This window comes from Pseudomonas sp. P8_229 (genome assembly GCF_034008635.1).
GTDB lineage: Bacteria > Pseudomonadota > Gammaproteobacteria > Pseudomonadales > Pseudomonadaceae > Aquipseudomonas.
This window is the reverse complement of record NZ_CP125378.1, coordinates 920001-977671: the sequence shown is the minus strand read 5'-3', so window position 1 is coordinate 977671 and position 57671 is coordinate 920001. Positions and strand designations below refer to the sequence as shown.

Here is a 57671-nt window from a genome sequence, read left to right as displayed (position 1 = left end):
CGTTCGGCTTCGCGCAACAGCGTTGCGTCGTCCTGGGCGGCGCCTTGATAGCCGGCGACGCACGGCACACCGGCGTCGAGCATGGCGATTTTCGACAGACGCTTGCTGCCCATCAGCTCGATCGCGTCGGCACTGGGACCGATAAAAATCAGACCGGCCTCTTCGCAGGCGCGGGCGAATCCGGCATGTTCCGAGAGGAAACCGTAACCGGGATGGATCGCGTCGGCACCAGTACGGCGCGCGGCGTCGAGGATCGCCGGGATGTTCAGGTAGGACTGTTGCACCGGTGCCGGGCCGATGTTCACCGCCTGATCGGCCATCTGCACGTGCAAAGCCTGGGCATCGGCGTCGCTGAACACGGCGACGGTGCGATAGCCCAGGGCTTGGGCAGTGCGCTGGATGCGGCAGGCGATTTCACCGCGGTTGGCGATCAGGATCTTGTGGATGGCGGGCATGGTCTTGTTCCTGAAATTGTGGCGGTGAATGTGCTGGCCTCATCGCGATCAGGCTCACTCCTACAGGTTTTGTGAACGACGCAAATCCCCTTGTAGGCGTGAGCCTGCTCGCGATGCTTTAAACGGCCCACTTCGGTTTACGCTTTTGCACAAAAGCCATGGTGCCCTCGACCCCCTCGGCCCCGGTCACCGCCTCGCTGAACCACTGCGCCGCCTCGTCCAGCAATTCACTCGACGGTTGCCCGGCGCTGGCCAGCAATAACTTCTTGGTCATGGCATTCGCCTCCGGTGCGCAACACAACACATGCTGCAGAACCTCATCGAGGCGTTCGGCCAGTGCCTGCGGATCCTGTTCGACAAAATGCACCAGCCCCAGACGCCGCGCCTGATGGCCGTCGAAGCGCGCAGCGGTCAGCGCCAGTCGGCGGGTTTCGGTGAGGCCGATGCGCTGCACCACGAACGGTGCGATTTGCGCCGGCAGCAGACCGAGGCTGGTTTCCGGCAGGCCGAACTGCGCCTGATGATCGGCGATGGCGATATCACTGACGCAGGCCAGTCCGAGCCCGCCACCCAGCACCGCACCTTGCAGCACGGTGATCACTACTTGTGGCGCGTGCTGCACTTCTTCCAGCAGAGCGCCGAAAGCGCGGTTCAATTCGCGGTAGGCATCAGCGCCCTGAGCGCGGGCGTTGGCCATGTCCTTGATGTCGCCGCCGGCACAGAAATGGCCGCTGGCGCCGCTGAGCACCAAGGCGCGAACCCGCCGCTCCTCACGTACTGCCGCGAACACTGCACGCAGTTCCGCGACCATTTGCAGGCTCATCGCATTGCGGCTGTCGGGGCGATTGAGGGTGATGTGCAACACGCCGCCATGTTGCTCGAGCAGCAAAGTCTGGCAGTCGGGCAGGGTGTTCATTTCTTTTTCCCCGGCAGGATGCCCATCAGTTTGCAGATGATCCCGAGCATGATTTCGTCGGCGCCACCGCCAATCGACACCAGCCGCACATCGCGATAGGCGCGGGCCACCGGGTTGTCCCACATGAAGCCCATGCCGCCCCAATATTGCAGGCAGCTGTCGCTGACTTCGCGCCCGAGACGCCCGGCCTTGAGCTTGGTCATCGACGCCAGGCGCGTGACGTCCTGGCCTTTCACGTACTGCTCGGTGGCCTGATAGACCAGCGCGCGCAGGCATTCGATTTCGGTCTGCAATTCGGCGAGGCGGAAATGGATCACCTGATTGTCGATCAGCGCGTTGCCGAAGGTCTTGCGTTCCTTGCAGTACGCGATGGTGCTGTCGACGCAGTATTCCAGGCCCTTGATCATGTTCGCCGCGCCGAACAGGCGTTCCTCCTGGAACTGCAGCATCTGCATCATGAAACCGGCGCCTTCGTGGCCGATGCGGTTGCGCTGCGGCACACGCACGTTGTCGAAAAACACCTGGGCGGTTTCCGAGCTGCGCATGCCGAGCTTGTCCAGATGCGAGCTGAGGCTGATCCCCGGCGTGTTCATCGGCACCATGATCAGCGACTTGTTGATGTGCGGCTTGTCGTCCGAGGTGTTGGCCAGCAGACAGATGAAGTCGGCGCTCGGCGAGTTGGTGATCCACATCTTGCTGCCGTTGATCACGTAGTCGTCGCCATCCTTGCGCGCGGTGGTCTTGAGCCCGGCGACATCGGAACCGGCACCGACCTCCGAGACTCCGATGCAACCGACTTGCTCACCGCTGATGGCCGGACGAAGGAATTCTTCGCGCAACTCATCGGAACCGAAGCGGGCCAGCGCCGGGGTGCACATGTCGGTCTGCACACCGATCGACATCGGAATGCCGCCGCAATGGATGGTGCCGAACTCTTCAGCGGCGACAATCGAGTAGCTGTAGTCGAGGCCCATGCCGCCGAATTTTTCCGGTTTGGAGATCCCCAGCAGGCCGAGGTCGCCAGCCTTGCGGAAAATCTTGTGGATCGGAAAACGCCCGGCCTTTTCCCACTCATCGACGTGCGGGTTGATCTCGTGTTCGACGAATTGGCGGACGGTGCGGCGCAGTGCTTCGTGTTCCGGGGTGAAGATCATTTTTATTGTTCTCCTTGGGATCCGTGGCCGTCAGAAGCGGCTGACGCCGAAGCTGTTGGGTTGCAGCGTGCGGATGTCGGCTTCGTGGCAGATATCCAGCAGGTAACCGAGCAGGGTGCGGGTGTCGCGCGGGTCGATCAGGCCGTCGTCCCACAGGTTGGCGCTGCCGTAGAGCGCGGTGGACTGGCTGTCGAGTTTCTGCGCGGTGACCTGTTCGAGCATGTCGAGCATTTTCGGATCCGGCACCAGTCCCTCCTTGAGCTGTTTGGCCTCGGTGACGATGCGCAGCACCTTGCCGGCCTGTGCCCCGCCCATCACCGCCGTGCGGCTGTTGGGCCAGGCGAAGATGAACCGGGGGTCGAGACCGCGCCCGCACATCGCATAGTTGCCGGCACCGTAGGAGCCACCGACGACAATCGTCAGTTTAGGCACTCGTGCATTGGCCACTGATTGAATCAGTTTCGAGCCGTGCTTGATCACGCCTTGCTGCTCGGACTCGGTGCCGACCATGAACCCGGTGGTGTTGTGGAAGAACAGCAGCGGCGTCTGGCTCTGGTCGCACAGCTGAATGAACTGCGCCGCCTTGCTTGCACCGGCCGGGGTGATCGGGCCGTTGTTGCCGATCAGCCCGCAGGCGCGACCCTGGATTTTCAGTTGGCCGCACACGGTCTGTTGATCGAACTCGCCCTTGAATTCGAGAAACTCCGACTCATCGGCGATCCGCGCAATGATTTCGCGCACGTCGTAGGGTTTTTTCGGGTCGTCGGGAATCAGTCCGAGCAATTCGTCAATCGGGTAGAGCGGCTCTTTGTATTGTGGCTCCGGCAGCCACGGCAGTTGTTCGTTCCACGGCAGCATGCGCAGGATCTCGCGCACCAGGCGCACACCGTCGGCATCGTTCTCGGCCAGGTATTCGGCGGTGCCTGCGACCTGCGCGTGCATCTCGGCACCGCCCAGTTCTTCATCGGTGGCGATTTCGCCGGTCGCGGCCTTGAGCAGCGGCGGCCCGGCGAGAAACAGCTTGGCCTTGCCACGCACCACCACCACGTAATCCGACAGCCCCGGCTGATACGCGCCACCGGCAGTGGCCGAGCCGTGCACCACGGTGATCTGCGGCAGGCCCATGGCTGACATCCGTGCCTGATTGGCGAAGCTGCGCGCGCCTTCGACGAAGATTTCGGCGGCGTAGTTGAGATTGGCGCCGCCGCTTTCGGCGAGGGTGATCACCGGCAGTTTGTTGTCCTGAGCGATCTGCTGCAGACGCAAGGATTTCTTCAGGCCGCTGGGGGAAATCGTACCGCCCTTGATCGCGCTGTTGTTGGCCACCACCAGCGCCCGTACGCCGGAGACGTAACCAATGCCGGCGATCAAACCCCCTCCGGCGGCGCTGCCGTCCTTGTCGTCGTGCAGTTTGTAGCCGGCCAGGCTTGCCAGTTCGAGGAACGGTGCGCCGGGGTCGAGCAACAGGTTCAGGCGTTCACGGGGCAGCAGTTGTTCGCGTTTGTCGAATTTGCCCTTGGCTTCGGCTGCCTTGTTCAGCAGGTTCTGTTCCAGTTGCTGGACTTGCTCGATGGCCGTGAGCATCGCCGCACGGTTGCGGGCGAAGGCATCGCTGTGCGGATCGAGTTGGGAGTGGATCTGCGGCATGGCTTACTCCTTGTCCTTGAGGACGTCGGGCAAGTACGCCCGATGGAAACCGTTGAACGACTCGCTGTGGCTCGCCTTGTGCAGCGGCCACGCGCGGCTGCCGAGGCTGGCCGCGCCATCGATCTTCAAGGTGCTGCCACTGATGAACGCCGCCGCCGGACTGAGCAGGAAAACGATCGCTGCGCTGACTTCCGACTCGGTGCCGATGCGCTTGAGCGGCACGTGTTCGCGCAAGGTCGGGATCACCGCTTTGAACGCGCCTTCGTAGGTGTCCATGCCGCTTGAGGCGATCCAGCCCGGCGCCACCGCATTGACCCGCACGCCGGCGTGACCCCATTCGAAGGCGGCGGTCTTGGTGAAGTTGTCCATGCCCGAACGTGCCGCACCCGAGTGCCCCATGCCGGGCATGCCACCCCACATGTCGGCGAGCATGTTGACGATGTTGCCGCCGTGCTTGCTCATCGACTGGTTGAACACTTCCCGGGCCATCAGGAAGCCGCCGACCAGATTGGTCCGCAGCACCGTTTCAAAGCCTTTCTGATTGATCGAGGCCAACGGCGATGGGTACTGGCCGCCGGCATTGTTGACCAGACCGTGGATCGGCCCGTGTTCGGCGATCAGCTCGGCGACCCGTTGCTTCACCGCTTCTTCGTCACGGATGTCGCAGGCTTGCCAGTGGGCGCGGCCGCCGTCTTCGGTGATTTCGGCGGCGACTTTTTGCAGTTTTTCCGGCTTGCGTCCGACCAGCAGCACAGTGGCCCCGAGCGCCGCCAGTTCATGGGCGGTGCAGCGCCCGATGCCACTGCCACCACCGGTGACGATGACGGTCTGGCCGCTGAACAGATCGGCTTTGAAAATCGATTTGTAAGCCATGAAGCCCAACCTCTAGTCGAGTTGTTCGGCGATGCTCTGCGGCACCGGGATCTGGATTTCCAGCAATTGCTGGGCGAAGGCCTTGCCCTGTGGGTCGATGCGCAGGCTCGCGACACCGCCGCCACCGAGGGCGTTTTCCAGCAGGAAGTTCAGGCTGTGGGTGCCAGGCAGATACCAGCGTTCGACCCGGCCGTGAATCGGGTCGAGCACATGGCGCATCCAGTCGACGATCACTGCCGGGGTCAGCGCTTCGGCGATCCACGGCAGGTATTCGGGCCGGCGCGGCAGGACGCCGATGTTGCTGTGATCGCCCTTGTCACCGGAACGCGCCACCGCCAGTTTCACCAACGGCACACTGGCGTCGGCACAGCCCTGGGGTTTGGGCGGCTGGTCGGGGGTGGGCAGGTCGTGGCTGTCGAGCGACCCCTGCGCGGGCAGGGCGCAGGGGTGCTGCTCACCGGCCATGTCGACTTGCAGGGTGCAGGCACTTTTATCGATCAGGAACGAGAACAGACGGATCAGCGGGTACACCGTCGGCCGTCCGCCGACGATGCCGGTCAGCCCCGGCGCCATGCCGGTGGCGGCTTGAGCGATTTCCCGGGAGAACAGCACCAACGCCTGTTTCTGTGGGTGGCGCACGGCGATTTTGATCACCACCTCGCGGCTGTCCCGGCGCTGACCGTGGGGGCCGTAGGTGGCTTCGCTGCCGAGCAGTTCGATGTCGACTTCGCTGTAGGGCAGCCAGCCACGTTGGCTGAACAGCTCCGAGGTCTTGTCGATGATCGCCTGGCTCACGCGCTGTGCCTTGTCCACCGCATCGATGCCGGCGATCAGGCAACTGGCGGTGCAGCGAAAGCCGTCCGGCCAGGTGGCGCTGACCTTGTATTTGTCGCTGGGCGGCAAGCCTTTGGCGCCGTGCACCTGTACGGCGTTTTTGCCTTGTTGCTGCAATTTGACCTGGGTGAAATCGCAGACCACGTCCGGCAACAGGTACGCCTGCGGGTCGCCGATTTCGTAGAGCATCTGCTCGCCGACGGTCAGTGGCGTCACCAGGCCGCCGGAGCCTTCAGGTTTGCTGACGATGAACTGGCCGTCGGCGCTGACTTCAACGATGGGAAAACCGATGTGTTCGTAATCCGGCACGTCGCGCCAGTCGGTGAAATTGCCGCCGGTGCATTGTGCGCCGCATTCGATGATGTGCCCGGCCAGCGCGGCCTGGGCGAGCTTGTCGTAGTCGTGCCAGGCCCAGCCGAACTCATGCACCAGCGCCGCGCTGACCACCGCGCTGTCGACCACGCGCCCGGTGATGACGATGTCGGCGCCCAGGCGCAATGCCTCGACGATGCCAGGCGCGCCAAGGTAGGCGTTGGTCGACACGCATATTGGCGGCAGCGGGGCGCCGTTGAACATCTCATGGATGCCCTGGGAGGCGAGTTGCTTGAATTGCGGTTGCAGGTCATCGCCCAGCAGCACGGCGATTTTCAGCGCCACACCGGCCTTGTCGCAGATTGCTTGCAGAGCGGCGGCACACGCCTGTGGATTGATTCCGCCAGCGTTGCTGATGACACGGATGTTCTGTTCGGCCAATTTTGGCAGCAGCGGGGCGAGCACCTCGATGAAGTCCCCGGCGAACCCGGCCTGCGGGTCTTTCAGGCGGGCGCCGGCCATGATCGACATCGTGATCTCGGCCAGGTAGTCGAACACCAGATAATCCAGGCGCCCGCCTGCCACAAGCTGCGCGGCGGCGGTACTGGTGTCACCCCAGAATGCGCTGGCGCATCCGATGCGAACGGTGGTTGGCATTGTTATCTCCGACTCAGGAACCTGCGACAGAAGTGTCTGGAGGCTACCAAGCAAGCGCTTGGTTTGTAAACAGCTGAAATATCTTCTGCCCAAGCGCTTGCTTGGTCGCGGCCTGCGGCTTAAATTGCGCGCAACCCTGCGTGTTCAGGGGGCAACAGACTGATCGACTGTAGGAGAGAACGGGTGGACGAGCAAAAAGCCCTGCGGGTCATGCGCGAACTGGTCGACCAAGGCCAACTGACCGACCCTGACAGCGCTCGCGGCAAACTGCTGCAAGTGGCCGCTCACCTGTTTCGCAACAAGGGCTATGAACGCACCACCGTGCGCGATCTGGCTGGGGCGGTGGGGATCCAGTCCGGAAGCATTTTTCATCACTTCAAAAGCAAGGATGAAATCCTCCGGGCGGTGATGGAAGAAACCATCCGCTACAACACCGCGCTGATGCGCGCCGCGCTGGCCGACGCGACCAGTGTGCGCGAGCGGGTGCTGGCGCTGATCCGTTGCGAATTGCAGTCGATCATGGGCGGCAGCGGCGAAGCGATGGCGGTGCTGGTCTACGAATGGCGCTCGTTGTCCGAAGAAGGTCAGGCCAAAGTGTTGGCCCTGCGTGATGTTTACGAAGATATCTGGCTGCAGGTGCTGGGCGAAGCCAAGGAGATCGGGTTCATCCGTGGCGATGTATTTATAACCCGACGTTTTCTCACTGGCGCGTTGTCCTGGACCACCACCTGGTTCCGTGCCGGCGGCAGTCTGAGCCTCGACCAGTTGGCCGATGAAGCGCTGATTCTGGTGCTTGAAGAGCGCTGACCCACTTTCTAACGGGTCGGGAAACTGGCTAACTGGGCGAAACCGCCTAGCTTGAATGCATTGATCGGTATTTTTTCGGGGAGTGGGGTGTTTTGAAGTCTTCGCCAATTCGGACGGCCACGGGTCTGGTACTCGTCGCGCTGACGGCATTTTCAGGGTCGCCTGCGCAGGCGGCGCAACAGGTTCGAGTGGGCGCCGCACATTTTCCGCCTTACACCATCCGCCCGGAAAGCGGTGCCGATACCGGACTGCTGCCGGAATTGGTCGAAGCGCTGAATGCGTTGCAGACGGACTATCAGTTTGTCCTGGTACCGACCTCGATTCCCCGGCGTTTCGGCGATCTGAAGGAAGGTCGCACCGACATGGCGATTTTCGAAAACCCGGAGTGGGGCTGGAAGGACATTCCACACACCACGGTCGACATGGGCCTGGAAGATGCCGAGATTTTCGTCGCGCAAAGCAAAGACGGTCGGCAGGAGAACTATTTCGCCGATCTCAAGGGCAAGCGCCTGGCGCTGTACAGCGGTTATCACTATGAGTTCGCCAACTTCAATGCCGATCCCAAATACCTTGCTGAGACGTTCAACGCAACGCTGACCTATTCCCACGACAGCAACCTGCTGATGGTGCTGCGCGGGCGAGCCGACATTGCCTTGGTGACGCGCTCTTATCTGTTCGATTATCTGAAGCGCAATGAAAAGATTAAAGACGAGCTGTTGGTGTCGCAGCGTATCGACCAGATCTATCACCACTACGCCATTCTGCGTCCGACCGCACCGATCACTGGCGAGGCATTCGGCAAGTTGCTGCAGGGTTTGCGCGACAACGGCCAGATGCTGAAGATCTTCGACCCTTACAAAATTGCCGTGGTGCCAGTGCCGCATCACTGAGTGATTTCACCCGGGCGGCTAAATTTTCGCTCTCGGCTCACGTCCCATCGTTGAACTGTCGACGATTATCGTGAGCCCGCCCCATGTCCAATCTGAATGACCTGACTGCCCTGGCCCTGCCTTCGGGCAGCCAACTGATAGCCGATGCAACTGAAAGCCGTCTGAGCCTGAGCCTGGATGGGCAACCGCTGATTCGCCTGCGTCTGGACCGTGAAGGTAACGGCCCGATTCAGCTCGATGAGCGTTTTGCCTTGCCGCCAGGCCTGGCGCTGTGGGCGGCCTGTTATTGGTTGTTCGCCCGCGAGCCGGCGCGCCAGCAATTGATCTGGCAACTGGATCAGCCACCCACCGAAGCCTTGCTCAGCGGTCTGCTGGTCAGCACCGAGGTGGCCGGCGAATATCGCTGCGAGCGTACGCTGTTCTGGCAACTGCCACAGCCATGGCTCGGTACTTCACTGAGTGGCGCCTACCCGCAACAAATGGTGATCAGCAGTGGCAAGCGCCACCCGCTGCGCCCGGTGAAACCGCGCGGTGAGGTCTATCGACGTTTCGATGCGCGTCTGGGCGCGTGGATTTCCCTGCGTACGGTGGAGATCGAGCAGGATCTGGCGCGTTTCAACCGCTGGCAGAACAGCCCGCGGGTCGCCAGTTTCTGGCAGGAAGAGGGCAGTCTTGAGCAGCATCGCGACTACCTGAGCAAGCTCGATGCCGATCCACACACCCTGACGTTGATCGGCTGTTTCGACGATCAGCCGTTTGCCTATTTCGAAGCCTATTGGGCCAAGGAAGATCGTATCGCGCCGTTCTACGACGCCGACAATTACGACCGCGGCATTCACATGCTGGTGGGGGAAGAGGATCACCGTGGCCCGCACAAGGTGGCGAGCTGGTTGTCGGCGCTGGTGCACTACCTGTTTCTGGATGATCCGCGCACCCAGCGCGTGGTCGCCGAACCGCGTGCCGACAACGCGAAGATGATCGGCCACATGCACAACCAGTGCTTCCACTGCGAAAAGGAATTCGACTTCCCGCACAAGCGCGCGGCGTTGATGATTCTGGGGCGTGAGCGGTTTTTTGATCGGTGCAAGTTGGCTTGAGGTGACAAGACTTGGGATCTATTGCGGTTTCAAGTCTGCCTTCGCGAGCAAGCCCGCTCCCACATTGACCTTTGTATGCCGGTCAAATGTGGGAGCGGGCTTGCTCGCGAATGGCTTGACGCCCAATTAAGAACTTACCGCCGACCGGCGATCACCGAATCCCCACGACTGCCCGACACCTTGCGGCAGTGCACCAGCGCATCGCGGATCATGAAGTTGACCAGGGTTGGCGAGACGCCGAGTTCCTTGGCGATGTCTTTCTGCGGCACGCCATGCAGGCGGTACATCTCGAAGGCGTAGCGGGTGCGGCTGGGCAGTTCGGTCAGCGCGTCGGCGATGTGTTCCAGAGTCGAGAAGTTGATGTGCGAGGTTTCCGGCGAAGCGCCTTGAATGACCACGTTCAACCCTTCCTCCTCGGGGCCCGAGTACTTCTGCTCCAGCGCCTGTTTACGGTAGTGATCGATGGCGAGGTTGCGCACGATCTGGAACAGGTAACTCAACTGCGCCTTGATCGACGAGGTGATCGGTGGCGCCGACTGCAGCCGGAAGAACGCATCCTGCACCACGTCTTCGGCGCGTGAACGGCAGCCGGTAATGCGCGCTGCAATCTTCACCAGAATCAGTCGGTTGTCGACGAAGGCCTGAAGTAGCGGTGAATCGCACCTGCTTGTGGATACTTGTTCCGTCATGGAAATCACCTTGCTGCCAATAGGTTAGTGGGACGCCTGGGGGACGGGGCCGTCCTACACATCGAGCGACAAATTATGTTGAATGATAATGATTGTCAATTGAGAAAGAGAAGTAATGCGCCACAAAGGTGCATTCTGAGAACTGCGACACGCCGCCACACCCCAGTCCCATTGGCGCTCCGGCCGGGCGACTAATTATTTCAAGACGTCATCCGTTCTCATTGGTGAATGGTTCCGGGTACACAACCCCGGCCAGACAGCATTCCGAAGCCTTGCGCGGTCGGCACAGACCGCGCCCTGCATGCCCTTCGAGGGGCGTGACGCAGCAACCCGATTCCATTAGCAAGCCGAATTCAGGCAGGAAACCTCATGACCGACGCGTTCGAACTCCCCAGCACCCTGGTCCAAGCCCTCCAGCGCCGCGCGGCCCTGACGCCGGATCAACTGGCCTTGCGTTTTCTCGCCGAAAACCCAGAGCAGGCTGTGGTACTCAGTTATCGCGAACTCGATCAGCGTGCCCGCAGCATCGCGGCCGCGTTGCAGGCTGAAGCCGAATTCGGCGATCGCGCGGTGCTGCTGTTTCCCAGCGGCCCGGATTACGTCGCGGCGTTCTTCGGTTGCCTGTACGCCGGGGTGATCGCGGTGCCGGCCTATCCGCCGGAGTCCGCCCGGCGTCACCATCAGGAGCGCCTGCTGTCGATCATTGCCGACGCCGAACCGCGTCTGCTGCTGACCAGCGCCGACCTGCGCGATGCCTTGCAGCAAATCGAAGGGGCACCGCCGTTGCTGTGCGTCGATACGCTCGACAGCACACTGGCCGAGAACTGGGTCGAACCAGAATTGCCCGGCGATCACATCGCCTTCCTGCAATACACCTCCGGCTCCACGGCACTGCCCAAAGGCGTGCAGGTCAGCCACGGCAACCTGGTGGCCAACGAGCTGCTGATCCGCCACGGTTTCGGTATCGACGTGAACCCCGACGACGTGATCGTCAGCTGGCTGCCGCTGTACCACGACATGGGCCTGATTGGCGGATTGCTCCAGCCCATTTTCAGCGGCGTGCCGTGCATCCTGATGTCGCCGGCGTACTTCCTCGGTCGGCCGTTGCGCTGGCTGGAAGCGATCAGCGAATACGGCGGAACCATCAGCGGCGGCCCGGATTTCGCCTACCGTCTGTGCAGCGAGCGCGTCAGTGAATCGGCGCTGGAGCGTCTCGACCTGAGCCGCTGGCGCGTGGCCTATTCCGGCTCGGAACCGATCCGTCTCGACACCCTTGAACGCTTCGCCGAGAAGTTCACCGCGTGCGGCTTCAGCGAGACCAGTTTCATGGCCTCTTACGGTCTGGCCGAGGCAACCCTGTTCGTTGCCGGTACACCGCGTGGCACCGGCATTCCTGCACTGCGCGTGGACGATCAGGCGCTGGCGCAAAACCGCGCAGAACCGGGCGATGGCAGCCCGATCATGAGTTGCGGCGTCAGCCAGCCAGAGCACGCGGTGCTGATCGTGGAGCCAACCAGTCTGCAGGAACTCAATGACCACGCGGTCGGCGAAGTCTGGGCCGCCGGGCCGAGCATCGCCCATGGCTACTGGCGCAATCCCGAAGCCAGCGCCAAAACCTTCGTCCAGCACGCCGGCCAGACCTGGCTGCGCACAGGCGATCTGGGGTTCATTCGCGACGGCGAACTGTTCATCACCGGGCGCCTGAAAGACATGCTGATCGTGCGCGGCCACAACCTGTACCCGCAGGACATCGAGCAAACCGTCGAGCGCGAAGTGGAAGTGGTGCGCAAGGGCCGGGTCGCGGCATTCGCGGTCAGTCAGGACGGTGAGGAAGGCATCGGTATCGCCGCAGAAATCAGCCGCAGCGTGCAGAAAATCCTCCCGCCCGATGCGCTGATCAAAGCCATTCGCCAGGCGGTGGCCGAGGCGTATCAAGAGGCGCCGAGCGTGGTGGTGCTGCTCAATCCGGGCGCGTTGCCGAAGACCTCCAGCGGCAAACTGCAGCGCTCGGCCTGCCGCAATCGTCTGGCCGATGGCAGCCTCGACAGCTACGCGGTGTTCCCGTCCGCCAGCAAATCCACTGAACACTCAGACGCCTCGGCGTCCGAACTGGAAGCCCTGATCGGCAAGATCTGGGCCGAGCAACTCAACGTCAGACAGGTCAGTGCCGACGACCACTTCTTCCTCCTCGGCGGCAACTCGATTGCGGCTACTCAGGTGATCGCCAAGGTGCGCGAAGAGCTGGGCCTGGAGCTGAACCTGCGTCTGCTGTTCGAAGCGCCGACCCTGGCGGCGTTCGCCGCTGCCATGGCGCAACAGCAACAGGACGGTGGCAGCGCCCAAGGCGAAATCACCGCGTTGCCGCGCACGGAAGCGCTGCCGCAATCACTGGCGCAAAACCGTCTGTGGATCACCTGGCAACTCGACCCGCACAGCAGCGCCTACAACATCCCCGGTGCTCTGCGTCTGCGTGGTGAACTGGACGAAGATGCGCTGCGCGCCAGCTTCCAGCAGTTGATCGAACGCCACGAAGCCCTGCGCACGCGCTTCTTCGAGCAGGACGGCGTGGCGCTGCAACAGGTCGAGGCGGCGACTGAATTCAACCTGCAACTGATCGACATCAGCGACCTGCCGGCCCATGAGCGTGAAGCCCGCGCGCAACAGGTCCGCGAAGATGAAGCCCGCACCCGGTTCGATCTGGAAAAAGGCCCGCTGCTGTGGGTGACGCTGGTGCGTCTTGACGACGAAGATCACCAGTTGCTGGTGACACTGCACCACATCATCGCCGACGGCTGGTCGCTGAACGTGCTGATCGACGAGTTCTCGCGCCTGTACGCCGCAGCATCCCAAGGCCAGCGCGCCGAACTGGCGCCGCTGCCGACCCAATACGCCGACTACGGCAGCTGGCAGCGTCAATGGCTGGCGCAAGGCGAGGGCGAGCGGCAACTGGCCTACTGGAAGGCGCAACTGGGCGATGAACATCGCGCGCTGGAACTGGCCAGCGATCATCCGCGCTCGGCCAGGCAAGTGCACAGCGCCGCCCGTCACAGCGTGCGTCTCGGTGTCAGCCTCAGCGATGCGATCAAACAGACCGCCCAGGCGCACCAATCGACGCCGTTCATGCTGTTGCTCTCGGCGTTCCAGAGCCTGCTGCACCGCTATAGCGGTCAGCGCGATATTCGCATCGGCGTGCCCAACGCCAACCGTCCGCGCCTGGAAACCCAGGGCCTGATAGGCTTCTTCATCAACACCCAGGTGCTGCGCGCCGAGGTTGATTCGCGCCTGCCGTTTGTCGAGTTGCTGGCGCAAACCCGCGAGGCCGCACTCGGTGCTCAGGCGAATCAGGATCTGCCTTTCGAACAACTGCTCGAAGCCTTCCCGCAGGCGCGTGAGCAGGGTTTGTTCCAGGTCATGTTCAACCACCAGCAGCGCGACCTCAGTGCGCTCAAACGCCTGCCGGGGCTGCTCGCCGAAGAGCTGCCGTGGCACAGCCGCGAGGCCAAGTTCGACCTGCAACTGCACAGTGAAGAAGATCGCAACGGACGCCTGACCCTGTCCTTCGACTACGCCGATGAGTTGTTCGAAGCGACGACCATCGAGCGTCTGGCCGAACACTTCAGCAACCTGCTGCGCGCCGTCTGCGAGCAACCGCTACAAGCGATCGGCGATCTGCAGTTGCTCACTCCGTGCGAGCACGATCAGCAAGATGCGTGGAGCGTCGCGCCGTGCACCCCAGCGCAACAATGGCTGCCGGAACTGCTCAACGAACAGGCGCGCCAGACCCCGGAACGCACCGCGCTGGTGTGGGACGGCGGCAGCCTCGATTTCGCCGAACTGCACGCCCAGGCCAACCGCCTCGCGCATTACCTGCGCGACAAAGGTGTCGGCCCGGATGTCTGCGTGGCGATCGCTGCCGAGCGTTCGCCGCAACTGCTGATCGGTCTGCTGGCAATCATCAAGGCTGGCGGTGCCTATGTGCCGCTGGACCCGGAATACCCGGCCGAACGCCTGACCTACATGCTCAGCGACAGCGGTGTCGAACTGTTGCTGACCCAGACCGCATTGCTCGACCGTCTGCCGGCCAGCGACGGCGTCAGCGTGATCGCCATGGATGCGCTGCACCTGGAGAACTGGCCGAGCCAGGCGCCGGGTCTGCACCTGCACGGCGACCACCTCGCCTATGTGATTTACACCTCGGGCTCCACCGGCCAGCCGAAAGGCGTCGGCAACACTCACGCGGCATTGGCCGAACGACTGCAATGGATGCAGAACACTTATCGCCTGAACGACACCGACGTGCTGATGCAAAAGGCGCCGATCAGTTTCGACGTGTCGGTGTGGGAGTGCTTCTGGCCGCTGATCACCGGCGCACGATTGCTGATTGCCGCACCGGGCGAGCACCGTGATCCGCATCGCATCGCCCAACTGGTTCAGACATACGGCGTGACCACGCTGCACTTCGTGCCGCCGTTGCTCTCGCTGTTCATCGATGAACCGCTGAGCGCTGAGTGCACCAGCCTGCGCCGGGTATTCTCCGGCGGTGAAGCGCTGCCGGCGGAGCTGCGTAACCGGGTGCTGGCGCAACTGCCAGCGGTGCAATTGCACAACCGCTATGGCCCGACGGAAACCGCGATCAACGTCACCCACTGGCACTGCACCAGCGCCGACGGCGAGCGTTCGCCGATTGGCCGCCCGCTGGGCAACGTGATCTGCCGCGTGCTCGACGCCGATCTCAATCCCGTACCGGCCGGTGTGCCGGGTGAGCTGTGCATCAGCGGCATCGGTCTCGCTCGCGGTTACCTTGGCCGTCCGGCACTGACGGCTGAACGTTTTGTTGTCGATCCATTGGGCGAGCAGGGCGCACGTTTGTACCGCACCGGTGACCGCGCACGCTGGACCTCGGACGGCGTGATCGAATACCTCGGGCGTCTCGATCAACAGGTCAAGCTGCGTGGCTTGCGCGTTGAACCGGAAGAAATCGAAGCGCGTCTGCTGGCCCAGGATGGCGTCGCCCAAGCCGTGGTGCTGGTGCGCGAAACCGCCGCCGGTGCGCAACTGATCGGCTATTTCACCGCGCTGGATGCCAACGAAGATCAGGACGCGCAGAGCGCCCGCCTGAAGACCGCACTGGCCGCCGAGCTGCCGGAATACATGGTCCCGGCGCAACTGATGCGTCTGGAACAAATGCCCCTGAGCCCCAGCGGCAAACTTGATCGCCACGCATTGCCCGAACCGCAGTGGCAAGTGCGCGAACACGTCGAGCCGGTCACCGAACTGGAACAACAGATCGCCGCGATCTGGCGTGAAGTGCTAGGCCTGAAACAGGTCGGTCTGCGCGACGACTTCTTCGCCCTCGGCGGACATTCGCTGCTGGCCACACAAATCATCTCGCGCAGCCGTCAGGCCTGTGACGTCGAACTGCCGCTGCGCGCCTTGTTCGAACACAGTGAGCTGGGCGATTTCGCCGAGCAGATCCGTTTGATCCAGGCCAGCGGCCGCACCAACAAACAACCGCCGATCGACAAGGTTGATCGTAGCCAACCGGTGCCGTTGTCGTACTCGCAACAGCGCATGTGGTTCCTCTGGCAGATGGAGCCGGACAGCCCGGCGTACAACGTCGGCGGTATGGCGCGCCTGCGTGGCGTGTTGCATGTCGAGCGTTTCGAGGCGGCCTTGCAGGCGTTGATCCTGCGCCACGAAACCCTGCGCACCACCTTCCCGAGCATCGACGGCGTAGCCCGGCAGCAGGTGCATGCCGATACGGGCGTGCGCATGGACTGGAAGGATTTCTCCAAATTCGCGGCAGAGGTACGCGAGCAAAAGGTTCAGCAACTGGCCGACGCCGAAGCGCATTTGCCGTTCGATCTGGAGACCGGGCCGTTGTTGCGCGCGTGTCTGGTAAAGACCGCCGAGTACGAGCATTACTTTGTCCTGACCCTGCACCACATCGTCACCGAAGGCTGGGCGATGGACATCTTCGCCCGCGAACTCAGTGCGCTGTACGAAGCGTTCGTCGATGACCGCGACTCGCCGCTGGAACCGCTGCCGGTGCAGTACCTCGACTACAGCGTCTGGCAGCGCAACTGGCTGGAGTCCGGTGAGCGTCAGCGTCAGCTCGACTACTGGACTGCGCAACTGGGTCGCGAGCATCCACTGCTGGAGCTGCCCGGCGACCGTCCGCGTCCACCCGTGCAAAGCCATCAGGGCGAACTGTTGCGCTTCGACCTCAGTGATGACCTCGCTGCCCGTGTCCGTGCGTTCAACGCGCAAAACGGTCTGACTCTGTTCATGACCATGACCGCCGCGCTCGCCACCTTGCTCTATCGCTACAGCGGCCAGACCGATCTGCGTATCGGCGCACCGGTGGCCAACCGTATCCGCCCGGAAAGCGAAGGGCTGATCGGCGCGTTCCTCAACACCCAGGTGCTGCGTTGCCAGCTCGACGGCCAGATGTCGGTCGGCGAGTTGTTCGAGCAGGTGCGCCACACCGTCATCGAAGGCCAGTCGCATCAGGACCTGCCGTTCGATCATCTGGTTGAAGCCCTGCAACCACCGCGCAGCGCCGCGTATAACCCGCTGTTCCAGGTGATGTGCAACGTGCAGCGCTGGGAATTCCAGCAGAGCCGCATGCTCGCCGGGATGACCGTCGAGTACCTGGCCAACGACGCGCGGGCGACCAAGTTCGACCTCAACCTGGAAGTCACCGACCTCGACCATCGCCTCGGTTGCTGCCTGACGTACAGCACCGACCTGTTCGACGAACCGACCATTGCGCGCATGGCCCGGCATTGGCGCAATCTGCTGGAAGCGTTGATCGCCGATCCGCAGCAGCGCCTGAGCCAATTGCCGTTGCTGGCTGCCCCGGAGCAACAGCAACTGCTCGACAGCCTTGGTGTCGAGCCGGGCGAGCATCGCCTCGACCAGTGCATCCATCACCTGTTCGCCGAGCAGGCGCTGGCACGCAAAGACGCGCCGGCCCTGACGTTCGCCGGGCAGACCCTGAGCTACGCCGAACTCGACGCCCGCGCCAATCGCCTGGCCTGGGCCTTGCGTGAACGCGGCGTAGGTCCGCAAGTGCGGGTCGGTCTGGCGCTGGAGCGCTCGCTGGAAATGGTCATCGGTCTGCTGGCGATTCTCAAGGCCGGCGGCGCTTACGTGCCGCTGGATCCGGAATACCCGCTCGACCGTTTGCACTACATGATCGAAGACAGCCGCATTGGTCTTCTGCTCAGTGATCGGGCGATGTTCAACGCCCTCGGCGATCTGCCGCCGAGCGTGGCGCGCTGGTGCCTGGAGGAGGACAGCGCGGCGCTGGCCGATTACCCGGCCAGCGAGTTGCCGTTCATCAGTCTGCCGCAGCATCAGGCCTACCTGATCTACACCTCGGGCTCCACCGGCAAGCCGAAAGGCGTGGTGGTGTCTCACGGTGAAATCGCCATGCATTGCCAGGCGGTGATTGCGCGTTTCGGCATGCGTGCGGATGACTGCGAACTGCACTTCTATTCGATCAACTTCGACGCTGCCACCGAGCGTCTGCTGGTGCCGTTGCTCAGCGGTGCGCAAGTGGTGCTGCGGGCGCAAGGGCAGTGGGATGCGCAAGAGATCTGCGGCTTGATCCGTACTCACCGGATCAACGTGCTTGGTTTCACCCCGAGCTACGGCAGCCAGTTGGCGCAGTTCCTCGCCACGCAACACGAGATTCTGCCGGTGCGGATGATCATCACCGGCGGCGAAGCGCTGACCGGCGAACACCTGCAGCGGATTCGCGCCGCGTTCAAACCGAGCCTGTTCTTCAACGCCTACGGCCCGACCGAAACCGTGATCATGCCGCTCGCCAGTCTGGCGCCGGAGGTGCTGGAAGAGGGGGCCGGCAGTGTGCCGATCGGCAGCGTGATCGGCGACCGTGTGGCGTACATTCTCGACGCCGATCTGGCGCTGGTGCCGCAAGGCGCAACCGGAGAATTGTTCGTTGGCGGTGCCGGTCTGGCGCAGGGCTATCACGACCGTCCGGGCATCAGCGCCGAGCGTTTTGTCGCCGACCCGTTTGCCGCCAATGGCGGGCGCATGTACCGCACCGGCGACCTGGTGCGCCAGCGTGCCGATGGGCTGGTGGAATACCTGGGGCGGATCGACCATCAGGTGAAGATTCGCGGTTTCCGTATCGAGTTGGGCGAGATTGAAACCCGTCTGCTCGATCACGCTTCGATCCGGGAAGCGGTGGTGCTGGCGCTGGATGCGCCAAGCGGCAAACAACTGGTTGCCTATCTGGTCAGCGAAGTCGCCGAGCAAGGCGAAGCACAACAGGCCGAACTGCGCGAAGCACTGAAGTCGCATCTCAAGACGCTACTGCCGGACTACATGGTGCCGACGCACCTGATCCTGCTGGCGAGCATGCCGCTGACCGCCAACGGCAAACTCGACCGCCGCGCCTTGCCGGCGCCGGACCCTGAGCTCAATCGTCAGGACTACGTCGCCCCGAGCAATGAGCTGGAACAGGCCCTGGCGCAGATCTGGTGCGAAGTGCTCAACCTCGAACAGGTCGGCCTCAACGACAACTTCTTCGAACTGGGCGGTGACTCGATTCTGTCGATTCAAGTGGTCAGCCGTGCGCGACAGCAGGGCATCCACTTCAGCCCGCGTGATCTCTTCCAGCATCAGACCGTGCAGACCCTCGCCGGCGTCGCCAGCCGCAGCGAACAAGTGACGGCCGAGCAAGGCCTGGTCAGCGGTGAGTCGGCGCTGACGCCAATTCAGCACTGGTTCTTCGACACTGAAATCCCGCAGCGTCAGCACTGGAACCAGGCCTTGTTGCTGGAGCCGAGCGTGGCGCTGGAGCCGCATTGTCTGGAGCAGGCGCTGCTGGCAGTGATCGAGCAGCACGACGCCCTGCGTCTGCGTTTCACTGAGGTGGGCAGTCAGTGGCAGGCGGCGCATCAACCGGTCTCGGATGCCGCTGTGTTGTGGCAGGTGCGTGTGGCGGCGATGGACAAGTGCGAAGCGCTGTTCGCCGATGCACAGCGCAGTCTCGACCTGCAAAGCGGCCCGCTGATGCGCGCGTTGCTGGTCGATGGGCCCGAAGGTCAGCAACGCTTGTTCATCACGATCCATCACTTGGTGGTCGACGGTGTCTCGTGGCGCGTGCTGCTCGATGATCTGCAAACCGTGTATCGCCAACTCGACGCCGAACAGTCGGTGAAACTGCCGGCGAAAACCAGTGCCTTCAAGGACTGGGCGGCACGCTTGCAGGCCTATGCCGGCAGCGAATCGCTGCGCGAAGAACTGAACTGGTGGCAGACGCAACTGGCTGGGCCGAACGCCGAACTGCCATGCGAAAACCCGCAGGGCGGACGGCAGAACCGCCATGCACAAACCGTCAGCGTGCGCCTCGATGCCGAGCGTACCCAGCAACTGCTGCAACAGGCGCCGCGCGCCTATCGCACTCAGGTCAACGACCTGCTGCTGACCGCACTGGCCCGCGTCTTGTGCCGCTGGAGCGGTCAGCCGTCGGCGCTGATTCAGCTGGAAGGCCACGGCCGCGAAACCCTGTTCGACGAGATTGACCTGACCCGCACCGTCGGCTGGTTCACCAGTGCCTATCCACTACGCCTGACCCCGCACAACATCGAAGAGGCTGCCGGGCAGGGCGCTTCGATCAAGGCGATCAAGGAGCAATTGCGCGATGTGCCGCACAAAGGCCTGGGCTATGGCGTGCTGCGTTATCTGGCCGATGACCTCAGCCAGCGCAGCATGGCGGCGTTGCCGAACGCACCGGTCACCTTCAACTACCTCGGCCAGTTCGACCAGAGTTTCGGCAGCGATGCGCTGTTCCGTCCGCTGGATGAGCCGGTCGGTGCCGCCCACGATCCGCAGGCGCCGCTGCCCAACGAGTTGAGCATCGACAGTCAGGTGTATGGCGGTGAACTGCTGCTGCGCTGGACTTTCAGTGCCGAGCGTTATGACGCGCTGACTATCAATGAGCTGGCCGACGCCTACCTCGGCGAACTGCAAAGCCTGATCGCCCATTGTCTGCAAGACGCCGCCGGCGGCCTCACGCCGTCGGACTTCCCGCTGGCGAAACTGACCCAGGCGCAACTCGATGCGTTGCCGGTGCCAGCCGCGCAGATCGAAGACGTTTATCCGCTGACGCCGATGCAGGAAGGCATGTTGCTGCACACCCTGCTTGAACCGGGCACCGGCCTGTACTACATGCAGGATCGCTACCGCATCAACAGCGAGCTCGATCCCGAGCGTTTCACCCAGGCCTGGCAAGCGGTGGTCGCCCGTCATGAAGCGTTGCGCGCGTCGTTCTGCTGGAACGTCGGCGAAGACATGCTGCAAGTGATTCACACCCCGGGACGCACGCCGATCGAGTACCTGGACTGGAGCGCTGTCGCCGAAATCGAGCAGGAACCGCAGCTGCAAACGCTGCTGAAAAACGAGCGCGAGGCCGGTTTCGATCTGCTCAATCAACCACCGTTCCACCTGCGCCTGATCAAGGTTGGCGCCGCGCGTTACTGGTTCATGATGAGCAACCACCACATCCTGATCGATGCCTGGTGCCGTTCGCTGCTGATGAACGATTTCTTCGAGATCTACACCGCCCTCGGTGAAGGTCGCGAAGCGCAGTTGTCGCTGCCGCCGCGTTACCGCGATTACATCGGCTGGCTGCAACGCCAGAGCCTGGCCGAGGCGCGCCAATGGTGGCAGCAGAACCTGCAAGGCTTCGAACGCACCACGCCGATCGCGAGCGACCGGCCGTTCCTGCGGGAACACGCCGGTGAAAGCGGCGGGATGATCGTCGGTGACCGCTACACCCCCCTCAATGTCGAGGACGGTGCGCGTCTGCGTGAATTGGCCCAAGCCCATCAATTGACCATCAATACCTTCGCCCAGGCGGCGTGGGCCTTGGTCCTGCGACGCATGAGCGGTGATCGCGACGTGCTGTTCGGCGTCACCGTGGCCGGGCGCCCGGTGGACATGCCCGAGATGCAACGCACCGTCGGCCTGTTCATCAACAGCATCGCGCTGCGGGTGAAAATGCCTGAAGACGATCAACGCAGCAGCGTGCGGCAGTGGCTGAGCGCTTTGCTCGACAGCAACATGCAACTGCGCGAGTACGAATACCTGCCGCTGGTGAACATTCAGGAGCAGAGCGAACTGCCCAAAGGCCAGCCGCTGTTCGACAGCCTGTTCGTGTTCGAAAACGCGCCGGTGGAAGTCTCGGTGCTGGACCGCGCGCAGAGCCTCAACGCGACTTCGGACTCCGGCCGTACCCACACCAACTTCCCGTTGACGGCGGTGTGCTACCCGGGCGATGACCTTGGGCTGCATCTGTCGTATGACCAGCGTTACTTCGACGAATCGACCATCGAGCGCATGCTCGGCGAGTTCAAGCGGCTGTTGCTGGCGCTGGTCGATGGCTTCCATGGCGACATGGCCGAGCTGCCGCTGCTGGGTACCGAGGAGCAGGAATTCCTGCTACACGGTTGCAACCAGAGCGCGCACGATTATCCGCTGGAGCAGAGCTACGTTGCGCTGTTCGAAGCGCAGGTTGCAGCGCATCCGCAACGCATCGCCGCCACTTGCCTCGATCAGCAACTGAACTATGCCGAGCTGAACCACAACGCCAACCGCCTCGGCCATGCACTGGTCGCCGCAGGTGTGCAGATGGATCAACCGGTGGCGTTGCTGGCGGAGCGTAACCTCGACCTGCTGGGCATGATCATCGGCAGCTTCAAGGCCGGTGCCGGTTACTTGCCGCTGGATCCGGGCCTGCCGAGCCAGCGCCTGCAACGCATCATCGAACTGAGCCGCACGCCGCTGCTGGTGTGCACTGAAGCCTGCCGCGAACAGGCGCAGACCTTGCTCGATGAATTCAGCTGCGCCAACCGCCCACGGCTGTTGGTCTGGGAAGAGGTTCAGGCGCTGGCGACGGCGCTGCAAAATCCGGGCATCTACAGTGGCCCGGACAACCTCGCCTATGTGATCTACACCTCGGGTTCAACCGGTTTGCCGAAAGGCGTGATGGTCGAGCAGCGCGGCATGCTCAACAACCAGTTGAGCAAGCGTCCGTACCTTGATTTGAGCGACGCCGATGTGATCGCGCAGACCGCATCGCAAAGCTTCGATATTTCGGTCTGGCAGTTCCTCGCCGCGCCGTTGTTCGGCGCGCGAGTGGACATCGTGCCGAACACCATCGCCCACGATCCGCAAGGTTTGCTGGTGCACGTGCAAGCCCAAGGCATTACCGTGCTGGAGAGCGTGCCGTCGCTGATTCAGGGCATGCTTGCCGCTGAGCGCCTGAGCCTCGAGGGCCTGCGCTGGATGCTGCCGACCGGCGAAGCGATGCCGCCGGAACTGGCGCACCAGTGGCTGCTGCGTTATCCGCAGATCGGTCTGGTCAACGCCTACGGCCCGGCAGAATGTTCCGATGACGTGGCGTTCTTCCGCGTCGATCTGGCCTCGACTCGCGGCAGCTACTTGCCGATCGGTACGCCGACCGACAACAACGTGCTGTACCTGGTCGATGGTGCGCTGGAACTGGTGCCGCTAGGCGCGGTGGGTGAGTTGTGCGTGGCCGGTACCGGCGTCGGTCGCGGTTACGTCAGCGATCCGCTGCGCACCGCGCCGGTGTTTGTGCCGAACCCGTTCGGCGCGCCGGGCGAACGTCTGTATCGCACCGGTGACCTGGCGCGCCGTCGCAGTGACGGGGTGCTGGAATACGTCGGCCGCGTTGACCATCAGGTGAAGATTCGCGGTTACCGCATCGAACTGGGCGAAATCGAGGCGCGTCTGCACGAGCAACCGGAAGTCCGCGATGCGGCGGTCGGCGTGCAGGAAGGGGTCAATGGCAAGCACTTGGTCGGCTACCTCGTCGCGGCCGACACCGCGCTGAATCCGAGCGAACGCCTGGAGCGGATCAAGCAACGCCTGCGCAGCGAACTGCCTGAGTACATGGTGCCGCTGCACTGGCTGTGGCTGGATCAGTTGCCGCACAACGCCAACGGCAAACTCGACCGCAAGGCCCTGCCGACGCTGGAGATCGGCCAGTTGCAGAGCCAGGATTACCTGGCCCCGCGCAACGAGCTGGAGCAGACCCTGGCGGACATCTGGGCCGAGGTGCTCAAGGTCGACAAGGTCGGTGTGCGCGACAACTTCTTCGAGTTGGGTGGTCACTCGTTGCTCGCCACGCAGATCGCCTCGCGGGTACAGACAACCCTGCAACGCGACGTGCCGCTGCGGGCGATGTTCGAGTGCAGCACGGTGCAGGAACTGGCCGAGTACATTGAGGGCTTGGCGGCCAGCGACATCACCGAGGACAAGGCGGATCGGTTGAATGATCTGATGGCGGAACTGGAAGGCTTGTAATCTCCGTCAACGGTTGCGGCCTCATCGCGAGCAGGCTCGCTCCTACAATGGGATTGCATTCCCCTGTAGGAGTGAGCCTGCTCGCGATTGGGGGCGGCACATTTTCAGACATTTACACGGTTGACGATCCAGAACCGGCAGCTCAGTCTGCCGGTTCTCTTTTTCATCGCGGGGGTGGTCGATGCCTTTCTTCACGGTTGACGGACAAGCGCTGCACTACATTGATCAAGGCAGCGGCCCGGCCGTGCTGCTGGCTGGCAGTTATCTGTGGGACAGCGCCATGTGGGCGCCGCAGATCGCTGCGCTGGCGCCGCACTATCGGGTGATTGCGCTGGACCTTTGGGGCCATGGTGAGTCGGGACGGTTACCTGAAGGCACGGCATCACTGGATGACATCGCCCGTCAGGCGCAGGCCTTGCTCGATCATCTGGGTATCGATCAGGTCACTCTGGTCGGACTGTCGGTCGGCGGCATGTGGGGCGTGCGCCTGGCGTTGTCGGCGCCGCAGCGGATCAATGGCCTGGTGCTGATGGACACTTACGTCGGCGTGGAACCTGAGCCTACCCGCCAGTACTACTTCTCGCTGTTCAAGCAGATCGAGGACAGCGGCGAGATCTCCGAGCCGCTACTGGACATCGTGGTGCCGATCTTCTTCCGCCCGGGCATCGACCCGCAGTCGGCGCTGTATCAGGGCTTGCGCGCCAAACTGGCGGCGTACACCACTGATCGCCTGCGCGACAGCATCGTGCCGATGGGGCGTATCACGTTCAGTCGGGATGATCGGTTGCCGCGTCTGGGCGAGTTGAATGCCGCGACCACGCTGGTTGTGTGCGGTGATCAGGACAAACCGCGACCGCCGTCAGAGGCAAAGGAAATGGCCGAGCTGATCGGTTGTCCGTGGGTGCTGGTGCCGGAGGCGGGGCATATCTCCAGTCTGGAGAACCCGGAGTTTGTCACCGAGGTGTTGTTTACCTTCCTCAGCGAGCGCCACCGGCGCACCGAGTAATCGTTCTTTGCTGGAACGCTGCCCCGCAAACAAGCTCGCTGCCACTATGGTTCTGCGTATACAGAACCAAGTGTGGGAGAGAGCCTGCTCGCGAAGAGGCCGCTTCAGACAATAAAGAATCCGACGTTACTTAGGCCCAAGAATCTTCGCCAGCTTCTCCGGCGACGGCGCGCCTTGCTGCTGTTGCAGCTCACCCTTGTCGTCCATGTAGAAAATCGCCGGAGTCGCCTGCAACTCCAGGTCTTCCATCAACTGCATGTTGGCCGCCAGTTTGGCCTGCACGGCCGGTGGAATGTTCTTCAATGGCTTGAGCGAACTTTCCTTGCCAGCCTTCTCGTGTTCTTCCAGGGCTTTGGCCGGATCCTTCGCTGCCAGCAGCGCGGCGGATTTCGCCGGACTGTCTTCGCGGATGATCCCGACCATGATGTGCCGCAACTGCACCTTGCCGGCCTTGACCCACGGCCGCGCCTGCTCCCAGAACATGTTGCAGTACGGGCAATTCGGATCGCTGAACAGGTACACGGTGCGCGGTGCATCCTTGTTGCCGTCCTGAATCCAGTTGCTGGCTTCGAACTTGCCCCAGATTTCCTTGGTCATCGGTGCGTAAACCAGTTTCTGCAACGGCTCGCTGCTCAAGTCCTTGCCGTCGGCGTCATACAGATTGCCCAGCAACACGTGTTGGCCGTCCGGCGTCAGGTACAACGCCATGCCACGGTTCTGGTACTGCGCCGCGTAACCGCGCAAGCCGTCCGGGGCGTCGAACTGGCCGACGATTTTTGCGCCCTTGGCTTCGATCTGCTTGATCGCGGCGGGCAATTCTTCGGCGGCCTGTACCGACGGCAGGTGCAGCAGGGCAGTGCCCAGAGTCAGCGTCAGCAGGTGGCGGAGGCGGGGCATGGCAGTTTCCTTGCAGAGGTGGCCGGTGCGGCGGATGGATTCGGACTGTCGAAGTTTTCCAGGGCGCGGGCCAGACTGGCGTTCGACAGCTCGCCCAGATGGCTGGTCAACAGTCGTCCGTCAGGGCTATAGAACAGCGTAGTCGGCAACGCCATGGAGCCCACGGCCTGACCGAGTCGGCCGCTGCGGTCGAACAGTACGTTGTTCAGGCTCAGGCCCTGGGTTTCGAGAAAGGTGGCAACGCTTTGCATGCTCTCGGCCTGATTGACGAACAGAAAGGTCAGGTCCGGGCGTTGTTGCTGGGCGTTTTCCAGCACCGGCATTTCGCGCCGGCACGGTGGGCACCAGGTCGCCCACAGGTTGATCACCAGCGGACCGCCCTGATAATCGCTGAGCTGGATGGTCTCCCCGGCGGCGTTGCGCAGGGTGATTTCCGGCAGGCGCGTGCCTTGTTCGTAGATATTCAACGACAGGGTCGCCAGCAGCCAGAACAGCACACCGCTGGCCACGCCAAAACCCAGTGGCCGGCGCAGGCCCGGGCGGCGCCAGCCACGATACAACGCCGCCAGCAACAGCACGATCACCCCCGGCCAGGCGAGAAAACCGCCATCGCGCAGGTCGATGATCTGCCACGGATCGTTGCGATAGTGGCCCCAATACAGCGCGACAAACGCCACGCGTGCCGCGAGCATGCCGAGCAGAAACAGACTGAACAGCGCCGACTCGGGGTTATCGCCGCCACGCTTGGCCACCCGCCAGCCGACAAAGGTCGCCAGCGCCAGGGCACTGATCAGCAGCAGGTGGTTAAGCGCGATGGCAAAGGTGCCGAGGGTAAACGTCAGCATTAATTGGCGTCTCGGGTGGTGGTCCAGCGTTGCAGGAACGTATCGGCATCAACCTCACCGGTGATGCGCTGGCTACGCCGCTCTTCGCCGTCAGTGCCGATCCAGACAAAACTCGGTGGCCCCGGGACTTTGTAGCGGCCGAGCAGCTCGCGGCTGGCGGCATTGTCGGCGGTGACATCAAGGCGCAGCAGACGCACATCGCCGAGTGCCTGCATGATCTTGTCCTTGCCGAACACTTGTTTCTCCATGACTTTGCACGACACGCACCAGTCGGCGTAGTAATCGAGCAATACCCACTGACCCCTGGCCCTGGCGGTATCCAGTTCACGTTGCAGCGCTGCCGGGTTCTTGATCGTGGTGAATGCGTCATGCCCGCTTGGCGTAGCGCTGGCAACACGGCCGGCGCTGTACACCTGCAGCGGCTGATAAGGGTCATCACCGCCACCGGCGGCACCGATCAGCAGCAGGCTGCCCCACAGACCGAGCAACAAAGAACTGGCGCCGAACACCTGGGCGACGCGCCCGAAGCCTTCCGATTGCTTCCAGGCGCAGAACGCCGCAATCAGCAGCAGCGCGCCGCACAGGCCCAGCCACAGCGAGGAGTCCAGTACCGGACGCAACATCAGCAGCGCTGTCGCCAGGAACAGGAAGCCGAAGATGCCCTTGAGCAGGTTCATCCACGCCCCGGGTTTTGGCAGGAAGCGGTTGCCGACGGTCACCAGCAGTAACAACGGCACTCCAATGCCGATGCCCAGCGCGAACAGAATCAGCCCGCCGTGCAACGCATTGCCGCTCTGGGCGATGTACAGCAAGGCGCCGGCCAGCGGCGCGGTCATGCACGGGCCGACCAGCAGCCCCGACAGCGCGCCGAGCACCCCGGCACCGATCAGGCTGCCGCCGTTGCGGCTGCGCGAGGCGTGTTCGAGGCGATCTCGCAAGGCCACCGGCAATTGCAATTCGAAGAAACCGAACATTGGCAACGCCAGCACCACGAACACCGCCGCAAACGCACCGAGCAGCCATGGATTTTGCAGCCATGCCTGCAAGTTGGCGCCGAGCAGAGACGCGATCACCCCCATCGCCGCATACACCAGCGCCATGCAGATCACATAGCTGCTGGCCAGAGCGAAACCACGGCGTGGCGTGGCACCACTGCCGACAATCATCCCCGCCAGAATCGGTAGCATCGGCAGTGAACATGGAGTAAACGCCAGCAGCAGGCCCAGGCCGAAGAACACCAGCAGGCTCCAGCCCAGCGCGCGTTGCTCAAGACCGCTGGCCAGGGCTTGGTCCGGCGCTTCAGCGCTGCTTGACGGCGTCGCTTTGCCACCCAGATCGATGACCCGGGTTTGTGGCGGATAGCACAAGCCAGCATCGGCGCAGCCCTGGTAACTGACCTTGATCTGACCGCTGGCCGAGGCCGGGACTTTCACCTCCAGCCCCTGGCGGTATACCGGTTGTTCACCGAAGAATTCGTCACTGTGGGACTCGCCCTCGGGCAGAACCGGCTGTTGTTCAGCCTTCAGACCGTCGAATTTCAGGCGTTTCTGATACAGGTAGTAGCCGTCGGTGATTTGCCAGAACAGCTGGGTTTCCCCGGACTCCAGGCGTTCGGAGGTGAGCACGAATGCTTTGTCGACCGGCAAAAACTCCGGTTTGGTCTCGAATGGATTATTTCCCGCCTGTGCCAGGCCGGAGATCAACAGTGCAAAGAAAAGAAAAAAATGACGCATGGAGGAGCCTTGTCCCTGTGCAAGTGTGGTGCACAGTGGCGGGTGGCGATTAACCGATGATTAACCGCCCCGCACGATGTCGGATGGGCGACCCGACGCCGATTCACTGGTGCCTGCGAGTGGCTCAGTCCTTCAGCAGCCCGGGCCAGGTGGATTCGGAGATTGTATACGGGCCAAATACTTTTTTCGCGCCCTGCTCATAACGCAGGTAGCGGTTGTCGTTCAGGAAAACGTAAAAGTAAGTATCAAGTGTCGGGTAGTCGTTGGTGACGGCCGTCATCATTTTGTCTTTATATTCTTCCAGTGGTGCCCAGGACGAACCTTTTAGAGGTAGTACTTCCAAGGTGTTGGAGTATGTTTCGTAGATCAGGTAATTTCCGTCATTCAACAATAACCAGTAGCTCTCCCTTTGTGCAGTGTTTTCACTCCACATTACGCCAACTATTTTGTAGTAGTAAGGCAATAGTTTTTCCCACTTTGATTTTGCGATGGGGGTTTTGGAGAGCGCCTTGTCGGCTTGTTGGCTGAACTCACAAACGGATGGCGTTGCTCCTTCGTCGTAGAACAGCCAGAGCGTGTCGACACCGCCGTTCCAACTGGCGCTCGTCGTGGTAAAGCCAAAGCGCAAGTCGGCAGCAGTCTTGTCGAAGCCTGCCCATTTGCCATCCACCGGCTTGGGGAAACCGGAAAGTACTTTGTCATCCTCGAAGTCGAAACGGGAATAGTTGTTTTTCTCGGGGAAAAAGAAATAAATGCGGTCGTGGCCGGTGCGCCAGTCAACAGCAACGAAGTTTTTTGTAATGCTCATTTATACGATTCTTCCATTGTTTTTTCGGTTTTTTGAATGTTTGTTTTGTGTTTGTAAAAGTCGTGTGTTTTATGTCTGCTTTTTTGTAATTTGTTAGCTGTTTCTAGTTTGTGTGGGACAGCGTGGGTACCTCTGTCAAGTCGGTTGTGGTCCTGGCATGGTGGTGGCTTGAACCTGATCGTCTGTGTGTTTCAGGTCGCGAATTTTCAATAGCGCAACAGTCCGGGCCAGCTTTCGTTATCGATTTTTATCGGTTCGGATACAACACGGTTTTCCTGGATGTTGTAGCGGATATATTCATCCTTATTCAAAAACAGATACCAGTAACTGTCGGCAAAAGTACGATCGTTTTGCGCAGCGGTCATGATCCGGTCTTGATACTTGGCCAACCCTGGCCATGTTTCATCATCAATGGGTTCTTCGATAAGTGTTTCATAGCCGAAATCAAGCTTGAGCGCCTTTCCATTGTCCAGCAGGAAGCGGAACAAGTGCGCTCGCCCCGGAATGGTTTGCCACCATGTGCCGGCAACGATCCGGTCGAAGTAGGGCGTCAGTTGTTTCCATCGTGATTCACTAACTGGAACAGTGCTGATGCAGTGATCATTGTCCTGATCATATTTGCTGACGCAGGGAGTGAATCGATCCTCGTGGTAATGGAACAGCCACAAAATGTCACCGTCAAATTCTTCAGTGTCGAATCCAGTGGTGGTGAAGCCAAAACGCAGATCGTAGGCGTTATGGAAGTTGCTCCAGTTACCGGATACCTCCCGCGGGTAGTTTCTGGGTACTTCATTGTCAGGGATGCTGAAGCGTGAATAAATGTTGTAGTCCTTGAAGAAGAAGTAGATCTGGTCTTTGCCAGAGCGCCAGTCAACCGTGACGACATTTCCTAAGCGAGACATTGTTCAATCCTTTGAATGGTTGTTTTGAGAAAGAGTTGTTGCTGATCGCGTGCGACCTGGTTTGTTCAGGGTGCACGCGATGCGATGGGGTGAAGTATTAATGAGTTGCTGTGTTTTTGTTCTCTGGTTTGATTGTCGGTCTGTTGGTTTTTGTTTGCCTTTGATTGTTTGGTCGGGTTGATGCTAGTTGTTAAGTTTGTTTTTTAATATGCCCGGTGTGTTTCAATTTGAAAGTTGCGTCGTCGCTATTGTTAATAAGACTGGCAGGCGGGCAGGCGCCCGGGCTATTTGCCTGGCAGGCTGCTACCGTGTGCAGCGTCGCATCGCGCTTCTCGTGAGTTGGTACACTTGGCATAATTGCGGCTTAATCTTCGGTTGCTTGAATCGCGTTTTTGCTCATGGAGCTCACATGCACGTACTGGTTTGCGAAGACGATGAGTTGATCGCCAGTGGCATCGTCGCTGGCCTCACCGCTCAAGGCCTGACCGTCGAACACGTCAATACGGCTTCGAAAGCGCGGGCGATGCTCAAGGTCGCCGAATTCGACGTGATGGTGCTCGATCTTGGCCTGCCCGACGAAGATGGCCTCAAGTTGCTGCAACAGTTACGGCAGCAGGGCCTGGAAATTCCGGTGCTGATTCTGACCGCGCGGGACTCGGTGACTGACCGGGTCGATGGTTTGCAGGCGGGGGCTGACGATTACCTGCTCAAACCGTTCGATCTGCGCGAACTGTTCGCTCGTCTGCAAACCTTGTTGCGCCGGGTTGCCGGACGCAGCGTCAACCTGATCGAACACGGCGCACTGACCTACGATCCGAGCAGCCGTGAAACGATGCTCGCCGGGCAACCGGTGGACCTGTCGCGGCGCGAGCAATCGTTGTTGCAGGCGCTGCTGCACAACCGTGGCCGGGTGCTGTCCACCGAGCAATTGAAAGACAGCGTCTATGGCTTCAATGACGAACTGGAGAGCAACGCCCTGAACGTGCATATCCATCACCTGCGCAGCAAGCTCGGCAAGGGAATTGTTGAAACCGTGCGCGGTCTGGGTTATCGCCTCGGGCCGGCCGATGGTGGAGAGCCACAGAAGTGATGAGTCTGCGTCTGCGCCTGAGTCTGACCCTCGGCGCCGCGTTCGCCCTGATCTGGGCTTTGGCTGCGGCCTGGATGCTCAGCGACTTGCGCAATCAGATGATGTTTTCCCTCGACCAGCGGCTGGTGGCGTCGGCGCGCATGGTCGCCGGGTTGCTCGAGCAACTGCCGGCGTTGCCGAGCAAGGGCGAAGGCACGCATTTCAGTGCCGAACAGTTGAACATTCCCGGTGGCATGGCCTGTCAGGTCAGTTCGTTGCGCGGGGAGATTCTGGCCCGCAGCCACAGCAGTCCCGAGCAAACCCTGGAAGCCGAGAAAATGGGCTTCCACGACCAAATGATCGACGGCGCACCGTGGCGCAGTTTCACCCTCGCGCGCGGTGACGTGCGCATCACCACCGCCGACCGGCAGATCGAACGCGAAGCCCTGAACATGTCGATTCTGCTGGCGGCCTCGGTGCCGGTCGGCGTGGCGTTGCTCGGTTGTCTGTGCCTGTTGTGGCTGGGCATCGGTCAGGGCCTGGCACCGCTCAATCGGCTGCGCGAAGCCTTGATGCGGCGTAACGCCGACTCGCTGGAGCCGCTGCAACTGCAGTCGTTTCCCAGCGAACTGAAACCGCTGCTCGACACCCAGAACCAGTTGTTTCAGCGCATCGGCAAGACCATCGAACGTGAACGCCGGCTGACCGGTGACGCCGCCCATGAACTGCGCAGCCCGCTGACGGCGATCAAGACCCACCTGCAAGTGGCGCGCATGACCGAGGGCAGTGCCCGCGATCAGTCGCTGGCCCGGGCCGAAGAGGGCGCCGACCGCATGCACCGCACGTTGGAGCAACTGTTGTTGCTGGCGCGGGTCGAGGGCAGCCTGTCGTTTGACGATGGCGTGCAGTGCAGCGCCGAGCAGGTGGCGAAACTGGCGATGCAGGATGCGGCCGGTGGCGAGCGCCAGCGCATCAAACTGCAATTGCCGACGCCGCTGTCCAGCGCGCCGGTGCAAATGCCGGCGGTGCTGTCGATTGCCGCGCTGCGCAATCTGCTCGACAACGCCCTGCGCCATACCCCGGCGGACGCTGAGGTGGAGCTGAGTCTGGAAACCGTCGGTCAGCGCGCACATTTTGTGGTGCGCGACCATGGCCCGGGGATTGCCGCAGAAGATCTGCAGCACCTGACCCAACGCTTCTGGCGCAACGGCCAGAGCACCGGCTGCGGCCTCGGCCTGGCGATTGTCCAGGCCATCGTCCAGCGTTGCGCCTGCACTCTGCATTTCGACAGCCGCCCGGATGGGCTGCGCGTCGAGCTGACCATGCCGCTGCAGTCCATGTAACACCACAAATCCTGTAGGAGTGAGCCTGCTCGCGATAGCGGTGATTCAGCCGATGAAGATGTCGACCGGCACGACGCTATCGCGAGCAGGCTCACTCCTAAAGTGGATCCGTGGGTGTGGCACATCAAATGTAACGTCTGTGCATTAGTCATTCGCCAGTCCCGGCGTTATGGTCGGGACTGCTCTGACTCAATGGATTGAGGGACCGCAGCATGGAAGCAGCAATCTGTATCTGCCCGGCGAAACCCGCCGACGCCGGCATCATCAGCCGCATCATCGAGCGTTCGATCCGTCTCGGTTGTGCGCTCGAACATCGCAATGACCCACAATTGGTCAACCGCTGGATCGCCCGGCAATCCTCCGACTTCATCAGCGCTCGGCTTGCCGACTCGCATTGCTACCTGAATATCGCGTTGTTACAGGACAAACCGGTAGGTGTCGGGATGGCCACGGCCAGCGGGGACATCGGTTTTTGTCATGTGCAACCGGAATGGTTTCGCCGTGGCGCGGGGCGGGCGCTGATGATGGACCTGGAAGGCTGGTTGCGGATTCGCGCAGTGCCGCAGGTGAGCATCGTCAGTACACGCACCGGTGCGGCTTTTTATCGGCATCTGGGCTACCGCGAATCGGCGCCAACCTTCATCGATCAGGGCTTGCAGCGCGTGGCGATGCACAAACCGTTGCCATTGCCCGACTGACAACTCGATCAAGGGTCTAAATCCTCGCCCCGCTTAAGCGTTTCCAGAACAGGAAAACCTGCATGTGCGCCCCGCGACCGGAACGCGCACCTGTGCGGTGTGCTGTTTTGGTCACTATCCATAGCGTATTGAGGGGTCGAGAGATGTCAGTCGCCACCAGCCTTATCGAAGAGCCGTCGGCCCGGATTGCCTCCGCGCCGGCAGAAACCCTGTATCAGTTCAACGAATCGCCACTGCTGGCCCGTCAGAGCCAGCAGGAGTCCAATGCCCGCAGTTACCCGCGACGCATTCCGCTGGCGCTCAAGCGCGCCAAGGGCCTGTATGTCGAAGACGTTGAAGGCCGTAGCTTCATCGATTGCCTGGCCGGTGCCGGCACCTTGGCCTTGGGGCACAACCACCCGGTGGTGATCGAGGCGATCCAGCAAGTGCTTGCCGATGAGTTGCCGCTGCACACCCTCGACCTGACCACACCGGTCAAGGATCAATTCGTCCAGGACCTGTTCGGCTTGCTGCCGCCAGCGCTGGCGGCCGAGGCGAAGATCCAGTTCTGCGGCCCGACCGGCACCGATGCGGTGGAAGCCGCGTTGAAACTGGTGCGCACCGCCACCGGGCGCAGCACCGTGCTGTCATTCTCCGGCGGTTATCACGGCATGAGCCAGGGTGCGTTGAGCCTGATGGGCAGCCTGGGGCCGAAGAAGCCGCTGGGGGCCTTGCTCAGCAATGGCGTGCAGTTCATGCCGTTCCCGTATGACTACCGCTGCCCGTTCGGCCTTGGCGGCGCGGCCGGGGTGAAAGCCAACCTGAGTTATCTGGAAAACCTGCTCAATGACCCCGAAGCCGGGGTGCAGTTGCCGGCGGCGGTGATTGTCGAGGCGGTGCAGGGCGAGGGCGGGGTGATTCCGGCCGACATCGAGTGGCTGCGCGGCTTGCGTCGGATCACCGAGAAGGCTGGTGTGGCGCTGATCGTGGACGAGATCCAGAGTGGTTTCGCCCGCACCGGCAAAATGTTTGCCTTCGAACATGCCGACATCATCCCGGACGTGGTGGTGCTGTCCAAAGCCATCGGCGGCAGTCTGCCATTGGCGGTGGTGATCTATCGCGACTGGCTCGACACCTGGCAACCGGGCGCCCATGCCGGCACCTTCCGTGGCAATCAGATGGCAATGGCCGCCGGTTCTGCGGTGATGCGTTATCTGCTTGAGCACAAGGTCTGCGAACACGCTGCCGCCATGGGCGAGCGTCTGAGCGAACACCTGCGCATCCTGCAACGAGACTTCCCGCAACTGGGCGACATTCGTGGTCGCGGCTTGATGCTCGGTGTCGAACTGGTGGACCCGAACGGTACGCCGGATGCCCTCGGCCATCCGCCGGCCTTCGCCCGCCTGGCACCGCTGGTGCAGCGCGAATGCCTCAAGCGCGGGCTGATTCTGGAGCTGGGCGGCCGCCATGGCGCGGTGGTGCGTTTCCTGCCGCCACTGGTGATCAGCGCTGCGGAAATCGACCGCGTTGCCGAGATCTTCGGCCGTGCCTTGGCCGCCGCCACGGCCGCCGGGTAAATTTTTCTCAGCGCCCAACGTTCTTTCTACATACCCGGCTGCACCCCGTGTGCAGCCCACCCCTACTGTGATGGAGAACCAGCATGACGTCAGTATTCGACCGCGAGGACATCCTCTTTCAGGTCGTGGTCAACCACGAAGAGCAATATTCGATCTGGCCGGATTACAAAGCCGTGCCGCAAGGCTGGCGCACCGTGGGCAAGAGCGGCCTGAAAAAGGAATGTCTGGCCTACATCGAGGAAGTCTGGACCGACATGCGTCCGCTGAGCCTGCGCCAGAAGATGGAAGGGCAGGCGGCTGCTCAGTAACTCGTCGGCCAAAAAGAAACCCGCTGGACTGGTGACAGTCAGCGGGTTTTTTCATGGCCGGCATTTGTGGTGTTTTGGCGGGCCTCTTCGCGAGCAGGCTCGATCCCACAGGGGATTTATGAGTGACACAGATCCAGTGTGGGAGCGAGCCTGCTCGCGAAGAGCGATAACGCGGTGCAACTGAAACTACGCCCCGCTCAGCCCCTTGAGCAGCAAATCCACATTCCCCTCCAGCTCCGCCACCGGATCCTCGGCATCGGTACTCAACACCAGCAAGCGACTCCCCGACTCGGCAATCGCCGCTTTCACCGCTTCCGATGGCTGACGATGATGCAGCACCAGCGCCACGTCGTTGTCCTTGAGCGTCGCCGTGAGTTTCTGCAGATCCTCCGGAGTCCATTCGGCATCCGGTCGTGGATCCTCGCCGATCAGCTCCAGATTCAGGCTGCCGATCAGGTAACCGAAGTGATCGCTAAGGCTCATCACGCTCAGGTTGTCGGCCTCGGCCAGACGCGCTTCGCTGTCGGCACTGAGCCTGAGCAAGCGCTGTTTCAATGCCGCCAGGTTGGCCTCGATTTTCGGTTTGGCGGACGGCGCCAGGCGCACCAGATCCGCCGCCATCACGTCGGCCATGCGCCCCATGTTGTTGCTCGCCAGCCATGGCTGACTGTTCAAGCCATCGACCTTGATTCCCGGTTGCACGGCAATCCCGGGCAGGGCGCCATCCACTGGACGCGCCGCGTCGACCTCGACAATGCGAATGTTGCTGCGCCTCGCAATCGGGTACAGCGGATCGTCGGCCCACAGCGAGCGTACGCCGATCACTGCATCGGCGCCGGAGGCCAGCTTGCCCAGTGCCGGCGCACCGCGACCGGTGAAATACGCGGTCTGGCGGCTGCCCGGCAGATTCGCCGGAGCCGCGCGTTCGAGGCTGACGTCAGTGCCTTTGAGCAGCACTTCGCCCAGGCCATAGGTGATGGGCAACGAGGCCAGTACGCGCAGCGGTTTAGGGTTTTCAGCCGCCAGCAACGGGCTGCAGACCACGCCGCACAGGGCCATGGCCAGGGTCAGTTTGCGCAATGAGAAAGCCATTTATCCAAGGTTCCCTTTCAGACTCGGAACAACCCCGCGCGCAATCGCGGCGAGGGCGAAGGCAATGCCGGCGACCAGAATGATCGCGGCGCCGGACGGAATCGGCAGATCGAAGATGATCGGGGCGAGAATTCCGCACAAGGTGCTGACGGTGGCAATCAGCACCGAACACCAGAAAAAGCCCTTCAGCGACTGGCTGAGCAAGCGCGCCGCCGCTGCCGGAATCACCAGCAGCGCGCCGACCAGAATCGCGCCGATGACCTTCACTGCCGCGACGGTGATCAGCGTCACCAGAATCACGAACAGGTAGTCCAGGGTCTTCACCGCGACGCCACGCACCGCCGCCAGTTGCGGATTGAAACTGGCGAGCATGATGCGGTTGTACAGCGGCAGCGCCAGGGCCATGACCAGCGAACCGACGATCGCCAGCACCAGCAGGTCGTTGCCGTTGACCGTCAGCACTGAACCGAACAGCACGTTCTCCAGAATGTGCACGTTGATCTTGCCGGCCAGAATCAGCAGCAGGCTCGCCCCCAACGCCAGCGACACCGAGAGAAACACGCCAATCAGCGTATCCGGCGCCAGACCGGTGCGGTTGCGCAAGTAGTTGAGCAGGATGCCGAACAACAGACAGTAGCCGAACAGGCTGCCGTACGGCCCGGTGTAGGGCTCGCCGAGCAGAATGCCGATGGCCACGCCGGTCAGCGCCGCGTGACCGACCGCTTCGGAGAAAAACGCGAAACGCTTGACCACCACCAGTGTGCCGAGGCCGCCGAGCACCGGGCCGATCAACAGGCCGGCGAGCAGTGCATTCACGACAAAACCATAGGCCAGCGCTTCCGGCAGATAACCGGAGGAGGCCCAGCCCTGAACCATCAAACGAAAGGCTTCGTAACTCATCAGACAGCGCTCCGTGGATGCGTCGAAAACAACGTCAGCAGCCGCTCCGGGGTCAGCGCCTGTTGCGGCGTGGCGTCGAACAGCACGCGACGGTTGAGGCCGGTGACCCGATCGGCCAGGCGCTTGACCGCTTCCAGATCGTGCTCGATCCACAGCACCGTGATGCCGGCAGCGCGCCAGTCGCCGAGCAGGCGTTCGAACACCTGAATCCCGGCTTCGTCGAGCGCCGACATTGGCTCATCCAGCACCAGCAGTTGCGGCGGCGGAATCAGTCCCTGGGCGAGCAGCACGCGTTGCCGCTCACCGCCGGACAGCGCGCCCATGCGCCGCTTGCGTTTGTCCTGCATGCCGACCCGTTCCAGCGCTTCGCCGATGGCCTTGGCGTAGTGTTTGCTCAGGCCAAGAAACGCCGGACGGCGCTGGCACATGGCGGCCATGAAATCGTCGACGGTCATCGGCAGGCCGCGATCGAACTCCAGCGCCTGCGGCACGTAACCGATGGTGCCGGGCTCACCGGGCCAGTGCAGGCTCAGTTGACCTTGATGCGGCATCTGCCCGAGCAAAGTCTTGATCAGCGAACTCTTGCCGCCGCCGTTGGGGCCGACCAGTGCGTGCACGTGGCCGGGCTGAACCTGGAAGCTGACGTGGTCGAGAATCGTCGTGCGTCCAAGCGTCAGGCTGACCTGCGCAAAATCCAGTGTCGGCCCGCTCACCCTTTGTAGGCCTTCGCCTGCTCGCGATGGCGGTGTGTCATTCAACGATGTGGTTGAGTGGCCAGGCGCTTTCGCGAGCAGGCTCGCTCCCACAGGGGATTGGGGGGTGTCAGAGAGGGTTTCTTTTACCATCATGCCCCGGACTCCTGAATCGCCCGCACCACGGTGTTGAGGTTGCCGGTCATTTCCTTTTCGTATTTGTCGGCGCTGTATTCGCCGTAAGAGATGTGCGACAGCGGGTACAGCTTCACGCCCGATTCACGCTGAATGGTTTCGACGTAGGTGGACGGGAAGTCCATCTCGGAGAAGATCACCTTCACGTCGAGTTCGCGCAGTTGGTCGATGGTCTTTTTCAACTGGCTCGGGCTGGGTTCGATGCCATGGGCTGGCTCGACCACGGCGGTGACTTCCAGGCCGAATTCGCGCAGCAGATAGTCGTACGCCGCGTGTACCGTGGCCACACGCAGTTCGGCGTTGGGGGCCTGGGTCAGTTTCGCCAGGGCATCGGCGCGCATCTGCCGCAGGCGTTTGCCGTAGGCACGGGCGTTCTGCGTGTAAGTCCTGGCGTTGTCCGGGTCGAGTTTGCCCAGCTCGCGGGCGATGTTGTTGACCTGGGCAATCGAGGCACTGATCGACAGGAAGGTGTGCGGGTTGACCACTTTGCCGGCACCACGCGCGGCGGTACCGGTGGCCGCCAGCAGCGGCACATTCTCGTTGGCTTCGATGGTCTTGATGTTCGGCGTTTCGCTGGCGGCGATCATCCGGTCGGCGAAGTCGTCATGGCCGACCCCGTTGAGCACGATCACGTCGAGCCCGCTGATGCGTTTGATGTCTTCGGCCCGTGGCTCGTAGGCGTGCGGGTTGAAGCCGGCGGGAATCAGCGGCACCACGTCGGCCTTGTCGCCGACGATGTTCGCCACATAGCTGTAATACGGGTGCAGGGTGATGCCGATGCGCAGGCGTTTGGCTGGATCGGCGCTGACCAGCGGGCTCAGCAGACAGGCGCAAAGGCCAGCCAGCAGCAAGCGCAGGAAGGGACGGCGAGGCGATGAAATAGACATGGGCAAGCGGTCTTCTCTGGGGTGAAGGCGAAGGTTCAGTGGCGATGCTCGCGGGTCACGCCGGCATCGAATTGCGCGACGATCTGCTTCCAGCCTGCGGCCGACAGCGCGGCGTCGGTCAGTTCGGCGGGCGTCTGCAGATCGGCGGCGCGGTTGAGCCAGATGTCCGGCGCGGCATTGGCATCGGCGCTCAGCAGCATCACGAACGATCCGGCCACGGCGGACGACTGGCTGTGGCCGAAATAGGCGGTATCCGCCAGCAACTGCCAGGCATGTCCGCCACGGCTGACCGAGCTGGCGTCCTCGGCAAACGGGGCGAAACCTTCGTCGGCCAGGGTCTGTGGCGTCGGCAGGATTTGCTGCTCTTCGCGCAACAGGCGGATTTCGTCGAGGGTCACCCGCAGGTCGGCGTAGATGCCTTGTTCGGCGGCGCTGAGGTCGCGCCGGGCATCGAGCTGATGGCTGGCAACCGGCTGCGGTTCATGGGACACCCCGCGCCACGCCACCACCGACCCGGCAACCGCGAGGATCAGCAGGCACAGCAGCAGGATATTGAGGGTTTCATGGCCGGCACCGGCCGGGCGGACGACTTGCGTGGTGGGCGTACTCATGGGGCTTCGATGTCCGCTTGGTCGATTTCCACGACGTGGCCGGGGCCGGCGTCGAACAGCACGTAGAACTCGGCCGCCGGTTTCTTGAAGGTCAGGCTCGAGTCGGCGCCGAGCTTGCCCGGCACCAGAATGGTTTCGTCGTAGCCGATAACGTCCAGGGTCACCCCGGGGGCACCGCTGCCGTCGGAAAAACCACCGGTGCATTTGATCTGCTCGGCATCGACGGCCTTGCATTCGCACATCGGGTTGTGGGCCAGGGCGCCGGCGCTGAAACCGCTGCACAACAGCAGCAACGCGGCGCGCAACCGCAGGCGGGAGGGGCGTTGAACGCGGTTCATGGTTTGGCTCCTTGTTTGTTCAGCCAGGCAATGGTGGCGGGGGAGGCCTGGCTCAGGGGAATCGAGGCTTGATGCAGGCTGCCGTCCCAGCCTTCCATGGTGATCCACAGCTCGGCGTCGGCCTGGGTCTTTTCCGCTACCGGCAACTGCGCGCCCATGCGGTACGGTGTGCCGAAGAAGATCACCCCGGCGGCGCGCAGGCTGCGGGGTTTGCCGATGCGCAGGTAGGTGGCCTTGACCTGTTCGACGCAGGTGTCGCACAGGGCAGCATTGAAATCCTTCATGTAACCGGCGGGGCCACTGAGGCGCGGCGCTTCGTTACGCAGTTCGGCCAGGCGCAGGCTCCACGGGCCGACCTGCACTTCGCCAACCTCGTGCTCGCCGAGGCCGATGTCGCCGCGAAACAGCGCGGCGTCGGCGAAGTACTTGGGCATGAAGCCCAGCGGAATCAGCAGCAGCAAGGCGTTCAGGTGAAAGCGCCATTTGCGCCAGAAGCGGCGCAGTGCGGACGGTTGGGCAATGCGGTTGGACTGGCTCACAGGCTGACCTCCGCCGGTTCACGGCTGACGCGGGTGCTGCGGACCTTTTTATTCTCGCGCTTGAGTGCGTTGGCGGTGGCCAGCGCGGTGCGCTTGGTCCAGATCAACAGGCCGCTGAGCACCATCATGCTCAGCAGCAGGCCGAAGAAGAACCAGATCAGCTTGATCCACAGGCCGCCGAAGTCACCGGTGTGCAACGGACGCATCGACTCGGTGACGAACTCCAGCGAGGAGCGGTCAGTGATCAATCGCGTGGCGGCCATGTCGCCGGTGTAAGGGTTGAGCGTGGCGGTCTGGAACATCAGCGGATACCAGCCGCGACCGCCGACACTCAGGTGGCTGTAGGCATTGCCCGGCAGGCTGATGAAGCTGACTTCCAGCCCGGGGATGTGCTGTTCGGCGATCTGCACCGCGCGATCGAGGCTGATCCGTGGCACAGGACTGGCGTTGCTCGACATCGGAACGCTTTCCCGGGACATGGCGGGAATGATCGGCTCGGTGGTGATCGACACCTGATTGTCGGCCAGAATGGCCTGGATCAGAAACCAGGTGCCGGTGATGGAGATCACCGCGATGAACCAGATCGACCAGATGCCGCTCAGTCGATGGAAATCGCCCCAGAAAATACGCGCGCCGTGGCGAAAACGCAGCGTAGGTTTGAAGAAGCCTTTCCAGAAGCGTTTGTAGACCACCAATCCGGTGACCAGCGACGCGAGCATCGGCAGGCCGAGGAACGACACCAGGTACCAGCCCCAGCTGAAACCGTTGGTGAACGGCACCAGCCACCAGCCGTGCAGGGCACGGGTGAATGCCTTGAAGTTGAAGTCTGGCGCCGGGCCCTGGATCACGCCGGTGTAAGGGTTGACGTACACCGTCTGCGCGCGGCCGTCGGGGTAGCTGACCTCGACGTCGAGGGCGAAATGCGATTCGTCAGGGCGGCTGATGCTTTCGACCAGCAATTGCGGTTCGGCCTTCTTGATCGCGGCCAGCACTTGCTCGTAACTGAGCAGCGGTGCGTCGTCCGCCGGCTGACTGGCGCGCATCTGCGGGTTGGCCAGCCAGACGATTTCCTGGCTGACCACCGCCAGCGTGCCGGTGACACACACGATCAGGACAAAAAACCAGATCGGCAGCGCGAGCCAGCTATGCACCAGGAACCACAGTTTGGAACGGGATTTCTTCGACATGATTGCGCGTCTTGATTTCGATGAGAGGGCACGTGGCTACGGGCTTCGCAGCGCGGGTGTCCCCGAAAGGCGCGGTCGTGGCTGTTGCCTACGCGAGCGGCCTGCATCTCTATAGGACGGATGAGCCGGGCAAATCCCGATGGCATATATGAAAGTAAATGTTTCGCACTTCCCCTAGTCACCACCAACCCCCTGTAGGCCTTCGCCTGCTCGCGATAGCGGTGATTCAGTCAATGAAGACGTCGAATGACACGACGTTTTCGCGAGCAGGCGCGCTCCCACAGGGTTTCATTGGTGTGCAGAAGATCGAACACGATTCATGAACGCCGCGCTCACTGCCTGCCAATTGATGGCCGCCACCTGCTCCCTATGATGGACATCACCGAACGAGCCTGAGCGAGCGCCTTGATGAGCCCCAGAACCCTCTACGACAAACACATCGATTCGCACACCGTGTGCCGTCTCGACGAGCAGGGCCATGTCCTGCTGTATATCGATCGCCAGGTGATCAACGAATACACCAGCCCTCAGGCGTTCAGCGGTCTGCGTGCCGCCGGGCGCGAGGTCTGGCGACCGGGCACGGCGTTGGCGGTGGTCGATCACGTCAACCCGACCACGCCGCTGCGGGTCGCGGCGATGCCCGATGCCGGCGGTGCGCGGCAGGTGTCGTATCTGGCGGAAAACTGCCGGGACTTCGGCATCGAACTGCTGGACGTCCTCGACAAGCGCCAGGGCATCGAGCATGTGATCGCCCCGGAGCAAGGCTTCATTCTGCCGGGCATGGTCATCGCCGCCGGCGATAGCCACACCACCACCTACGGTGCACTGGGGGCGTTCGGTTTCGGCATCGGCACCTCAGAGATCGAACACCTGCTGGCCTCGCAGACCCTGGTCTACAAACGCCTGAAAAGCCTGCGCGTGACTGTCGACGGTGCGCTGGCGCCAGGCCTGACCTCCAAGGACGTGATCATGGCGCTGATCGGCCAGATCGGTGCGTCCGGTGCCAGCGGTTACGCTATCGAGTTCTGCGGTTCGACCATCGACGCGCTGAGCGTCGAAGCGCGCATGACCATTTGCAACATGGCGGTCGAGGCCGGTGCGCGCGGTGCGTTCATGGCGCCGGACGAAAAAGTCTTTGCTTATCTCAAGGGCAAACCCCGAGCACCGCAGGGCGAACTCTGGGAACGCGGGTTGCAGAAGTGGCGTGAACTGCGCAGCGATCCCGACGCCGTGTTCGACCGTGAAGTACACCTCGACGCCAGCCTGCTGGAACCGATGGTCACTTGGGGCACCAGCCCGGATCAGGTGGCGGCGATCGGCGCGCAAGTGCCGGACCCGCAAGGCATCGACGATCCGATTCTGCGTCAGGACATGCGCCGGGCCCTGCATTACATGGGCCTGGAGCCGGGGATGGCGCTGCGCGATATCGTCATCAGCCATGCGTTCATTGGTTCCTGCACCAACGCGCGGATCGAAGACCTGCGCGATGCCGCCCGTGTCGTGCGCGGGCGACGGGTGGCCGGGCATGTGCGAGCGATGATCGTGCCAGGTTCCAGCGAGGTCCGTGCTCAGGCTGAAGCGGAAGGTCTGGCGCAGATCTTCATCGACGCCGGGTTTGAATGGCGCCAGTCCGGCTGCTCGATGTGCCTGGCGATGAACGATGACGTGCTCGCGCCCGGCGACCGTTGCGCCTCCAGCACCAACCGCAATTTCGAAGGCCGGCAGGGTGCTGGTGCGCGCACCCACCTGATGAGCCCAGCGATGGTCGCCGCCGCCGCGATCAGTGGCCACCTGACCGACATCCGCCACTTTGGAGAACGCCCATGAGCCTGCAACCCTTCACTCAAGTTAGCGGCCAGGCCGCGCCGCTGCTCGCGGCCAATGTCGACACCGACGTGATCATGCCCAAGCAGTTTCTCAAGGGCATTGATCGTCGTGGACTGGATCGCGGGGTGTTTTTCGACCTGCGTTTTCTTGCCGACGGTACGCCCAGCCCTGAGTTCGTATTGAACCAGCCGGCCTGGCAGCGCGCGAGTTTTCTCGTGGTCGGGCCGAATTTCGGCTGCGGCTCCAGCCGTGAACACGCAGTGTGGGGGCTGCAGCAAATGGGCATTCGCGCGCTGATCGGCAGCAGTTTCGCCGGGATCTTCTACGACAACTGCCAGCGCAACGGGGTGTTGCTGATCACTCTGGACGAGGCACAGGTGCAGCGTATTGGCAGGTTGGTAAGTCAGCCTGAAAGTGCGCGGATCAGCATTGATCTGGACGCTCAACAGATTCGTCTGGCGGACGGTGAAGCGCTGGGTTTCCATATTGATGGCTTGCGCAAGACCGCCCTGTTGCTGGGCCTTGATGCGATTGGCAGTACCTTGCAGCGGCGCGAGCAGATCAAGGCGTTCGAAAGCGAACACCTGGCTGCCAACCCCTGGCTAACCTGACACCCCTGACCCTGTGGGAGCAAGCTCGCTCCCACAAGGGACTGTGTTTACAGCGAAAGATCCTTGAAATGCCCCTGCAAAAACTCCACACACGCGCGCAGCTTCCCCGAGCTGGCCAGCCGCGTCGGGTACACCGCCCAGACATTTGCGCTCTGGCTGTAATCGGCCAGCACTGGCATCAACCGGCCTTGCTCCAGCAGCGGTTTCACATCCCACAATGAGCGCAGCAACACGCCGCGTCCGTCGAGCGCCCATTGCAGGACGATCTCGCCGTTGTTGGACGACAACGGCCCGCTGACTCGCACGCTTTCCTGCGCGCCGTCGCGATCCAGGTGCCAGATGCCGAAGGCGTTGTCGCGCTCCTTGATCACCAGGCAATCATGCTGTTGCAAGTCGTCCAGCGCTTGCGGCGTGCCGTGGCGTTGCAGGTACTCGGGCGCTGCGCACAGCACCCGGCGGTTGCTCACCAGTTGCCGGCCGATGTGCTGACCGGGCAGGTCATCGCCGACACGGATCTCCAGATCGAAGCCCTCGTTGACGATGTCCACCGCGCGGTCGAACAGGTCCAGGCGAATCTGCAACTGCGGGTGACGCTCGGCCAGCAGCGAAACGGCGGGCGCCACATGGTTGCGGCCGAAACCGAAACTGCTGCAGATGTGCAAACGCCCGCGCGGGCTGTCGTGGGCGTCGGCGAGGTCATCGCGCAGTTGCTGGAAGTCATCGAGGATACGCAAGGCCCAGCGCTGTACCCGTTCACCGTCCTCGGTCAAAGACACGCGGCGACTGGTGCGGTGCAGCAGGCGAGTGCCGAGGGTCGATTCGAGAATCTGGATGCGCTTGCTGACGTAGGCCGGGGACAGGCCCAACTCGTCGGCAGCGGCCGCGAAACCGTTCTTGCGGATCACGGTCAGCAGTACGCGCAGGTCTTCGGGCAGGGGCACGGGGTCTTGGTTCTGGGACATGTCGGAGCGAGCATTGGCGGCACAAGCCGCCAGCATAGCATCGGCAGGGAACGCTCGATTCAGCGCAGGAAATCCAGGGCTTCGGCGAGCAGCAGATCAGGCACTTCCTCGGCCAGATAATGCCCGGCCGGCAGCGCCTTGCCGCTGACATTTGTTGCCACTTGCTGCCATTCGTGCAGCGGATCGAAGCAGCGCCCGACCGTGCCGTCGGCACCCCACAGCACCCGCAGCGGCAGATTCAGTTGATGGCCGGCGGCAATGTCGGCGCGGTCATGTTCCAGATCGATCGCGGCACTGGCGCGGTAGTCTTCGCAAATGCCCCGGGCGCTGCCGGGACGTTGCAGGCAACGCAAGTATTCGCTGAACGCCTCATCGGTGAACGGCTTGAGCCCGGCGCTGCGGCTGCCCATCACACTGCGCAGGTAGGCTTCGGGATCGGCCTCAATCAGGGTTTCCGGCAACGGCGCCGGGCGGATCAGGAAGAACCAGTGCCAATAGGCGCGGGCGAAGGCTTCGTTGGTTTGCGCGTACATCGACAGGGTCGGGGCGATGTCGAGCAGCATCATCCGCTGCACGGTTGCCGGGTGATCAAGGCCCAGGCGATGGGCGACCCGCGCGCCACGGTCATGGGCCAGCACCGAAAACTGCTCGAAGCCCAGCGCTTGCATCAGCTCGACATTGTCCCTGGCCATTTCGCGTTTTGAATAGTTGCGGTGCAGTTCATCGGCGGCGGGCCGGCAGCTGTCGCCGTAACCGCGCAGGTCGGCGGCGACCACGGTGAAGTGCTCGGCCAGTTGCTCGGCAACCTTGTGCCAGATCACGTGGGTCTGCGGGTGCCCGTGCAACAGCAACAGGCCCGGGCCGCTGCCACCGAGGCGGTAGGCGATGTCGACGCCGTTGACGTGGCGCTGGTCTTTGACGAATCCGGCTAACATCGGGCTGATCCTTTTTTCAGTCGTTGTCGGCATGCTGAAATTGTTTACGTTCGGGAGCAACAGGCGCAGCGTGGTGTGGTGGTTCATGAAGTGTGATGTGTCCGCACTGGCCCCTTCGCGAGCAAGCCCGCTCCCACAGTGTTCTGCTGTTTGACCACGATAGTGTTCACACCAGAGATCCCTGTGGGAGCGGGCTTGCCCGCGAAGAGGCCGGTCCAGACGCTGAAGATCTCAACCCTGGCTGAACATCTCGATCGCCCGCTGCTTGATCTGCTCCTCGGTCAGATCTTCTTTACGCGTAGCGAGAAACCACAGATGCCCATACGGATCCTTCAGCGTCCCGCTGCGGTCGCCATAAAACTGATCCTTGACCTCGGACACCGTTTTCGCCCCGGCATCCAGCGCCCGTTGAAAGGACTTGTCGACATCGGTGACATACAGATGCAGACCGACCGACACGCTGTTGTCCGGACCGCTCAGCGGTCCTTGATCGCATGGCGTACCGAGCATGATCGCGCTGTCGCCAATCCGCAGTTCGGCGTGGCCGATGCGGCCGTCCGGCATGTCGAGGCGCATGACCACCGTGGCGCCGAAGGCTTTTTTATAGAATTCGATGGCTTCGGCGGCCTTGAGGATGCCGAGGTACGGGGTAATGCTGTGATACCCCTCGGGAATGGGTTTGACGCTCATGACGTTCTCCCTGTTCTTTGTTTGGCGAGGTGTGTGGCTCCACCGGATTTGTGGAAGGTTCACTATAGAGCTGTCTGCGCGGCCACGATTTTTGCCCGACGAGCAGTCAGCCGAGGAAATGCGCGCCTGGCCCCTGTTCACCGAGTACATCGCCCTGATTGCGCAACGGGCAGGCTTCCATCGACAGGCAGCCGCAACCGATGCAACCGGTGAGCCGGTCGCGCAACAGGGTCAATTGGTTGATCCGCTCGTCCAGCTCGCGGCGCCATTGCTCGGACAGCACTTTCCAGTCCGCCGCGGTCGGCGCGCGGTCGTCCGGAAGTCTTTTCAGCGCCTCGCCAATCTCCGCCAGCGGAATGCCCAGGCGTTGCGCGACCTTGATCAGCGCCACCCGACGCAGCACTTCCCGTGGATAGCGGCGCTGGTTGCCGGCATTGCGCTGGCTCTTGATCAGGCCCTTGGCTTCATAAAAGTGCAGGGCAGTGACCGCCACACCGCTGCGGGCGGCGACTTCGCCGACGGTGAGCGGCTTGTGCAGGGTTTCTTTAGTAATCATTGGCAAAAGGCTCTTGACCTTGACTTAACTAGAGGTTTTACCCTGCAGGCCTTCGAGTCGCAAGACTCGTCTTACGGTGAGTGGGGACTTGTCATGCAAACGTCAGCGAAAAATCGCAGCTTTACCCAATTGATCGAATTCGAAATCGAACCACGCCAGCAACCGTCGCTGGTGACGGCGCTGTCGCAGCAGACCGAACATCTGGCGCAGCGCTACGCAGGCTTCGTCAGCGCCAGCGTCCAGGTCAGCGACGACGGTCGGCGGGTGCTGAGCCTGCTGCAATGGCAGACTCGCGAAGCCGGAGAGGCGGCGTTCAGCCGTTTTGAAAGCGGCGAGCAGGATTTCTGGCAACTGATCCGCGCCCATCAGGCGAAAACCGTGACCTTCAATTCATTCCAGGTGCTGAGCAGCATCGCCCGCAGTCATGACGATGCGCTGCACTGCAACCTGGTGGGCTAGATCGACAACTGAATCAGGCGTTCGCCTTGCAGGTTCTCCGTGAGTCGCCGCTTGTTCACCGCTAGCTCGCCGATCTTGATCAGCCGCGTACGGGTGACGTTGCGGCTCAGTCCGAGCAGGGCGGCGGTGTGCACCTGGTTGTAATGGCAGAAACGGTACGCGGCGCGCAGCAGGGCATCTTCGACCTTTTCGTGGAGGGCGCCGGCCTGTTGTTCGAAGAGTTTTTGAAAGGCCCGTTCCAGTAGCGCTTCCGGTGAATCGTCGGCGCTCGCCTGCTGATCGTCCGGGCGCTCGATGCGCAGGTTCGACAGGCGCAAATCATCGCGCTCGATCACGCCGTTGCGGCAGATCAGCAGGGTGTGATGAATGACGTTTTCCAGTTCACGGATGTTGCCCGGCCAACTGTAGCTGCGCAGTTTGTGCTCGGCGCCGGGGCTGATGCTGACCCGCCCGTAACCCAGGCGCTGGCTGTAGGCCTCGATGAAATGCCGGGTCAGCGGCAGGATATCGCCGGGGCGGTCGCGCAACGGGCTGAGTTCCAGATTGACCACGTTCAGGCGATAGAACAGGTCTTCGCGGAAATTCCCGGCATTGATGGCTTTCTCCAGTTGCACGTTGGTCGCGGCCAGCACTCGCACATCGATGGAAATGCTCTTGCGCGAGCCCAGGCGCACCACTTCGCGCTCCTGCAACACCCGCAGCAACTTGACCTGAATCGCCATCGGCAAATCACCGATTTCGTCGAGGAACAAGGTGCCGCCGTCCGCTTCTTCGAACCAGCCGGCCTTGGCGCTGAGCGCGCCGGTGAAAGCGCCTTTTTCATGGCCGAACAGTTCGGCTTCCACCAGCGATTCGGAGAACGCGCCGCAGTTGACCGCGACGAACGGCCGATGGCGGCGGTTACTCAGATTGTGGATGTGCCGCGCCACCAACTCCTTGCCGGTGCCGGTCTCGCCGATGATCAGCACGCTGGCTTCGCTCGGCGCGACCTGTTGCAGATGCGCGAGCAGGGCCTGGGATTTCGGGTCTTCGAAGACCTGCGCGGTGGCGCGGATCGACGTCGCCAGGGCGGGTGAGGGTGGAAGGGTCAGCAGTTGCATGGGCTCGCTCCATTAAAGGCAAGATCAGGAATAGAACGTCGGCACCGGCAGCGCCTGATTCAGCGCCCAGTCGCCCAGCTCATGGAGTTTGTAATCGAGCGGGTCGTGTAGGGTCTGCGTGCGCAGGTTGCGCCAGTACCGATCGAGGCGCAGCGAGGCGTGGGTCGAGCGCGCGCCGGTGACTTCGAACAAGCGGCTGCAAATCTCCAGGCCCTGACGACTGGCGGCGACCTTGGCCGTGGCAATCGCCGTGGCCAGATGCCCGCGTTCTTCAGCGCTCAGATTCGGGCCTTTGGCCCAGGCGTCGTCGAGCAGCGCCGCGGCCCGTTCGACCAGCAGGCGAATGCCTTCCAGCGCGACCCAGAACTCGCCGTAATGCGCGAGCACGTACGGGTCTTCGCGCACATCGCGGGCCGCGGATTTGTGCCACAGCCGGGTCTCGCTCAGCGTGTATTGCCGGGCTTCTTCAAAGGCACCTTCGGCGATGCCGAGAAACATGTGGGTGAAGGTCAGTTGCGCGATCAGCGGACGCAGGCAGGCGAACGGTGTGCTCAACGGGCCGGGATCGAGCAGCAGCTCGGATTCTTCGACGCGCACCCGTTCGAACGTGGCGCTGCCACTGTCGGTCTGGCGCTGGCCGATGTTGTTCCAGTCATCGTGCAGGGTGATGCCGCTGCGCCCACTGGGGATCGCCGCGATCAACAATTTGCCGCCGACGCTTTCGTCCACCGCCGAGGCGATCAGCATCTGCGAGTCGCTGGCGCCGGAGCAGAAACTCTTCTTGCCGGAAAATTCGCGCCAGCCGCCGCAGTCCTTGACCACGGTGCGGATGTCGAGCGGGTTGAGCGCGTTGCCCCAGAACCAGTTCTGCCGTGCGGTTTGTTCGAACCACGGCTGCCATTGTTCCGGGCGCGAGAACAGGCGCACGGTGGCGAGCATCAGGTGATGAAAACCGAAGACGTGGGCGATGGAACTGTCGACCTTGGCGAACTCGCGCACGATCTGCAGGGTTTCGCTCCAGCGCGCGCCGAGGCCGCCGTAGCGCGTTGGGATGCTCAGGCCCAGCAGGCCGCTGTCGCGCAGGGCATCGCGCTCGGCCTTCGGCGTGCCACCGCGCTCGTCGCGCTCGACGGCGGTGAGCGCGAATTCGGCGGCTAGCTGGCGGGCGGTCTGCAAGGGGGATATCAAAGTACTTTGTGGTTTGGCGGTCACACGGTGTTCCTCATCAAATCGACTCGATCCCCTGTAGGAGTGAGCCTGCTCGCGATGAGGTCAGCACAGTCGACATCACCGCCGCAGACACACCGCTTTCGCGAGCAGGCTCGCTCCCACAAGGGGATCGGCTTCAAGCCTTGGATTGGTTGGGCAACACATCGTTGGAAATCATTTCGCCAAACGGCCCGGTGAGGTTGGTCACGCCGCGTCCGGCCAGGCTCGCGTACGGTTCCGGCAGCAGCGGGAACACCAGTTCGGCAAAGCGGTAAGCTTCTTCCAGATGCGGATAACCGGAAAAGATGAAGCTCTCGATGCCGAGATCCGCGTATTCCTTGATGCGCGCCGCCACTTGCTGCGGATCGCCCACCAGCGCGGTGCCGGCACCGCCGCGTACCAGGCCGACACCGGCCCACAGGTTGGGGGCGATTTGCAGGTTGTCGCGACGCCCATCGTGCAATGCCGCCATGCGCCGCTGGCCTTCGGAGTCGAAACGCGAGAAGGACTTCTGCGCGGCCTCGATGGTTTCGTCGCTGATGTGCTCGATCAGTTTGTCCGCAGCTTTCCAGGCCTCTTCGGCGGTCTCGCGGACGATCACGTGCAGACGAATACCGAATTTCACTTTGCGTCCATGCCGTGCGGCGCGTTCGCGAACATCGGCAAGTTTTTCGGCCACAGCGGCGGGTGGTTCGCCCCAGGTCAGGTACACGTCGACTTGTTCGGCAGCCAGGTCATGCGCCGCGTCGGAGGAACCGCCGAAATACAGCGGCGGATACGGTTTCTGCACCGGCGGATACAAGGCTTTGGCGTTCTGCACTTTCAGGTGTTTACCCTCGAAATCCACAGACTCGCCTTGCAACACCCGGCGCCAGATCTTGAGGAATTCGTCGGTGACTTCGTAGCGTTCGCTGTGGCTGAGGAAGCTGCCGTCGCCACGGTTTTCATCGGGGTCGCCGCCGGTCACCACGTTGATCAGCAAGCGGCCGTTGGACAGTCGATCGAGGGTCGCCGCCATGCGTGCCGACACCGTTGGCGAGATGATTCCCGGGCGGATCGCCACCAGATAACGCAGGCGCTCGGTCAACGGCACCAGCGCCGAGGCGATCACCCACGAGTCTTCGCAGGAGCGTCCGGTGGGAATCAGCACGCCGTGGTAGCCGAGGCTGTCGGCGGCTTGCGCCACTTGTTTCAGATAATTCAGGGTGACCGGGCGCGCGCCTTGCGTGGTGCCCAGGTAGTGGCCGTCGCCGTGGGTCGGCAGGAACCAGAAAACATCCATGAACAGCTCCTTAAGCGATTTTCAGCAACGGTTTGATTTGCGTGCCGAACAGTGGCGCGGCGCGTTCGGCGGCCAGGCGGATGCGCGCTTTCAGCGGCTCGCTGGTGATCTGGTAGTCGGCGAAATCGGCCTCGGTGGCGTACACCCCGATCGGCAGGGTCACGGCCTGGAAGAAACTCAATAGCGGACGCAACTGATGATCGAGCACCAGCGCATGACGCTCGCTGCCCCCGGTGGCGGCCAGCAACACCGGAGTGTCGATCAACGCATTGAGGTCGATCAGGTCGAACAGATGCTTGAGCAGGCCCGGGTAGGAACCGCGATACACCGGCGCCGCAACGATCAGCAGATCGGCCTGTTCGATGGCTTGCAGTTCGGCTTCGACGTCGCTGCTCAGTTCCTGACGCGACAGCGCGGCGCCCAGCGCACGGGCGATGTCGCCGAGTTCGATCAGGTGGCTGTCGATCGACAGGTGCCCGGCCAGTTCGGCCAGCAGGGCCTGAGTCAGCACCAGCGTGCGGGAGGGACGCCAGGTGCCGCCGGACAAGGCGACGACTTTCAGGGGACGCGACATGATGAGTTCCTTTTTATCAACAGTTGCTCAGCGAGCAGTGAGTAAGTGCCAAGGCTTGAGCAAGCGCTGTACCAATTCCTGAGAGCCCCGGTTTACCGGGCGTTGAGCGTTTTGACGCGAGTGCGTTGTGCAGATATCAGGCGGGTTTGTTGATCTGCTGTTGCCTGGGCAACAGTTGCTGGGGCAACAGTTGTTCGCCGTGTGAAGGGATTTATAGCGGCTGCCTGTTATTCCGTAAAAGAACGTTAATCGATATTTATAGATCTTTAAGAGATATAAAGGGCGATAAGCTGAAATCCTGATAGCCACTATTGAGAGCGTTGATTTTTGCCCGGGCGGGCGCGGGCGTAGCCTTTGTCCATCGACTAACACCGCTCGCCAGGACGCTCCCCATGAATCGTTTACTGACTGTTTCGCTGCTGCTCGCTGTCTCCGTGCTCGCCGGTTGCGCCACCCACGTTTCCCCCGAACTACGACCGTACACCGCCGAAGAAAGCCGCGAACTGGCGATGGAAGCGCTGAATCGCAGCGGCTTGTCCTTCGACGAATACCACGCGAAAAAATCCGCGCTGCTCGGCCAATCGTCATTCGACAAGAAAGCTGAAATGAGTGCCGGACGTGCCATACAGCTGCACGGTCGTCCAAGCTGATAGCAAACTGTACTGCTCGAAGTTTTACCCAACTGTCCGTGGGTTTGCGGGCTGCCGTGCGATAGGGTCAACACCTGAATGACCCTCGACGGATTACCCCCATGACCCTCTCGCTTGATCTGCTGTTGGGCTTTGCCCTGTTTGCTCTTGTCACCTCGATTACACCGGGGCCGAACAACACCATGTTGCTGGCGTCGGGGGTCAACTTCGGTTTCAACCGCACCATTCCCCATATGCTCGGCATCACCTGCGGTTTCTTCGTATTGGTGGTGGCGGTGGGCTTTGGCCTGGGCGCGGTGTTCCAGACTTACCCGCTGCTCTACACGGTGCTGCGCTATGTCGGCGCCGCGTATCTGTTGTACCTGGCGTGGAAGATCGCCCATTCGGGGCCGGTGGGCGAGGGTGTGGAAGGCGAGGCCAAACCGATCAGTTATCTCGGCGCTGCTGCGTTTCAGTGGGTCAACCCCAAGGCCTGGATCATGGCCATCGGTGCCATCAGCACCTACACGCCGATGCAGGGCTATTTCACCAACGTCGTGGTGATTGCTGCGGTGTTCGCCATCATCAACCTGCCCAGCGTCGGCGTCTGGGCGGCGTGCGGCACGCTGCTGCGCAACGTGCTGAAGGACCCGCGCTGGTTGCGCGTATTCAACTGGGGCATGGCCGCGCTGTTGGTGATTTCGCTGTACCCGTTACTTCTCGAAAGCTTTCACTGACGCATTGCTTCAACCGCCGGCCCGATGCCTGTTAAGCTCGGCTTCAGGAGCGTTCCTACGCACTTTTAAATGAAGTTGTTCTTCTTTAACGGCATCCGATCAGGTATTGATGACGCTCTCCAACCGACGCGCAGCTCACAAGGCTGCGCTGTGCCGTTTGCAGATACGAGCCTCCTGATCCCGGAACACGCTCTGCGAGTCTTTTATGAATAAGCGTCCGTTGTATTTCGATTACGCCGCCACCACCCCGGTGGACGAGCGGGTCATCCAGGTGATGATCGACTGTCTGGGTTTTCACGCCAACTTCGGCAATCCGGCGTCCAGCTCTCACGCCTTCGGCCAGCAGGCCCGGCAAACGGTCGAGCACGCTCGTCGGCAAGTCGCCGAACTGGTGGGTGCCGAGGCCGCGCAGATCGTCTGGACCTCCGGTGCCACCGAATCCAACAACCTCGCCCTCAAAGGCGTGGCCCAGGCGCGCGGCGTTGCCGGCGGACACATCATTACCAGCCAGATCGAACACAAAGCCATCCTCGATACCGCCCGGCAACTGCAGGACGCCGGCGTTGCGGTGACCTATCTGGTGCCGGACGCCGAGGGCCTGATCACCCCGCAGGCTGTCAGCGAAGCAATGCGCGATGACACGTTTCTGGTGTCGCTGATGCTGGTCAACAACGAACTCGGCACGCTCAACGACATCCCGGCTATCGGTGAAGTCGTGCGCAGCCGTGGGGCGTTGTTCCATGTCGATGCGGCGCAGGGCGCCGGCAAAGTGGCGATCGATCTGCAGCAGTGGCCGGTGGATCTGATGTCGTTTTCGGCGCACAAGCTCTACGGCCCCAAAGGCATCGGTGCGCTGTATGTCGGCCCCCGCGCGCAACAGCGTTTGCAAGCGCAGATTCATGGCGGGGGACACGAAGGCGGCTTGCGCTCCGGGACTTTGGCGACGCATCAGATCGCCGGCATGGGCACCGCATTTGCCCTGGCTGCCGCCGCGTTCGATGAGGAGAAAAACGCCATCGTGGCCCTGCGCGAACGCTTGCTCGAACAGTTGCTGAGCCTGCCGGGCGTACGCCTCAATGGCAGCGTCAACCAGCGCATCCCGCATACCTTGAGCCTGACGTTCAGCGAAGGCGAGTTCAACAGTGCAGCCTTGAGCCATTCGCTCGCGTTTTCCGCGACTTCGGCCTGCAACTCGGCGAGCGACGCGCCTTCCCACGTGCTGCTGGCACTGGGGCACGACGCTCAGCTGGCCGGTCGCACCATTCGCCTGAGCCTCGGCCGTTTCACCACCACCGACGATATCGATCAGGCGGCAGAACTGATCAAAGGCGCCTGCACCAGTGCCCCGGCATTCTGGGCGACAGGGCGTTAACCAGCCGACTTCCACGGCTACGAACAATAACGATGAAGTGATTGGCAGGAGACATGATGAGTACCCAGACTTTGACCGAAGGAACGGTTCCCCAGCGCCTGGCGCACACCCGTGAACTGATGCGCCGCGAAGGCATTCATGCGTTGCTGGTGCCATCGGCCGACCCGCACCTGTCGGAATACCTGCCGGGATACTGGCAGGGGCGGCAATGGCTCTCGGGGTTCCACGGTTCGGTCGGCACTTTGATTGTCACCGCTGATTTCGCCGGGGTCTGGGCCGACAGTCGTTACTGGGAACAGGCGACCAAGGAACTCAAGGGCAGCGGCATCGAACTGGTCAAGCTGCAACCGGGGCAACCGAGTCCGCTGGACTGGCTGGCCGAGCAGACACCGGAAGGTGGCGTTGTGGCGGTCGATGGTGCGGTGATGGCCGTGGCCGCGGCGCGTACGTTGATTAGCAAGCTTGAAGCTCGTGGTGCGCGTCTGCGTACTGACCTCGATCTGTTGAATGAAGTCTGGGCCGATCGCCCGAGCCTGCCGAACGCGCCGATCTATCAGCATCTGCCACCGCAGGCGACGGTCAGCCGTGGCGAGAAACTCGCCAAATTGCGTGAGACCTTGCAGGAGCGCGCCGCCGACTGGCACTTCATCGCCACCCTCGACGACATTGCCTGGCTGTTCAACCTGCGGGGCGGGGATGTCTCGTTCAACCCGGTGTTTGTGTCGTTCGCGTTGATCAATCAACAGCAAGCGACCCTGTTTGTGGCATTGAGCAAGGTCGATACCGAGTTGCGTGCGGTACTGGAGCAGGATGGCGTGACCCTGCGTGATTACCGCGAAGTGGCCGACGCCTTGCGCGCCGTGCCAAACGGCGCGAGCCTGCTGGTGGATCCGGCGCGCGTGACCAGCGGTTTGCTGGACAACCTGGACGACGGCGTGAAACTGGTCGAAGGCCTGAACCCGACCACTCTCGCCAAATCGCAGAAGAGCGAGGCCGATGCGCAGCACATTCGCAAGGCCATGGAGCAGGATGGCGCGGCGCTGTGCGAATTCTTCGCCTGGCTGGAGTCGGCCTGGGGGCGCGAACGCATCACCGAATTGACCATCGACGAGAAACTCACCGCGGCCCGCGAACGTCGTCCGGATTATGTGTCGCTGAGCTTCAACACGATTGCCGCGTTTAACGCCAACGGTGCAATGCCGCATTATCACGCCACCGAAGAAGAACACGCGGTGATCGAGGGCGACGGCTTGCTGCTGATCGACTCGGGCGGCCAGTACCTGGGCGGCACGACCGACATCACCCGAATGGTGCCGGTCGGTACGCCAACGGACGAGCAGAAGCGTGACTGCACGCGCGTGCTCAAAGGCGTGATTGCACTGTCGCGGGCACAATTCCCGAAAGGCATTCTGTCGCCGCTGCTCGATGCCATTGCGCGTGCGCCGATCTGGGCTGAAAGCGTGGATTATGGTCACGGCACCGGTCATGGAGTCGGCTATTTCCTCAACGTTCACGAAGGCCCACAGGTGATCGCCTATCAGGCCGCACCGGCACCGCAAACGGCGATGCAGCCGGGGATGATCACGTCCATCGAGCCGGGCACTTACCGTCCAGGCCGTTGGGGCGTGCGGATCGAGAACCTGGCGATGAATCGCGAGGCGGGCAGCAGCGAGTTTGGCGAGTTCCTCAAGTTTGAAACCTTGACCCTGTGCCCGATCGATACGCGCTGCCTGGAACCGTCCTTGCTGACGCAGGAAGAGAAACAGTGGTTTAACGCCTATCACGCCGAAGTGCGTGAGCGTCTGAGTCCGTTGCTTGAGGGCAGTGCGCTGGCGTGGTTGAACACGCGGACAGCGGCTATCTGATGGCTGAAACCCGGGCGCTGTTGCCAGCGCCTGGGTTCTATTCTGGGTTTAGGCCTGACGCAGGGCTTCTTCGACGAAGTCGAGGCGGTCCTGGCCGAAGAACAACTGATTGCCGATAAACATACTCGGCGCACCAAACACGCCGCGTTTAATGGCTGTCTCGGTGTTGTCCTTGAGTGCTGCCTTGACTGCTTCGTCATTGGTCAGGGCCAGGACTTCATTGGGATCGAAGCCATGTTCGCTCAATACCCCTGCGACAGTCGCTGGCTCATCGAGAGGGCGTCCCTCCACCCACAGTGCCTTGAACAGACAATCGATAAACGCCTGAAAACGCTCCGGCTGCCGAAGTTGTATGCCGGTGACGGCGCGCATCAGCATCAACGTGTTGATCGGGAAGTGCGGATTGAACTTCAGTGGCACACCATAGCGTTTGGCATAGCGATCCAGATCCTGAAACATGTAGCGCCCCTTGGCCGGGATCATCGCCGGTGAGGCATTGCCGGTCGCCTTGAACACGCCGCCCAGCAGCATCGGGATGTAGCTCAGTTCGCTATGGGTGTCGGCACAGATTTTCGGTAACTGGGTGTAGGCCAGATAAGTGGCCGGGCTGCCGAGGTCGAAATAGAACTCCACGGTTTTCGTCATCTTCGCTGCTCTCTATTTATTGTTATGGAGGAGGCGGGGCTTACCAGCGTTCGTTCCACGGGCGCAGATCCAGCTCGAATGTCCAGGCATCCCGTGGCTGACTGTGCAGATACCAGTAGTTTTCGGCGATGTGCTCGGGGTTGAGAATACCGTCCTCATCCTTGGTCGCGTACTTCTCCGGGAAACTGTTTCGAATGAAGTCGGTGTCGATAGCGCCATCGACCACTACATGCGCAACATGGATGTTCATCGGGCCCAGCTCGCGCGCCATGCTTTGTGCCAGTGCGCGGATACCGTGTTTGGCACCGGCAAATGCCGCAAACCCCGAGGCGCCGCGCAACCCGGCGGTGGCGCCAGTGAACACAATAGTGCCGCGCTTGCGGGTGACCATGCGCTTGGCCACTTCGCGGGCATTGAGGAAACCGGAGAAACAGGCCATCTCCCAGATCTTGAAATACTTGCGCGCGGTTTCTTCAAGAATGCTGCAAGGCACGTTGGCGCCGATGTTGAAGACAAATGCCTCGATCGGGCCGAGGCGGGTCTCGATCTCTTCAATCAGCGCAATCACGTCTTCTTCCTTGCGCGCATCGCAGGCAAATCCGTGTGCTTCTCCACCCTCAGCCTGAATCGCCTCGACCAAAGGCTGCAATTTGTCGGCACTGCGTCGCGTAACGCACGCGACAAAGCCTTCTCTGGCAAAGCGCTTGGCAATCGCTCCCCCGGTGGCATCGCCAGCACCGACAACCAATACGACCTTCTTGTTATTCATGGGTAGATCCCTTTGGTAAACGATCGTTAAGTGAACGAACGTTATGCTAGGATTCGGGCAACGTCAAGGCGCTGGATCAAGAGGACAAACACATGCGGTATTCCGCCGGTCACAAGCTGGAAACCCGGGAAAAACTGCTGAACA

At 62.1% G+C, this 57671-nt stretch carries 48 protein-coding genes (2 of these 48 cut by a window edge); 18 read left to right on the top strand and 30 right to left on the bottom strand.

Features of this window, described 5'->3' with window-relative positions; all coding sequences use genetic code 11:
* The 6 genes from QMK55_RS04285 to QMK55_RS04260 all read right to left on the bottom strand — a co-directional run.
* Window positions 1-455 carry the 5' portion of an acetyl/propionyl/methylcrotonyl-CoA carboxylase subunit alpha gene (locus QMK55_RS04285; RefSeq protein WP_320328728.1) on the bottom strand. Its footprint begins 1507 nt before the window's first position, so 455 of the gene's 1962 nt are visible here — the first part of the coding sequence; the start codon lies at window positions 453-455; the stop codon falls past the left edge of the window.
* Window positions 456-573: 118 nt separating this feature from the next.
* Window positions 574-1371 carry an enoyl-CoA hydratase/isomerase family protein gene (locus QMK55_RS04280; RefSeq protein WP_320328727.1) on the bottom strand — a complete coding sequence of 266 codons (798 nt, stop codon included), beginning with the start codon at window positions 1369-1371 and terminating at the stop codon, window positions 574-576.
* Window positions 1368-2525, bottom strand: a complete 1158-nt coding sequence (gene atuD, locus QMK55_RS04275; RefSeq protein ID WP_320328726.1) for a citronellyl-CoA dehydrogenase — start codon at window positions 2523-2525, stop codon at window positions 1368-1370. The genes QMK55_RS04280 and atuD overlap by 4 nt, the downstream gene beginning before the upstream one ends.
* A 30-nt stretch (window positions 2526-2555) precedes the next feature.
* Window positions 2556-4172, bottom strand: coding sequence for a geranyl-CoA carboxylase subunit beta (gene atuC / locus QMK55_RS04270; protein ID WP_320328725.1), 1617 nt, complete (start codon window positions 4170-4172; stop codon window positions 2556-2558).
* A gap of 3 nt (window positions 4173-4175) precedes the next feature.
* Window positions 4176-5045, bottom strand: a complete 870-nt coding sequence (locus QMK55_RS04265) for an SDR family oxidoreductase (RefSeq protein ID WP_320328724.1) — start codon at window positions 5043-5045, stop codon at window positions 4176-4178.
* Between the two features lie 12 nt (window positions 5046-5057).
* Complete coding sequence (locus tag QMK55_RS04260) at window positions 5058-6848, bottom strand: acyclic terpene utilization AtuA family protein (RefSeq protein WP_102353989.1); 1791 nt, start codon at window positions 6846-6848, stop codon at window positions 5058-5060.
* Between the two features lie 183 nt (window positions 6849-7031).
* On the opposite strand from QMK55_RS04260, the gene QMK55_RS04255 reads away from it, so the two are divergent.
* The 3 genes from QMK55_RS04255 (at window position 7032) to QMK55_RS04245 (ending at window position 9642) form a co-directional block, all read left to right on the top strand.
* Entirely contained in the window at window positions 7032-7655 is a 624-nt protein-coding gene (locus tag QMK55_RS04255; protein WP_102353988.1) for a TetR/AcrR family transcriptional regulator, read from the top strand.
* 92 nt (window positions 7656-7747) lie between these two features.
* Entirely contained in the window at window positions 7748-8545 is a 798-nt protein-coding gene (locus tag QMK55_RS04250) for a substrate-binding periplasmic protein (protein WP_102353987.1), read from the top strand.
* 83 nt (window positions 8546-8628) lie between these two features.
* Complete coding sequence (locus QMK55_RS04245; protein ID WP_102353986.1) at window positions 8629-9642, top strand: GNAT family N-acetyltransferase; 1014 nt, start codon at window positions 8629-8631, stop codon at window positions 9640-9642.
* 134 nt (window positions 9643-9776) lie between these two features.
* Here QMK55_RS04245 and QMK55_RS04240 read toward each other — a convergent pair whose 3' ends face one another.
* Window positions 9777-10331 carry an RNA polymerase factor sigma-70 gene (locus QMK55_RS04240; RefSeq protein ID WP_102353985.1) on the bottom strand — a complete coding sequence of 185 codons (555 nt, stop codon included), beginning with the start codon at window positions 10329-10331 and terminating at the stop codon, window positions 9777-9779.
* 369 nt (window positions 10332-10700) lie between these two features.
* Between QMK55_RS04240 and QMK55_RS04235 the strand changes: the two genes are divergently transcribed.
* On the top strand, window positions 10701-23699 hold the full coding sequence (locus QMK55_RS04235; protein WP_320328723.1) for a non-ribosomal peptide synthetase: 12999 nt from the start codon (window positions 10701-10703) through the stop codon (window positions 23697-23699).
* A 181-nt stretch (window positions 23700-23880) separates the two neighbouring features.
* Window positions 23881-24705: an alpha/beta fold hydrolase gene (locus QMK55_RS04230; RefSeq protein WP_320328722.1), complete on the top strand. Its 825-nt coding sequence runs from the start codon at window positions 23881-23883 to the stop codon at window positions 24703-24705.
* Between the two features lie 126 nt (window positions 24706-24831).
* On the opposite strand, the gene dsbG is transcribed toward QMK55_RS04230, so the two are convergent.
* From dsbG to QMK55_RS04205, 5 genes are all read right to left on the bottom strand, one after another.
* The gene (gene dsbG / locus QMK55_RS04225) at window positions 24832-25602 is read right to left on the bottom strand and encodes a thiol:disulfide interchange protein DsbG (RefSeq protein ID WP_320328721.1); all 771 of its coding nucleotides are present in this window, start codon (window positions 25600-25602) and stop codon (window positions 24832-24834) included.
* Window positions 25578-26447 (bottom strand): TlpA disulfide reductase family protein, encoded by an 870-nt coding sequence (locus QMK55_RS04220; protein ID WP_102353981.1) that lies wholly within the window; start codon window positions 26445-26447, stop codon window positions 25578-25580. Before QMK55_RS04220 ends, dsbG begins: the two co-directional genes overlap by 25 nt.
* Window positions 26447-28180: a protein-disulfide reductase DsbD gene (dsbD, locus tag QMK55_RS04215; protein ID WP_102353980.1), complete on the bottom strand. Its 1734-nt coding sequence runs from the start codon at window positions 28178-28180 to the stop codon at window positions 26447-26449. Before dsbD ends, QMK55_RS04220 begins: the two co-directional genes overlap by 1 nt.
* A 124-nt stretch (window positions 28181-28304) precedes the next feature.
* Window positions 28305-28988: a hypothetical protein gene (locus QMK55_RS04210; RefSeq protein WP_320328720.1), complete on the bottom strand. Its 684-nt coding sequence runs from the start codon at window positions 28986-28988 to the stop codon at window positions 28305-28307.
* Window positions 28989-29194: 206 nt separating this feature from the next.
* Window positions 29195-29890 (bottom strand): hypothetical protein, encoded by a 696-nt coding sequence (locus QMK55_RS04205; protein WP_102353978.1) that lies wholly within the window; start codon window positions 29888-29890, stop codon window positions 29195-29197.
* A 409-nt stretch (window positions 29891-30299) separates the two neighbouring features.
* Between QMK55_RS04205 and QMK55_RS04200 the strand changes: the two genes are divergently transcribed.
* The 5 genes from QMK55_RS04200 (at window position 30300) to QMK55_RS04180 (ending at window position 34864) form a co-directional block, all read left to right on the top strand.
* On the top strand, window positions 30300-30980 hold the full coding sequence (locus QMK55_RS04200) for a response regulator (RefSeq protein ID WP_102353977.1): 681 nt from the start codon (window positions 30300-30302) through the stop codon (window positions 30978-30980).
* Complete coding sequence (locus QMK55_RS04195; protein WP_102353976.1) at window positions 30980-32302, top strand: ATP-binding protein; 1323 nt, start codon at window positions 30980-30982, stop codon at window positions 32300-32302. The genes QMK55_RS04200 and QMK55_RS04195 overlap by 1 nt, the downstream gene beginning before the upstream one ends.
* Window positions 32303-32514: 212 nt before the next feature.
* The gene (locus QMK55_RS04190; RefSeq protein ID WP_102353975.1) at window positions 32515-33000 is read left to right on the top strand and encodes a GNAT family N-acetyltransferase; all 486 of its coding nucleotides are present in this window, start codon (window positions 32515-32517) and stop codon (window positions 32998-33000) included.
* A gap of 143 nt (window positions 33001-33143) precedes the next feature.
* A complete protein-coding gene (locus QMK55_RS04185) occupies window positions 33144-34556 on the top strand; it encodes an aspartate aminotransferase family protein (RefSeq protein WP_320328719.1) in 1413 nt (470 codons plus the stop codon).
* 83 nt (window positions 34557-34639) lie between these two features.
* Window positions 34640-34864 (top strand): MbtH family protein, encoded by a 225-nt coding sequence (locus tag QMK55_RS04180; protein WP_016985437.1) that lies wholly within the window; start codon window positions 34640-34642, stop codon window positions 34862-34864.
* A 186-nt stretch (window positions 34865-35050) separates the two neighbouring features.
* Here the strand turns inward: QMK55_RS04180 and QMK55_RS04175 are convergent, their stop codons facing one another.
* From QMK55_RS04175 to QMK55_RS04140, 8 genes are read right to left on the bottom strand one after another with little or no spacing between them, the layout of a single operon-like run.
* A complete protein-coding gene (locus tag QMK55_RS04175) occupies window positions 35051-35956 on the bottom strand; it encodes a metal ABC transporter substrate-binding protein (RefSeq protein WP_102353973.1) in 906 nt (301 codons plus the stop codon).
* A complete protein-coding gene (locus tag QMK55_RS04170; RefSeq protein WP_102353972.1) occupies window positions 35957-36856 on the bottom strand; it encodes a metal ABC transporter permease in 900 nt (299 codons plus the stop codon).
* A complete protein-coding gene (locus QMK55_RS04165; RefSeq protein ID WP_320328718.1) occupies window positions 36856-37704 on the bottom strand; it encodes a metal ABC transporter ATP-binding protein in 849 nt (282 codons plus the stop codon). The genes QMK55_RS04170 and QMK55_RS04165 overlap by 1 nt, the downstream gene beginning before the upstream one ends.
* Window positions 37701-38630, bottom strand: coding sequence for a metal ABC transporter substrate-binding protein (locus QMK55_RS04160; protein ID WP_102353970.1), 930 nt, complete (start codon window positions 38628-38630; stop codon window positions 37701-37703). The genes QMK55_RS04165 and QMK55_RS04160 overlap by 4 nt, the downstream gene beginning before the upstream one ends.
* A 35-nt stretch (window positions 38631-38665) precedes the next feature.
* Window positions 38666-39241: a DUF6162 family protein gene (locus QMK55_RS04155; RefSeq protein ID WP_320328717.1), complete on the bottom strand. Its 576-nt coding sequence runs from the start codon at window positions 39239-39241 to the stop codon at window positions 38666-38668.
* A complete protein-coding gene (locus tag QMK55_RS04150; protein ID WP_102353968.1) occupies window positions 39238-39579 on the bottom strand; it encodes a hypothetical protein in 342 nt (113 codons plus the stop codon). Before QMK55_RS04150 ends, QMK55_RS04155 begins: the two co-directional genes overlap by 4 nt.
* Window positions 39576-40118, bottom strand: a complete 543-nt coding sequence (locus QMK55_RS04145; RefSeq protein WP_102353967.1) for a thiamine pyrophosphate-binding protein — start codon at window positions 40116-40118, stop codon at window positions 39576-39578. The genes QMK55_RS04150 and QMK55_RS04145 overlap by 4 nt, the downstream gene beginning before the upstream one ends.
* Window positions 40115-41305, bottom strand: a complete 1191-nt coding sequence (locus QMK55_RS04140) for a PepSY domain-containing protein (protein ID WP_320328716.1) — start codon at window positions 41303-41305, stop codon at window positions 40115-40117. Before QMK55_RS04140 ends, QMK55_RS04145 begins: the two co-directional genes overlap by 4 nt.
* 408 nt (window positions 41306-41713) lie before the next feature.
* Between QMK55_RS04140 and leuC the strand changes: the two genes are divergently transcribed.
* Window positions 41714-43132: a 3-isopropylmalate dehydratase large subunit gene (leuC, locus tag QMK55_RS04135; RefSeq protein WP_102353965.1), complete on the top strand. Its 1419-nt coding sequence runs from the start codon at window positions 41714-41716 to the stop codon at window positions 43130-43132.
* Window positions 43129-43743, top strand: a complete 615-nt coding sequence (gene leuD / locus QMK55_RS04130) for a 3-isopropylmalate dehydratase small subunit (protein WP_102353964.1) — start codon at window positions 43129-43131, stop codon at window positions 43741-43743. The genes leuC and leuD overlap by 4 nt, the downstream gene beginning before the upstream one ends.
* 47 nt (window positions 43744-43790) lie before the next feature.
* Here leuD and QMK55_RS04125 read toward each other — a convergent pair whose 3' ends face one another.
* The 4 genes from QMK55_RS04125 to soxR all read right to left on the bottom strand — a co-directional run bounded on the left by QMK55_RS04125 (window position 43791) and on the right by soxR (window position 46886).
* Window positions 43791-44741 (bottom strand): LysR substrate-binding domain-containing protein, encoded by a 951-nt coding sequence (locus QMK55_RS04125; protein ID WP_102353963.1) that lies wholly within the window; start codon window positions 44739-44741, stop codon window positions 43791-43793.
* Between the two features lie 23 nt (window positions 44742-44764).
* Window positions 44765-45640: an alpha/beta fold hydrolase gene (locus tag QMK55_RS04120; RefSeq protein ID WP_102353962.1), complete on the bottom strand. Its 876-nt coding sequence runs from the start codon at window positions 45638-45640 to the stop codon at window positions 44765-44767.
* Window positions 45641-45871: 231 nt separating this feature from the next.
* Window positions 45872-46330, bottom strand: coding sequence for a VOC family protein (locus QMK55_RS04115; protein ID WP_102353961.1), 459 nt, complete (start codon window positions 46328-46330; stop codon window positions 45872-45874).
* 106 nt (window positions 46331-46436) lie between these two features.
* Window positions 46437-46886, bottom strand: a complete 450-nt coding sequence (gene soxR, locus QMK55_RS04110; protein WP_102353960.1) for a redox-sensitive transcriptional activator SoxR — start codon at window positions 46884-46886, stop codon at window positions 46437-46439.
* A gap of 93 nt (window positions 46887-46979) precedes the next feature.
* On the opposite strand from soxR, the gene QMK55_RS04105 reads away from it, so the two are divergent.
* Window positions 46980-47345: an antibiotic biosynthesis monooxygenase gene (locus QMK55_RS04105; protein WP_102353959.1), complete on the top strand. Its 366-nt coding sequence runs from the start codon at window positions 46980-46982 to the stop codon at window positions 47343-47345.
* Here QMK55_RS04105 and QMK55_RS04100 read toward each other — a convergent pair.
* The 4 genes from QMK55_RS04100 to msuE form a co-directional block, all read right to left on the bottom strand.
* Complete coding sequence (locus QMK55_RS04100; RefSeq protein ID WP_320328715.1) at window positions 47342-48445, bottom strand: sigma-54 dependent transcriptional regulator; 1104 nt, start codon at window positions 48443-48445, stop codon at window positions 47342-47344. The two genes, QMK55_RS04105 and QMK55_RS04100, sit on opposite strands and share 4 nt — an antisense overlap.
* Before the next feature lie 24 nt (window positions 48446-48469).
* Complete coding sequence (locus tag QMK55_RS04095; RefSeq protein WP_320328714.1) at window positions 48470-49657, bottom strand: acyl-CoA dehydrogenase family protein; 1188 nt, start codon at window positions 49655-49657, stop codon at window positions 48470-48472.
* Window positions 49658-49790: 133 nt separating this feature from the next.
* Complete coding sequence (gene ssuD, locus QMK55_RS04090) at window positions 49791-50936, bottom strand: FMNH2-dependent alkanesulfonate monooxygenase (RefSeq protein WP_320328713.1); 1146 nt, start codon at window positions 50934-50936, stop codon at window positions 49791-49793.
* 10 nt (window positions 50937-50946) lie between these two features.
* Entirely contained in the window at window positions 50947-51510 is a 564-nt protein-coding gene (gene msuE / locus QMK55_RS04085) for an FMN reductase (protein WP_320328712.1), read from the bottom strand.
* Window positions 51511-51902: 392 nt separating this feature from the next.
* On the opposite strand from msuE, the gene QMK55_RS04080 reads away from it, so the two are divergent.
* The 4 genes from QMK55_RS04080 (at window position 51903) to QMK55_RS04065 (ending at window position 56113) form a co-directional block, all read left to right on the top strand.
* On the top strand, window positions 51903-52160 hold the full coding sequence (locus tag QMK55_RS04080) for a hypothetical protein (RefSeq protein ID WP_320328711.1): 258 nt from the start codon (window positions 51903-51905) through the stop codon (window positions 52158-52160).
* A 101-nt stretch (window positions 52161-52261) separates the two neighbouring features.
* The gene (locus tag QMK55_RS04075; RefSeq protein ID WP_064588463.1) at window positions 52262-52876 is read left to right on the top strand and encodes a LysE family translocator; all 615 of its coding nucleotides are present in this window, start codon (window positions 52262-52264) and stop codon (window positions 52874-52876) included.
* 205 nt (window positions 52877-53081) lie between these two features.
* Window positions 53082-54248: an aminotransferase class V-fold PLP-dependent enzyme gene (locus QMK55_RS04070; RefSeq protein ID WP_320328710.1), complete on the top strand. Its 1167-nt coding sequence runs from the start codon at window positions 53082-53084 to the stop codon at window positions 54246-54248.
* Window positions 54249-54304: 56 nt separating this feature from the next.
* Window positions 54305-56113: an aminopeptidase P family protein gene (locus QMK55_RS04065; RefSeq protein WP_102353952.1), complete on the top strand. Its 1809-nt coding sequence runs from the start codon at window positions 54305-54307 to the stop codon at window positions 56111-56113.
* Between the two features lie 48 nt (window positions 56114-56161).
* Here the strand turns inward: QMK55_RS04065 and QMK55_RS04060 are convergent, their stop codons facing one another.
* Window positions 56162-56758 carry a 2-hydroxychromene-2-carboxylate isomerase gene (locus QMK55_RS04060; protein ID WP_320328709.1) on the bottom strand — a complete coding sequence of 199 codons (597 nt, stop codon included), beginning with the start codon at window positions 56756-56758 and terminating at the stop codon, window positions 56162-56164.
* Window positions 56759-56798: 40 nt separating this feature from the next.
* Window positions 56799-57527, bottom strand: a complete 729-nt coding sequence (locus QMK55_RS04055; protein WP_102353950.1) for an SDR family oxidoreductase — start codon at window positions 57525-57527, stop codon at window positions 56799-56801.
* 92 nt (window positions 57528-57619) lie between these two features.
* Here QMK55_RS04055 and QMK55_RS04050 point away from each other — a divergent pair, with 92 nt between their 5' ends.
* Window positions 57620-57671, top strand: partial view of a TetR/AcrR family transcriptional regulator gene (locus QMK55_RS04050; RefSeq protein ID WP_102353949.1) — the start only. 527 nt of this gene lie beyond the right edge of the window; only the first 52 of its 579 coding nucleotides appear in the window; its start codon is at window positions 57620-57622; the stop codon falls past the right edge of the window.

Coding starts and splice junctions, on each gene's coding strand:
- QMK55_RS04280 (WP_320328727.1), bottom strand. CDS start 1,371: ATGAACACCCTGCCCGACTGCCAGACTTTGCTGCTCGAGCAACATGGC.
- atuD (WP_320328726.1), bottom strand. CDS start 2,525: ATGATCTTCACCCCGGAACACGAAGCACTGCGCCGCACCGTCCGCCAA.
- atuC (WP_320328725.1), bottom strand. CDS start 4,172: ATGCCGCAGATCCACTCCCAACTCGATCCGCACAGCGATGCCTTCGCC.
- QMK55_RS04265 (WP_320328724.1), bottom strand. CDS start 5,045: ATGGCTTACAAATCGATTTTCAAAGCCGATCTGTTCAGCGGCCAGACC.
- QMK55_RS04260 (WP_102353989.1), bottom strand. CDS start 6,848: ATGCCAACCACCGTTCGCATCGGATGCGCCAGCGCATTCTGGGGTGAC.
- QMK55_RS04245 (WP_102353986.1), top strand. CDS start 8,629: ATGTCCAATCTGAATGACCTGACTGCCCTGGCCCTGCCTTCGGGCAGC.
- QMK55_RS04240 (WP_102353985.1), bottom strand. CDS start 10,331: ATGACGGAACAAGTATCCACAAGCAGGTGCGATTCACCGCTACTTCAG.
- QMK55_RS04235 (WP_320328723.1), top strand. CDS start 10,701: ATGACCGACGCGTTCGAACTCCCCAGCACCCTGGTCCAAGCCCTCCAG.
- QMK55_RS04230 (WP_320328722.1), top strand. CDS start 23,881: ATGCCTTTCTTCACGGTTGACGGACAAGCGCTGCACTACATTGATCAA.
- dsbG (WP_320328721.1), bottom strand. CDS start 25,602: ATGCCCCGCCTCCGCCACCTGCTGACGCTGACTCTGGGCACTGCCCTG.
- QMK55_RS04220 (WP_102353981.1), bottom strand. CDS start 26,447: ATGCTGACGTTTACCCTCGGCACCTTTGCCATCGCGCTTAACCACCTG.
- dsbD (WP_102353980.1), bottom strand. CDS start 28,180: ATGCGTCATTTTTTTCTTTTCTTTGCACTGTTGATCTCCGGCCTGGCA.
- QMK55_RS04210 (WP_320328720.1), bottom strand. CDS start 28,988: ATGAGCATTACAAAAAACTTCGTTGCTGTTGACTGGCGCACCGGCCAC.
- QMK55_RS04205 (WP_102353978.1), bottom strand. CDS start 29,890: ATGTCTCGCTTAGGAAATGTCGTCACGGTTGACTGGCGCTCTGGCAAA.
- QMK55_RS04200 (WP_102353977.1), top strand. CDS start 30,300: ATGCACGTACTGGTTTGCGAAGACGATGAGTTGATCGCCAGTGGCATC.
- QMK55_RS04195 (WP_102353976.1), top strand. CDS start 30,980: ATGAGTCTGCGTCTGCGCCTGAGTCTGACCCTCGGCGCCGCGTTCGCC.
- QMK55_RS04190 (WP_102353975.1), top strand. CDS start 32,515: ATGGAAGCAGCAATCTGTATCTGCCCGGCGAAACCCGCCGACGCCGGC.
- QMK55_RS04185 (WP_320328719.1), top strand. CDS start 33,144: ATGTCAGTCGCCACCAGCCTTATCGAAGAGCCGTCGGCCCGGATTGCC.
- QMK55_RS04180 (WP_016985437.1), top strand. CDS start 34,640: ATGACGTCAGTATTCGACCGCGAGGACATCCTCTTTCAGGTCGTGGTC.
- QMK55_RS04175 (WP_102353973.1), bottom strand. CDS start 35,956: ATGGCTTTCTCATTGCGCAAACTGACCCTGGCCATGGCCCTGTGCGGC.
- QMK55_RS04170 (WP_102353972.1), bottom strand. CDS start 36,856: ATGAGTTACGAAGCCTTTCGTTTGATGGTTCAGGGCTGGGCCTCCTCC.
- QMK55_RS04165 (WP_320328718.1), bottom strand. CDS start 37,704: ATGATGGTAAAAGAAACCCTCTCTGACACCCCCCAATCCCCTGTGGGA.
- QMK55_RS04160 (WP_102353970.1), bottom strand. CDS start 38,630: ATGTCTATTTCATCGCCTCGCCGTCCCTTCCTGCGCTTGCTGCTGGCT.
- QMK55_RS04155 (WP_320328717.1), bottom strand. CDS start 39,241: ATGAGTACGCCCACCACGCAAGTCGTCCGCCCGGCCGGTGCCGGCCAT.
- QMK55_RS04150 (WP_102353968.1), bottom strand. CDS start 39,579: ATGAACCGCGTTCAACGCCCCTCCCGCCTGCGGTTGCGCGCCGCGTTG.
- QMK55_RS04140 (WP_320328716.1), bottom strand. CDS start 41,305: ATGTCGAAGAAATCCCGTTCCAAACTGTGGTTCCTGGTGCATAGCTGG.
- leuC (WP_102353965.1), top strand. CDS start 41,714: ATGAGCCCCAGAACCCTCTACGACAAACACATCGATTCGCACACCGTG.
- leuD (WP_102353964.1), top strand. CDS start 43,129: ATGAGCCTGCAACCCTTCACTCAAGTTAGCGGCCAGGCCGCGCCGCTG.
- QMK55_RS04125 (WP_102353963.1), bottom strand. CDS start 44,741: ATGCTGGCGGCTTGTGCCGCCAATGCTCGCTCCGACATGTCCCAGAAC.
- QMK55_RS04120 (WP_102353962.1), bottom strand. CDS start 45,640: ATGTTAGCCGGATTCGTCAAAGACCAGCGCCACGTCAACGGCGTCGAC.
- QMK55_RS04115 (WP_102353961.1), bottom strand. CDS start 46,330: ATGAGCGTCAAACCCATTCCCGAGGGGTATCACAGCATTACCCCGTAC.
- soxR (WP_102353960.1), bottom strand. CDS start 46,886: ATGATTACTAAAGAAACCCTGCACAAGCCGCTCACCGTCGGCGAAGTC.
- QMK55_RS04105 (WP_102353959.1), top strand. CDS start 46,980: ATGCAAACGTCAGCGAAAAATCGCAGCTTTACCCAATTGATCGAATTC.
- QMK55_RS04100 (WP_320328715.1), bottom strand. CDS start 48,445: ATGCAACTGCTGACCCTTCCACCCTCACCCGCCCTGGCGACGTCGATC.
- ssuD (WP_320328713.1), bottom strand. CDS start 50,936: ATGGATGTTTTCTGGTTCCTGCCGACCCACGGCGACGGCCACTACCTG.
- msuE (WP_320328712.1), bottom strand. CDS start 51,510: ATGTCGCGTCCCCTGAAAGTCGTCGCCTTGTCCGGCGGCACCTGGCGT.
- QMK55_RS04080 (WP_320328711.1), top strand. CDS start 51,903: ATGAATCGTTTACTGACTGTTTCGCTGCTGCTCGCTGTCTCCGTGCTC.
- QMK55_RS04075 (WP_064588463.1), top strand. CDS start 52,262: ATGACCCTCTCGCTTGATCTGCTGTTGGGCTTTGCCCTGTTTGCTCTT.
- QMK55_RS04070 (WP_320328710.1), top strand. CDS start 53,082: ATGAATAAGCGTCCGTTGTATTTCGATTACGCCGCCACCACCCCGGTG.
- QMK55_RS04065 (WP_102353952.1), top strand. CDS start 54,305: ATGAGTACCCAGACTTTGACCGAAGGAACGGTTCCCCAGCGCCTGGCG.
- QMK55_RS04060 (WP_320328709.1), bottom strand. CDS start 56,758: ATGACGAAAACCGTGGAGTTCTATTTCGACCTCGGCAGCCCGGCCACT.
- QMK55_RS04055 (WP_102353950.1), bottom strand. CDS start 57,527: ATGAATAACAAGAAGGTCGTATTGGTTGTCGGTGCTGGCGATGCCACC.